Source organism: Mesorhizobium sp. M0808 (genome assembly GCF_040320025.1).
In the GTDB taxonomy this organism is placed as follows: domain Bacteria; phylum Pseudomonadota; class Alphaproteobacteria; order Rhizobiales; family Rhizobiaceae; genus Mesorhizobium.
Map to the genome: position 1 here is coordinate 1 of NZ_JAMYOX010000037.1, position 57,671 is coordinate 57,671.

Below are 57,671 nucleotides of genomic sequence, written 5' to 3' on the forward strand. Positions count from 1 at the left end.
CAGCGTGATGCGGCCTGTGGTCCAGACAGAACGCGGGCCGGCTATTTCAGGAAAGCGCTCGACAACGGCCATGGCCAGCGTAGCTGCAGCGACGCCCGCATCCTTTCGGATAGCCATGCGTGTCGTACCGGCGTGGTTCTGGATGCCGTGGAAGACGATTGAGTACTGCCAGATTCCTACGATACTGGTAACAACACCGATCCGCTTGCTTGAGGCTTCCAGCGCGTCGCCCTGTTCTATGTGTGCTTCCAGATAGCCAACGTAGCGTTCCGGTTCCACCAGAGATCGGGGCACGCCGGCTAGGCCAGCCCCACGGAGCGCCTCCCTGAGTGGCAGCCCGTGATCGACATTCACCGCGCGGTCGATGTCCGCTTCTTCGATGTCACCGACGAACGAACGACTTCCGAGCAAGGGGAGCCGGTCATGCCTGGCATGGGTGTGGTAGGCTTGATCGGCCATAGGCCGCCTTCTCATCGCCGCAGATCAGCCGGTCGGCCGGCTCGGTATCGGTGACAAGGCGTCGCTTACCTCTTCCAGTTGACGGTTGATCTCCTCAAACACCTTGTCGATCAGCCGCTCGCGCGTCAGCTCCTCACGGAAGCGCCACAATGTCGAATGGCGGGCGTGCGGTCCGAAAGTCCGAAAGACTGAAGCCGGCGAAGCAGCGAAACGACAGCCGGTCACGGATCTGCGCCTCGAGTGCCGGATCGCTCAGCCCATGCCACACCCCCAGCAAAAGACAGCGCACCAGCGGTTCCGCCGGATAGCTGGCGTTGCCCGAGCCCGGGCCGCTGCGGCTGACCAAGCAGTGTTCGGATCGGCGCCCAGTCCAGTTCCTTCGAGATCAGGTCGAAGATCGTCTCATCCGACGCCGCAAGACCGTCCGCCAGACTCAACTGACCCAGAACACGATCCGCCATCCCGAATCTGCTTGCTCCAATCACCATAACAGAATCATCGATCGGCTTCTGTGCAAAGGTCTCAGATCAGGTGATACTTGCAGTCCCAAACCGTGTGGCCGCCACGCTTGTACGCTTCCATCCGGCCAATCTACACTGGATACCGCGCCATCCCAGCCGCCTAAAGGCGTGGGGTTTCCTGATCCCCTATCGGGGGACTCTAAACCTCCTGCGCGACCGGTGGGGTCATTCACCAAATCCAGTCCTCATCCGCAAAAGCAGATCTTAGGCGTAGTGGGAGAAGTGTCTGTCGCGGGTGAAGAAGCCGCGAACACATCAACAATTTGCTCTTGCTCCGTGCGCTCAAGTGCCGGCCAGTATAACCTTCGATCTCGTAATATAGAAAGCAAGGGCCGGAGCACTGCCCGGCTCCGCCCTTAATGCTCCAATGATAGAACGATGCTCAAAAAAACCGCTCAATGGCGCTTCGCTTGAATCCTGGGGATTATGCCGGTTGCTGACGTGACAATGCATCTGGTCGCGGACAGGCTAACCGAGCGCTGCGCTAATTGCCGTACTCGCGGCGTAGCGACCAACCTCACCTTCCTCGAAGCGTTCATTGGCAATCCGGAGTATTACGGCAATTCCATTAGGCCAGCTTCGACTCGACGCCGCAGTTCTTCACGCAAAGATACGTTTCGGCGAAGCTCAGGTTGGAAATTTAGTCGATGGCGACGGGTAGTAAGACCCCGCTTCGCCCAACGTTCATCACAGGATCGAAGCTTGCACGCGACTGAAAACCTGCTAGGCGGCCACCGAATACATAACAGTCAATTCCATACGCCATTTTTTTGATCGACCGGCTTGGCGGGTGCAGAGCCGTCACCTCTCCGGGTCTGACGTACTCTTGAACAACGTATGGGTTGCGGGCGGCCCGGTGAATGTGTTCCTCCCACACCTCTGAGGATGTGAAACCTCCAACCAAGACATGCTCGCCACGCGTCGCGTTAGAGGGCTTCAGAACAAGATTGGCCTTGTTATCCCGGATGTAGCCGATTAGTTCGATCCGACGCCGTTCGGGATCAGTTGTTACTCCCGGTCTCACAAAACGGGTCCAAGGAACGTGGCGTGCAATGAGATCGATTTGCTCGGCGTTGAAGTTCGAGCTGAATAGATCATCGCTTAGTACTGCAAGGATTGCCTTGTCAGACAATACGCACTGGGATACCCACGGGTTTATCGAAACCACTTCGTGGGCCGCACAGGCGTCCAAGTAGTCATCTAAACGGTCGCTACATTCCCTAACTTCAACGATGTCCCGCGGATCGAGTTTATTGTACACAAGCTCGATGAGCTCGCCGTCTGGCCCGACTAGTCCGCGAGGTGTTCGCTTCATCGCGCTAGCATCTAGCAACGCTGCCTTGAGGCCAGAGTCTCTTAGACCGTTCAAAATCCAATCTACCTCGTTTGTATAACGGCCGCGAAAGTTGACTACGGCGGCAGTTCTGGGTTCGCGGCCGGTAGCAGCATAATAGGTAGACACCAGCTCCCGGACGAAGCAGTTCGGATCTTCCGCGAAAGGCTGCTTGCTCACGTCGAGTGACAGACCGTGTGTCAACGGGTTGGGAAAACGGCTCCAGATTTTTGCGGCGAGGCCGTTCTGAACAACGCCGCCTGGCGATTCGGCGTTCGTTTCAATTATCTTATAATAGCCGTCGCTGCCGAAAAGGCCGTCCAATCGGCATATTCTTACAATCGGCCGATGTTTTGGGAGACTGGTGATCCAATGCCGCAAAGGTTTATAGGCTGGGAATAGCTCTTGTACGTCTTCATTGCAGCAATACAGCTCAGCGGCGACATCAAGGAGCTTGATCACGGCCTCAGCAGTGGCGCCGACGTGATTTGCCAGACCACCGTTTATCGCAAGGGGCCGGAGACATACGGGATACGCCCGTCCCTCAAAGTGCAGGCCCGCCTTCGCAATCTCGCTGGACAGTTCGTCTTGAGCCTCCCAGATCGAGGCAGAACCGGAAGTTGCGAGCTTGCGAAGTCGGCGCTCTATTCGTGCATCCGCCTCGCTGGTCGCAGGTACCGTCGCAATTGTCATGGGCAGTTCCTTATCTAGGGGTTTATGGAGCTGGAGTTTGCTCGACCGGACAGATTCTTGGGCACAGCGCGAATTTAGCTCTGGGAGTGACCCCGTCAGCCAGTCAGCACGCCGCCGGAGCGCGACAAATCTAGTCTTCGTTTACATCGTGTGGCCGGGCCATTTTGTGGACCATCGGTCACCTTTCAAATGGCTTGGTGCCTACCAATGAGTTCTTTCACCCTCTGTTTGCGGTGCATCTCGGCGAGCGCCCAACGTTCCGATATCTCGGCGCATTTCAGCTGCATGTCCCGAAACAGCGCTTTTGCTACGGAAACCTGGTCGTCGGTTGAGCTTTCTCCGGGTCCTCCTCCGAACTGCAGAGCATTCCTGCACTCTTCAAGACTCGCCGGCAACACGCCAGCGAGTTGGCTGGCCAACTCGCTTCGGCGCTCCGCGACGCTGCTATCCTGAGACAGGCGCTTGGCGATCTCGCCAAGTAGTGTGTGGGCCTTCCTGAAAGGAACGCCTCGCGACGCCAGCCGTTCTGCGGCGACGGCCGTCATAGATGAGCCGTCTTCCAGACTTTCACGCATCGACCGCACGTTGAAAGACATGAACCTCACGATGAGCGATGTGAGGGTGATGGCCCGTTTCAGGGCATCTTCTGCAGGGCCTAGCGGAGAGCAGCCATAGTTGCTCGCTTCGATCGAGTTGCTGAAAGGCGCTTTGCAGGCTGCTGTTGCCGCAGAAACGTAGGCCCCAATCACCGTGCTGGCCGACCCCTTGATATGCTCAAGCAGAAATGGGTTCTTCTTTTGGGGCAGCATGGAAGAGCCGCCGGCAAGATTGTGAGGAATGTCGATGAGCGCGAACTCACGCGTCGTCCAAACCTGCAGGTCCTGGGCCACACGACTGAGCAAAATCGAAACGCCAGCGAAGAGCGAAAGCCCTTGCAGGTGATGATCGCGGCTCGCGACCGCATCAAGTGAGTTGAACGATGCCAGTTCGAACCCCAGAAGACTTGCGGTTTTCAAGGGATCTATCTGCATACTGGTGCCTCCGCCCGCACCCGCCCCCATAGGGCAATTCCTGATGTCTTCCAGCAGGGAATGGAGGCGCTGGCGCTCGCGCCCCAGGGCGAAGAAGACGCCAAGCAGGTAGTGCCCTGGCGACCCAGGGAGTGCGATCTGGTACTGACTGTACAGCGGAGCCACAAGTTTCGATGCCTCTTCCGCTCGCTGAAGCAGGGCATCCTGTAGATTTCCAATTTCTTGCGAGGCGGAACACGCGGCTTCCCGAAGGGCCAGCAGAGAAATGGTCGCGTTCAAGTCGTTGCGGGACCTCGCAAGGTGCAGCCAGCCGGCGCTTTCGGGGCCAGCTCTTGCGGCAAGTTCGGCCTCATAGGCCAGATAGACACCACGCGGAGCATCGCGGCCCTCCAAAGACTGAAAGCCCTCGTCCTGGAGGTCCAAGATGTGCTTGAGGAGATCGGCAGCGGCTGCTTGGCTGACCAAGCCCCGATCTGCGAGCATTACTAGATGTGCTTCGTCTATGGACGCTTGGTGCCGCAGAAGGCGACCGTCACGCGCAATTTCGATTGGCGGAGCGAGCAACTTCATCGCTTCGGGATGTAGGTTCCACTTGCCCTGGCTTGCCCCACCGACGTGCTTGTTTTCCGATTCCCTAGTAGCCGCCTCGATATCGATTACGATGGAATCGATCATCCGTTCAGCTGCCGCGGCGGCGGCATTGAGTTCATCAGCGACGCCTATGGCGTAGGCTATCCGGTCTCTAAAGTCGCCATTTATTTGGATTTCCTCCCCCTCAGACCTCAGAAGGCCCGCCTCGGGCACTGTCGGGTCTGGATTTCGAGAAAAGCCCAGGCGTTTGAGTTTGCCGGATTTATGAACGACGTCGAAACGGATGGCTCCTGCCCTTGCGCTCGCGCCTGGAGGCGTGAACCCTTCTCCCGCGTAAAGTCTAATCACCATGTCAAGGATTGACGTGCCCAAGGTGTGCGAGAGCATGACTGGAATCATTCCTCCAGCCAGCCTGGGATTGACCTCAATGATGACAGGCCCCGACTCCGCTGTCACGAACTCTACATGAGCCGGTCCGAACTCCAGGCCCAGCGCCGACACCGCTCGCGCAGCAAAAGAAGCCAGTTCCTTGAGGGACGGCTCCGGAAGCGGGGCCGGGAAGTCGTGCCCTACCTCAACGAAGCAGGGAGCCGGCCCTTTGTGCTTGGCAAGAATTCCAAGGCAATGCAGCGCCCCATCGTACGCAATTATCTCTGCAGAGTATTCTTTACCCTCTATATATTGCTGGATGAGGATGTCAGGATTGGCCAGATCCACTTGATCGACCAATACGTCCTTTGCACTCTCAAACGCCTTGATGGCGGCTGCGGCACTATCGCACAACCGCACGCCGCTACTACCGCTTCCGGAGACCGGCTTCACGACGACTGGCAGAGTAGCTTGGGCGAGAATGTTCTCGACCTCTCTGACGGATGTGGCCAACCGAGTTTCAGGGATCGCAATTGATTGTCGCTGTAACGCGGCCGCTTGCTTCCATTTGTTCCGGCATGTGGCTATAGCCTCCGGATTCGGTGCTGGTAACCCCATTGCCGTCGCGACACGTGACGCTGCTTCCACAAAATAATCCGACGATGAATATATTCCTTCCAGCCTTCTTAATTTGGCGGCGACTCCGATGAGTTCATCCGAACTACGCGTTTCAGCTTCGATCACTTGAGCGACGAAGTCCTTGAGAAACGGATAGCGCGCAGGATTGCGCGTGACGAGATAGGGCTCAAAGCCCAGGACTAGAGCCCGCTTCATCAATAGTTCGCCAGTGCCCGTCGTGTTGCTTTCCACGAAAAGGAAGCTACCTCGGTTCATCATGAAGCATTCTCCAGCGCGTCTAGGACAGCTTCCCGGTTTCTCCGATTCCAATGATATCGGTTCCATGGTGGGAGAGCCGTCGAGGGATGCTCTTCGCTAGACGGAGCGTCCAGAAGAACACCTTCATCTAGGCATCCGTTCTGCTTGAGCCACTCGTGGTCGTATGCAGCTTCGACGTAGCGGTGGCCTTCATCAGGGCATATGACGACAACGGTCTCTCTTGGATACTGTCGAGCGCGCCAACGCCCAACGATATAGCTCGCGCCGGAGGTCGGTCCGGCGAAAACAGCGTGCCGCTCGTGGAGGGTTCGCGTTGCAGCAAATGCGAGCGGAGCCGAGATGAGATGCACCTCGTCATACAGTTCATGCTTCACGTTCTGGGGGACAAGACTGTTCCCTAGCCCCCGCAGTTTCCGTTCGCCATCCTGTTGGCCAAATATGACGCTGTTGAAGGTGTCCACTCCAATCAGGCGCGCGCCAGAGGCTTTTTGACGGAGGCGCTCTATCGTGCCGCAAGTGGAGCCGCCGGACCCCACAGAACCGACTAAGGTTACGTCGGCGTCCAGCATCCCCGATATTTGATCGGCGAAGAGCTTATAGGCTGCGGGGTTGTCCGGTGTTTCGTATTGCCGGGGCCAAAAACAGGAGTGGCCCAAATGTCTCATCCTAGCGTGTAATGCGTCGAGGCGGCTTCTTTGATAGCCACCCTGCTTCGCCTTTTCAGTTATTATGAAGACGTCGGCTCCTAAGGAGCGCAACCTGTTTTCCAGGCCTTTGTCCATCACTGGGTCTGTGAAGATTTCGAGCTGGAATCCACGTTCCCGGCAAACTACAGCCAAACCCAGCGCGAAAGTTCCGCTCGAGGTCTCGATAATTTTCATGCCGTGCGTCAACGTCCCTCTAGCCAGCGCTTGCTCAATGATGTACTTCGCAGGGAGAAGCTTCATGAACGCAAACTGCGCAAGATGAAGATTTGTCTCACACCTAATAATGCTGGGGAGAGCATAGGCGTCAGAATAGCCGGAGAAAGGCAGGCGTTTGCGAACCGTGTCCATATTGCTTCCTCATCGGCAGCCAGTCATGGTCAGATATATTTTTGGCGAGTTGTCGAAGGGCGATACAAGGGCGAGCACGGACCGAAGCTTCCGTGGGAAGTCATCCGCCATTCGGTCAAGCAGGATTCCAATCATTGTGCCGCTGTGCGCGACTATGACCCCGAGAGCGCCAGTGGCCTCGGATGCTTCCAGCATTGAGTTCAGGTGCTCCTTTGGAGCCCGCTCCTGATGCAGGCGCGCGCTGGCTGTAGCTATTTTGCCTATCGTGGCCGTGTCACGCCGCGGAATTGCGATCCGTGCGCGGCCGAGTAATTCCTGATATTCTGCTCTGTGGCTGGCGGAGATTTCACCTCGCCGTTGATCAAAGTCGACGGTTTCGACCGTCCCTCCTTCATCAATTCCAACGATTGCAAGCGGCGGCATTTGCCCAACGAAGGTGAGAAGGCTACATGCTCGCTGCTGATATGCGACCACTCCTGGGTACATCACCCCGTCGGATGGCTCGATCTCCGCCATCAGCTTCTCGATCAATGATGTCCGGACTCTACGCTTGAAGCAGCAGGCGATTGACCGTGCAGCCGCAACAAGATCCGCAGACGAACTCGCCAACCCTTTGCCTTCGGGGAGCTCAGATTGCAAAAGGAGGATTCCTCCTGAGGCGCCGAGCGCAATCACGAGATTCTCAGCCAGTCGTTTTGCTTTGACCTTATGTGACGGATAAACGGTGACGGATCGTGTGCCTGCAATCGGCATGAAGTGAGCTCGCGCAAAGAGCGCGATGGGCATCGTGACCAAGAAGTGAGAGTCCCGAGGAACGGAGCCGACCGGCAACTGGCCTTGCAGCAATTCGCCGAATGTGCCGCAACAAAGAGCCTCGCCTTCGCCAGAATGAATTCCTGGCTGTTGTCCATCCTCGGCGATAGGCTCAGCCGTGCCTCCGAACGTCTGGTAGCACACGTATGGCCTCCAAACTGCATCGGCGGCCGCTTCAAGAAGTTCTGTAGTCGTGATGCTCCCCCTGCTTGCTGCAGGGTCGATGGAATATGTGGAATGCTGGTTCGGCATATCGCTTCCCCTCAGGTACGCTGACATTCGATTTGCTGCTAGGAAATGAGATTTCGATCATTGGAGTGCGGCTCGTGTTTCGTTTTGGACTTCAAGTACCCAGGTGCCTAGCTGTCTGACCTCAGACTTTGGGGTGAACGTACCATTGGAAGCGATTTGCAGATGCAAAGATTCTATGAAATTACTTGTAGTATCTGTTGCACGCCTGATTTCCGGCGGCGCCGCATAGAGCGTCTCAGCGAATTCCGGCGGGTCCGACGTTCAAGGGACGCCATTTTGAGCATTCAGTGATCCTGCTTTGCGTACGCTGGTATCTGGCCGTCCGGCGCGATCGTTGGGCCCCACGTACATCGCGGATCACCCGCGACAGATGCCGGGCAGTCGACGTCATACCCGCCCAGATCACGGCGTCGCCCACGACGGTCTCGATGCAAGCCTCCGCCGCCTTGTTTCGCGCCGGCTCGTCCATCACAAGCGCCGCAAAGCCAAGCGGTATGCTGCTGTGATTGTGTTTGTGATCAGCATGGCGATCGTCATCCGGCCCGACCCCGCCCGGAACCGGCGTAACGGCGCCAGCAACATCGGCGGCTTGCGCGCAGGCGACATCGCCCACCAGGCGGCTCTTGCCGTCGCCCCGCGCCAGGCGTCGACGCGGTTGATGCCGACATCGGTCACCGTGTCGCACCTGGCTTAACCCAGTCAGCCTTCACCATTCCGGCCGGGGGATCCCAGCCACCAGAATATCGGCGCCGCGCTCCAAAAAACGCCAAATTCTTCGCGCGCGCATGCGCAATTGTCAATCGTCACCGTGGCATTGGCATTGAGCAGCAATTGCATCATCGGCTTACCAAAGGTTGGAGCGGCCGATGACGATGGCCGTCAGACCCGATAGGTCATCGCCAGCGATGGAGCGTACCAAAAGCATGGCCCCGGCCGGCGTGCACAAAATCAGGCCGGTTTCCAGGTCACCGGTTGCAAGCTTGCCAGCATTGACCACAAGGCCATCCACATCCTTCTCCGGCCTGATCGACTGGATGGCCGCGTCCGCATCCAGTTGTTTCGGCAGCGGCTGCTGCACCAAGATGCCATGGATGGACGCATCCTCGTTCGGGGACGCCAGCAGGCCTGCAAGCTCGCCTTGCGCCGTTTCGGCCGGGAGTGTGTGCTGGATAGAGTTGAAGCCGCGTTCCTTGGCCATGCGGCTCTTGGCGGCGACATAAGCGTGGCTCGCCGGATCATCACCGACAATTACCCCCCGCCAGCCCAGCTTTCACACCCTTCTCCCTCGAGATCAGAAGCCGCTTGCCTAACCGCCCCGATAACGGCTGCCGCCACCTGTTTGCCATCGATGATATGCGTCAAATCGCTCAGCCCATGCGCTCAGAAGCGTAGCTTCCGGGGCTTGCTGAAAACACCACGGTGCGGTTGCCGTTTATGAAGGTGCGATGATGGATATGCGCAGGTATGGCCCGTGCCAAAACCTGGCTTTCTACATCGCGGCCGAGCGAGACCTAGTCCTCGGCCGACTGCGAATGTGTAATCCGCACCGTGTCCTGCTCGATAATCAGCCCCTCATCGAGATCTTCGGTGACGTAATGTGCTGTGGCACGCTTCACGCCGCGCTCATAGGCCTGCTTGTAGGGGTTGGCGCCCTTGAAGCTCGGCAGGAACGGGTGGTGGATGTTGATAATGCGGCCCGACATTTTCCGGCACATGGCATCCGAAAGCACCTGCATGTAGCGGGCGAGCACGATCAGCTCGGTGCCGGTCTGTTCGACGAGATCGAGCAGCTGTGCTTCCGCCTGTCGCTTCGTTCTCCTTCGTCACCTTGATGTGGTTGAAAGGGATGTCGTGGTTCACCAACTTTCTGGTAGTCGAAGTGGTTGGAAACGACGCCGGCGATGTCGATCGGCAGCGCGCCGATCTTCCAGCGGTAGAGCAGGTCGTTCAGACAATGGCCGAAGCGCGAGACCATCAGCAGTACCTTCATGCGCTTCTGGGCATCGTAAGGGAAGTCGCAATTGCAGCTACGATACCGCGAGCCGATTTGCACGAGACTGTAAGCACGTAGTGCGTCATTTTATACTCAGTTTTCTGGAATACGGAGTCGTTTTTGTCACAAATGGCATGTAATGAGAACAAGCGACGGCTATTGCTTTTACAAATGGGATCTCTCCGTTATGCCACGCCGTTCCTTTTGCGCGGAGGTTAGCCGCGATTTATGCATACTACCTTTGGCTGGGTCATCTCTTCGTAGGCAAACCGAACGCCTTCCCCGCCCATGCTTCCGTACTTGAAACCACCGAATGGCATGGCATCGAAGCGATAGTCTGACGAGTCGTTGATCATCACCCCACCCGCCTCGATTTTGTTTGCTGCCTCAAACGCGTCGGCCAGATTGTTGGTGAAGATGGCTGCATGCAGGCTGTATTCCGCTTCGTTGGCCATCTGGATGGCTTCATCAAGCGCATCGAAGGGGGCAAGCATCACGACCGGCGCAAACACTTCCTCGTGCCACAGACGGCAGGTCGTCGGCGTGGCTTCCAGCACCGTCGGACGATAAAGGGAGCCGTCACGCCCATGGCCGCAAAGCAGTTTTGCGCCGGCAGCTATGGCTTCATTGACCGCAGCTTCAGTTCGTTCCGCTGCCTGCATCGATATCATCGGACCGACGTCTGTGTCCTCATTCAAGGGGTCGCCTGCCTTCAGCTTTTTTGTAGCTGAGATAAAAGCATCGCGAAACTGTTCGTAGAGCTCGGCCTGCACCAAAATGCGCTGGGCGCCGATGCAATTCTGGCCGGCGGCCCAAAACGCACCGGATACGCAGCTTTCGACCGCTTTGTCAAAGTCACAATCATTCATAACAACCACCGGAGCGTTGCCGCCGAGTTCCATAGCCAGCTTTTTCAGTCCTGCCGTGCGGCTGATAGCCTCTCCAGTCTCAAATCCGCCCGTAAACGACACCATGCGGACATCGCGGGCAGCGACCAAGGCTTTGCCAAGATCTGTACCACCAACCGCAACTGTTATGATCTCCTGTGGCAAGCCTGCTTCGCGAAGCGCTTCAACGAGGTTAGTCGCCGAAAGCGGGGTCAACTCTGACGGCTTCAGCAAGACCGCGTTGCCGCCGGCGATCGCGGGACCGAGCTTATGAGCCACAAGGTTTAGGGGATCCTTGTAGGGGGTAATGGCGGTGATGATGCCGAGCGGCTCCCGCGTGAACCAGCCTTGGCGCTGTTCTGATCCCGCATAGGCATCAAAGGGCATGATCTCGCCTGCGTTGCGCTTTGCCTCTTCAGCCGAGAGCTTCAGCGTATTGACGCAGCGCAGAACTTCCTTTCGCGCCTGAACAATCGTTTTGCCGGCTTCGCAGACGATGGTTTCGGCGAAGATGTCGCGGCGGCTTTGGACAATCTGGGCAGCACCTTCAAGAATGCTCGCACGCTGGTGCCTTGGCAGGTTACGCGAGAGCTTGGCTCCGCGCCGGGTACCCGCGAGAAGTTCGTCGATCTCGCTTGCGTACGTGACGTTGACCGTTCCCACAAGAGACCCGTCATACGGGCTATGGATCGAGATAGGTGACAGGTTAGTCGTGACATGAAGTTTAGCAGCGGTCATAGGCCAGCTTCCCCTTCCCTGATGATGCACCATCCTGCGCGATGGCTGCCCTTGTTAGTCAGGGCAAAGGTTAGGACCCATGCCCTGCTCTAAATCCTGTTGCAGTGATTGATGACGACCTGACCGGTCGAGACGCGGCGGCACCAATCCGGCCGCCATCGCTCAGACACCGCTCAAATCTTTTGGCCGCCGCGGACGAGCTCGTCCAAGACGGAGCGGACCTCGCTTTCGGCGATTGCAACGATCTCTTCCGTCTCAGCCTGGTGGTGACGAGCGGAGGTGCAAAGCCAAGGATGTCGCCATGTGGCATGGCGCGGACGATCAAGCCGCGGTCACGAGCCGCCTTGGAGATGCGTGCGCCTACCTTGAGCGCAGGATCGAAACGCTTCTGGTTCTCGCAATCGGCGACAAATTCGATGGCGTCCATCAGCCCGACGCCACGCACCTCACCGACGATCGGCAACTGCGCGAACTTCTCCCTCAGCTGTGCCTGGAAAAAAGCCCCGACGTCACGGGCGTTGCCAGGGAGGTCTTCCTTTTCGACAATGTCGAGAACCGCATTCGCCGCAGCTGCTCCGATCGGATGACCTGAGTAGGTGTAGCCGTGCGAGAATGCGCGGACCTTGTCAGCGCCATCCTCCAAAATCTTGTAGACCTTCTCGCCAACGATCGCGCCGGAGAGCGGGAAGTAGGCGGACGTCAGGCCCTTTGCGACCGTGATCAGGTCGGGCTCGATGCCATAGTGCTGCGAGCCAAACATCGAGCCCGTGCGGCCGAAGCCGGTAATGACTTCGTCGGCGATCAGCAGCACATCGTGCTTCTCGAGAACGGCCTGAATCGCTTGCCAGTAACCTTCCGGCGGAGGTGTAACGCCACCGGTGCCGAGCACCGGCTCACCGATGAAGGCGCCGACATTGTCAGGTCCCAGACGTTCTAGCAGCTGATCGAGCTCGGCAGCCCGGCGGGCTGAGAATTCCCATTCGGTCTCACCGGGATGCGCGCCCCAGTAATGATGGGCAGCGCCGGTTTGGACGATCTGCGACAGCGGCAGGTCCATGTGGTCATGATAGAAGCTCATGCCCTTCATCGAGCCGGAGACGACGCTGCAGCCGTGATAGCCGCGTTCACGGGAGATGATCTTCTTCTTGGTCGGCTTGCCGCGAAGATTAGTATAATACCAGACGAGCTTGGCCTGGGTCTCGTTGGCGTCCGAGCCGGACATGCCGTAGAACACCTTGTTCATCTTGCCGGGCGCCATCTTCACGAGGCGATCGGACAGGATCGCGAGTTCATCCGTCGTGTGCGCCGCATAGGAGTGATAATAAGCCAGGCGATAGGCGGCCTGACGCGAGATCGCCTCTGCCACTTCGGTGAGGCCATAGCCGACATTGACGCAGTAGAGGCCGGCAAAACCATCAATAAATTTGTTGCCATGCGCGTCCTGAATGCGGATCCCCTTCCCCGTCTCGACGATCGTCAGCTCGCCAAGCTTGCCGGTGGCAAAGTCCTTAAGCTGCGTAAAAGGATGCAGGACGCTGTTGGAGGCAGCACGCACCAGCTGCTGCAAAAACTCGACCTGCTCATCGAAGCGGTCCTCAATGGCCTTGATGATGCGCTCAATATCCGCGGGCACCAATGGACGTCTGTCGAGTGCAACCTCAACAGCGGGATGCCGTAAAGCTGGGGGTTCGTTCACGTTTGCTCTCCTGAATTCTTCAATAGGATGTATCGCTGCTCCGTGCGCAGCGTAAAGCTCACGTTCGCTACCCAAATGTTCCCACGGTGGTTGAACGGACGGTCTTGATCGACAGCTGATTGCGCTTCTTCGAATGGACGGCGCATGCTAATCGCAGTCCTGGTTCGGTAAGGGAGTTGCCGGGTTGTCTCGATGCTTACAAGGATCGGGTGCCCAATCGCAGATAGGTCAGTTGCCAGGAGATCATAGTCATGCTTGGTCGGATAGCTGATGGTCAGCGCGCGATACGCCTCACTTGCGCTAGAGCCAAATGGGTCGGTGTTGTGAAGAACGTGGAATGAATGGACGCTGTAAATCATGGAGTTCAATTCTTCGCGAGAGCAACGCCGCGCAAGAGCTCGGTTCTCAGAACTGAGTCCACATCTTCATAGCAAAGTCGGCGGACCCGGTTCCTGCCAGTCGTGTACTGCATGGCTTCAACAGAGTGCACCTCCTCTAGGTCTAGCAGGCTGTTGAAGAAGTCTGACGTATTGCCTTGAGGATGGCCTCGTCGCCGTTGTGGTAGGCGAATGTGATCTCGATCGAGCCGTCGTCGAGCAATTCGGCATAGCCGTCGCCTGTGACTTCATCCATCTCGTCACACCCGGCCCATGTGAAGTGAACTATCGAGGGGCTGTAGCTCAGTTCGAGACCGGCTTGCAGGGCGCCAAAGGCGATCTCGCCGTTGTTGTCGGGTCCGATGGCGATGGTTGCGGGTCCACCCACCGCGATCCCACAGATCGGCTTCGATGATCCGCCAGCGGCCGATCAGTTGGCAGCCTGCGGGCACGGTCATTTCGACGCCGCCAAGAGCTTGGGCAGCCGCACCAGATTGTAGGCGGCGGCCGCGAAGGTGAAGGCCCACCCAACGCGGTCGCGGCCGCGCAATTTGGTCTTCTCCTGCCCAGCGACGGTTTTGATCCAGCCGAACGCCTCTTCGATGCGCTTTCTGATGCGCTGGCTGACGGCATAGCCACCGTGGCGCGTGGTGCGGCGATCGATCGCCGAACGACGGCCGTTCGTGTTCTGCGCTACGTGGGGTGTCACCTTCATCGAGCGCAACTCGTTGACGAAGTCCTCTGCGTCATAGGCCTTGTCGGCACCGAGCGTGATCGCCCGCGGCCGGTCGGCACGAGGTTCGATCATGTGCAGGGCCGCCACCCGCTCGGCATGTCCGTCGGCCAGCGTCAGACAGGCTTCCACCAGCAGGCCGTGGCGGTTCTCCATCAACCCATGTCCCATGAAGCACAACCTGGCCTCCTTGCCCCGCCCTTTGCGGTAGAGCCTGGCGTCGGGGTCGGTAGTCGAGGTGTGCGTCTCGTTCGATCGCCTCTCGCCGTGGAAGTCCGCTTCCGCATTGCGTCCGCCGCCGTCTGCCGACGGTTCGCCATGACCGCCGCTTGGGCCGCCCTTTGGCTTGACGCTCTTCATCGAAGCCCAGGCCTCGATCAGCGTGCCGTCGACCGAGAAGTGATCCGTGGACAGGAGCTTCTTGACTTTGGGTTGCGCCAGCACGGCCGCCAGGAACTTCGCCGCGATATCGCCCTCCAGCAGCCGGTCACGGTTTTTGGAGAACACCGAATGGTCCCAGGCTGCGTCGTCGACGCCGATGCCGACGAACCAGCGGAACAGGAGGTCGTATTCCAACCGTTCCATCAAAAGCCGCTCCGAGCGGATCGAATAGAACGCCTGCAAAAGCATCGCCCGCAGCAGCTTCTCCGGCGGGATAGATGGCCGTCCGATCGGCGAATATAGCGCCGCGAACTCACGCTCCAGCCTCGACAGGGCTTCAGTCACGATCGTCCTGATCGCCCGCAATGGATGATTGCGCCGAACCCGGACCTCAAGGTCCACTAGCTGAAAAGTTCGCCAGTTCGATCGTCGCCGCCGCGCACTCGCCACCTCCGAATCCCTTCGGAGCCAGTGAATCATTGCTGCGGTCCGGTGGCGAGGGCCTTTTTCAACAGCCTGCTAAGGCTTTCAGCCGTTTGGCATCGGAGACGTCCATCCCGCCATACTTCGCCTTCCAGTTATACAGCGTCGCCTCGGAGATCCCATGCTTACGCGCCAGGTCGCCCGCCTTTGCCCCCGCCTCATGCTCACGCAGAACCGCGATGATCTGCTCTTCCGTAAACCCCTTTCTCTTCATCAGTCCGTCCTTCAATCGACGCCGGACTCTAATCTCAGATGGAGGAAATTACCCGTGGCAGGTCACAGGCACAAAGAGAAAACGGAGCTTGTCGATATAAGCGTCCTCAAACTCTACGGTTTACGCCAAAACGCGTCGGCTGCTGAAAAGCGGATCACACAAAGCGGCGGTTCGAAATGTCGTCAGCTTATCAGACGCTGCGTTGAATCCGGAAGGTGCGCGTATTTGATCAACTGCCGGATTATGAATGCTTGTTTGTTTCACTTTTGTGGGTGAATTGAAATAAACGTTGCGGAAATTTATGCGATTGTTAAATTGCAGTAAATATTAAATCTTTATGCAGGGCCGGGCATCAGACGGTGGACGACCTAGACAAAAGGATCCTGACGGCCCTACAGAGGAACAATCGGCACTCCTTTGCTGACCTCGCGAAACTAGTCGGTTCTTCAGCCGCCTCTTGCATGCGTCGAGTGAACAAGTTGCGTGCGGAGGGCGTGATCGTTGCGGATATCTCACTCGTGGATCCGAAGGCTCTTGGCAAATCGCTTTCCGTTGTTGTGACAGTAGAACTTGACCGTGAACGTCTGGATCTTGTCGACGATTTCAAGCGCGCGATGCGCGCGGCTAAGGAGGTAACTCAGTGCTACATGGTGACGGGCGACGCCGATTTCGTCCTGGTCGTAGCGGTCGAGGACGTCGAGGCCTTTGACGTCTTCGTCAAGACAAAGCTCTATACCAACCCCAACGTGCGAAAATTTAGGAGTATGATCAGCCTTGATCGTGTCAAGTTCGAGCCCCGGATCACGGTATAGCTTTCGGCGGATTGCGCTGAAGCCATCGATCCGAGCCGCCTTTGAAGCGCCCTTTGGACGTTCAGCTTCCGATTGAATTTCTTCGCGTGGGAACTATGCAGTCCCGGGCCCGTGCCCACCGGCGGTATAGATGAAGCATATTCAGATGAATGTCGTGCCGGCGTGCAACCCGCTCACCGGCACCGGGCGCTACGCTCTCCTGCTGGTCCGAAGTTCACAACGGTGCCCTTAGCCTCTCCGACGTTTGGGCCGCAAAGTATGGTGAATGTCACCATGTGTGCCAATGCTGGCGGCTGTTCGTCAGCGCTTCCTGCTCGAATATAGATACCGAGTCGCGTCAGTCCGAGAGTATCGGCATTCGCGCCGGCCCCCTTCAGGCGGTTCGCCGGCATCCAATCAGCACGCGGATGCCTTTGGATCAGCAAATTCGCACATGCGTCGAGCCGGTGACCGCGCAAACGACGATGTAGTCGAAGGCAAAGCCAAGCTGTTTCTCCTGGGCGCGCACCTGTTCGGCGAACCCCACATAGCCGAGGCCGCCCTTTTCGTGAACAGACGCACCGGCTGGTATCGCATAGGGTGTGCCGCCCTTTGCCATAGAGCGCTTTTTCCCAACTGCGGCGGATACCGATGTCAAAGCCCTCGTCGACCAGGCGCACCTCTGCTCCCATGATGCGGCTTAAAAGAATGTTACCCACCCGGTCGTAGACGGCGTCCTCATGTGGTACCCAGCTCTCCTGAACCAGGAGACATTTCATGCCGATCTTGGCGGCGACCGCAGCGACCATCCGCGTGTGGTTGGATTGCACGCCGCCGATGGAGACAAGCGTTTCGGCATTTGACGCGATCGCATCGGGAATGATATATTCGAGCTTGCGGAGCTTGTTTCCGCCAAATGCGAGACCGGAGTTGCAGTCCTCGCCCTTGGCGTAGATTTCCACCTTTCCCCCGAGATGCTTGCCGAGGCGGTCGAGCTTCTCGATGGGCGTTGGTCCAAAGGTGAGTGGATAGCGTTCGAACTTTTCCAGCATGTTCTCTCCGGCAACACGTGACTGAGCTGAAATTAGCTTGCACGAGTCATTCTAAAGGGCATATTTGATTTGAGGTCAGCTGCGTTCTCCGATGGCCCAGAAAGGTCCATCATTATTTCCAGCGTCTTGTTCGACATCGAGACCCCGGCGTGCTTTGATAGGCTACCGATGCCTATGGAAGCAAAAACTGCATCTCCCGGGATTGAACGACCGGAATGCGGTCGCCTGCGACCCTACCAAGCATAGATTTCCATGAACGATCCGCTCAACGTTCATGGTTGATCCAAAGTGGCGCGAAGCTGAGCTCTGATGTTGTCACCGCGCTTCAACGGAGCAGCGATATGCCGCCCATTGGAACGAGCTGAGGCACATCTGAAGATTCATTCCTCACCTCATCATAGTCTGGCGGCGGGTATCCAACTTCCTTGCAACGATCGAAATGCTCAGCCATTTGGCCAGCTCTGCTAGCGCAGCTAGACCGCCAGATCAGAAAGAGCACGCTTGCGAAATACGCCAGCTGAAGGAGCAGCGAACAAGCCAGCGTCGTGACGACTACTGTGCCGATGGAACGAGAAGCGAAGTAGACAGTCAGTGCGGTGCTGCACAGTACCAGTCCCAGGACGCGACAAAAGATTTTAAAGGGCAACGCCGTTCTCCTGGTTTTGTCTCCTCAGCTCATGCTGCGGCCTGGTCGGCCGCAACATGGGTCTGGCAGTTCTTCGGGCAGACGCGGCCGCAGGCTCCGCAGCCAATGCAGCGGCCGGCATGGTCGACGACCATGATCATGCGATTGAGCTCGCCGTCGAAATCGTCGTCTTCGCCGTCACAGGCGCCGAGGATTTCACCCGCGTCATCGACGCCGTAAAGATGCATAACCTCGCGCGAGCAGACTTTAAAACAGCGGCCGCAGCCGATGCAGGTCGTGCCGTCTATAGCGGTGAGATATTCCGGCACCCATCCGGAGCCGTCGCGGGTGGTGAATGTGCTCGTCATAGTAACTTCTTCATTGCAGCGAGCTCTCTCCTGGCACCATCCAACTCGGCAAAAACGGCCTCCGTTTCCTCGGCAACTTCCTCTATCTTCGTCCATTTTCCCGGGAGATTCTCTGCAAGGTCGCGCAATTTCATCTTGGCAATTGCCGCGCGCAGCTGAAGCTTTCGGACTTTCTTCCCCATCTCATCTAGCTTTGACATAGATCCTTCCTCGAAATCGGTTTCTTCATGCCCGTGCCACGTCGGGATAGGCTTCGATGGCTGCAGTCGCATCGTCGACCAGTTTCGTACCGGCCTCCGCGAGCTTCCTGAACGTCGCGAAGCCGAACCGGTGGATATCTCGACAGAACGACCAACCGCCCGGCCGTGAACACCAGGCGTCCGAAGCCCCCATGGGTTTCATCCTTGTCATTGGCGATGTCATCAGGCCGGAGCGCTCCTCGATCGCGAGCCCGACGGCGGTGTAGAACATGTCGAGCCTCCACAGCACGTCCGGCTCGGGATCGCCGATGACAGGCATCGCACGGCGCTGTTTTCTGGTGACGATGAAGTTGGCCAGCAGTTCGGCGTCCGATTTGCCGTCCCACGAGCCGTAGGAGTCTTGAGCACGGATCAGCCGCACGAGGCATCTGACGAACGGTGTGGCAAGCGCCTCGTCCTCGTTGACGGCAGGGCTGATTGCGGTGTCAGACATTTCGCCTTCTCCTCATTCAGTCCTCTTCCTCGAAACACCATGTCTGTTTTCGGGGACGCCTGCTACGGGCACACTTGCGCAGCGGACGTCCGGCTTGGCCGGGCCGATTCCACGCAAGTGATGTCCCTGTGGCCGACCTTGAACACGTCCTGGACCGTGACGTCTTCCACGACTGGCCGAATTCGCGTCGAACATCGCGTCCGCAGGGATTCGGCCGGAGGTTATTACAAGATTTGAACTCCAACCTGCGGCAAGCGATGCGCCCTATGCTGCAATGGACATACTTACTGCGAGCTCGCCGCAGACAATGGGCGAATTGGCCAGGGTTCAATTCCAATTGTCATCCCTTTGCGATCTTTGCTCATGAGGCGACTGCGGTTTGATTTTCAGGAGCCTTGTTTTGCGGAACCACGCAAAGATCCGCGTAACAGGCGTTCTCACCCGTGTAATTGGCCAGGGCTTGGAGCAATGGGGTAAGGTAGTACTGTTTGATGTGGTCCGGCATTGGCTTCGGATTATCCAGCGATTTCAGCGCCACCTCGATCAACGCGATCGCGCGATCCTTGTTGCCGCTCTCGTAATAATACTGAGCGAGCGGGACGTACCAAAGGAATTTAAGGGGGCCGTCCCCTTGTGGACGATTGAGTGTCAGGATCTGTTCCGAGAGCTTGTCGCCCATCGCAAAGCGCTCAGCATGGGGGAGATGGGAGTTGTCCATTTTGGGGTCGAAGAGTTCGTTCAGGACGGCGACCATCCAAGACACGGCCTCGAACTTTTTGTCGATCACGTCCTCGACCAACTGGTGCAGGAGTGGCAAGCCGGCCCGCATGTCGCGCAGCTTGTGAAGCAGTAGATTCGCATGAATGCACCGGAACTCCATATTGTCGGGCAAGGCGAGGCCTTCTTCGACAGCCGAGAGCGCCGCCGTCCAATCCTCGGCCTCCATCGCCGGCCGAAGTTTGGCGTATATCGGCTTGGTGAGCGTTCGTTCGCGCGCTTCGCGTTGGCCACTGGCAATCCACTCCTTATCGGCAGCTTTCGCTTCATCGCTGGTGCGCCAGCTGCCGCTGAGCACTTTCGGCAAAATCTCATCGAGTTGCCCCGGATGACCAATAAAGGCGATGTGGCCGTCTCGGTCGACCACGAACGAAGTCGGAATCCCGGTGGAAAAGCTGGGTTTCATCCAAAGCTTGTTCATTTCGCCTGTGTAGTCGAACGCGATCCGATAGTTCAGATTCGAGCACTTTTCGGTCAACCACGCGTCCAACTTGGTGCGAGCCTCAACGGCCCTTGGAGCGTCTTCATTAGCCGCGACTCCGACGACCTCAAGTCCGCTGTCCCTGTATTTTTCCTGCAGCTGCATCAGATGGGGCATCGCCGACACACATGGTCCGCACCAAGTCGCCCAAAATTCGACGATATAGACTTTGCCGGGCTCGAAGTTCGTAAGGGGCTCACCACGCAGCCAGTTCTCCACTTTGATTGAAGGAGCCGGTGACTCCATCCGCAACACCATTTTGCTCTCCAGAGCTGTTGCCACAGTTGCGCGACTTTATGCGCGGGCTTGTTTCCCTCTTTAGAGAGGGGGCACACGGGCAGGAAAGGAGAGCATCGCTCGTCTCGCGCGTCTGCGTGCAGTCAGCTTTCACGCAGTGTTGCCGCATCACAATCCGCAAAGGCCGTGCCAGCGCGCTCAGCGGGCAGTAAGCGCATGAATCGCTAGAAAAACCTTCAACTGCCAAGATGGCTGGTTGTATTGAAGCCGACATGTTTTCTGCCGCTGTCAGGTTTTCGACAAGCATCACGCGCTTCGCGTCGGCAGAAAAGCGTGGCCCGGACGACTCAATATGCATTCGGGCCGAGGGACGAGGCCGATGGCCATCATGACTGCGTTGGCTATCGTCAGGCTCGTCATCATCGTCCGCTTCACGCCACCGGCTTGAGCGTCTTGCCGTTCCGGTCCGGAGGCGGTAGCGATCTCGCCATTTGCGATTGCAAGGGGCCGCTCCATCCGAGCGCAGCCTGTGCCCCCTCGCCCGCCCTGCGATCGAATTCCTGGGCTGGCGTCATGGGAGTTCTTCACGACCGAAGCCGGTCCAGCTGTAGCTCGCCAATACCGCTCCTCAGAACGACGATGATGATCATGGCGGAAGAGGCCCGGATGAGTGCCGGCCTGTGCCGGCGGTGAACTCTGCGGATTCCTGCTTTGTGTTTATCTTCTGTGTTCCCGGTGCTCAGGTGCAACGGGACCTCGCGGCGCGACGTGAGCGTTGGCGGAATTGCAAACCCAAAGACCGCTCGGTCGCCACGCAGGTTGGGCCGGACCAACGGGAAACGCTGGAGATGCGGCTGTCCGCCACTAACCCGGGCTACCATCCCAGAGATGACAAGGCGATTGATGCCATCGTTCGCGCCGACGCCGGCAAGAGCCCGGCCGTCCCGACTCGAAGGTCGGTGCCTTGGCCACTCGTTGCGGTGGTCAGCTCCCGGCCAGTGTGAGGGAAATCGTGATAACGCCAATACGATGCGGCTACGGTCCGAACGCGGCCTGCCGCGCTGAAGCGACTCTCTTTCTCGACCTGACGCCGACCTGAAGCGGTGGTTTTGAGTGCATTGAGGAGCGCCTGTACCTCTGCGCGGCCTTTGAGCTCCGCGTTACGGATCATCTCGGGCGAGGAGAACCCCCGAGCGCGGGTTAGAGACGTCCGGGATGTCTCGGCGACGGCGCTTGCAGATTCGAGCTTCGCGAAAGTTGCGCTTTGCGCGATCTTCCTCCGACTTGGCATCAGGATAGGTGACCCAGGGGGGATAGAGCTTCGAACAGCGTCGGTGCTTGCTTGGAACCCGTCAGCGAGCCAAAAACAACGGCAATGACGGCTTCCCAACTATCCATCTCGTCACGCCGCCGAAGAGTCGCTCACGTAGCCTGCGGTTGCCATAAGCGCCCATGACTATCATGTCGGCAGACGTGTCGATTGCGTGCTGCGCGAGCACCGTGGCTGCCGATCTTCCGGCGCTCGCCAGCAGGTCAACCGAGACCCGAGCACCGTGCCGAGTGAGATAGGCAGCGATATCGGCTCCCGGCTCGGTACCGTTTCCGGTGCAGCTCGCCTCCGGATCGACTAGTGCGACACGAACTTCCTCAGCACCGGCTAGCAGATCCAGCGCTTCCCGAACCGAACGAGACGCCTCGACTCGCGAATCCCAGCCGACCAGCACGCGCCGTGGAGACAGAGTCGCCTCAGCCTCCTCTGGCACGACAAGCACCGGCTTTCCGGTGTCGAACAGGCTGCCGTTGATAACAAGGGGACCGACGTTAATGTCGTTGAGAAGTGCGGGGCCGACGATTGTCAGATCGTTGCAGAGCGCCCGCTGTCGCACCGCGTCACCGATGCTGGCCTGATCGCAGTTGGCAATATCGACATCATAGCACCGCCACGTGGCTCTCAGCAGTTTGTGAATTTCCCTGGATGTTTTTTCCAGACTGGCCGTGGCCTGTGAAAACCTCTCGATTTCCCTGTACCGTTTTTCCAATCTGGCAATGGCCTGTGCGTGTTGTTGAGGCCACTCGGGGATGCCATCGCCTAGCGGCGGAGGCGACATAACGAGCGGCGGAGGCGACATAATCAGTACGGACAGATATGCGCCGACCTCGGCGCACAAGCCGGCAGCTGTTCTGACGTCCTGATCGGAGTGGTCAGCTCCCGCTACACTGAGTAGGCTTTTGAAGGCCATCTGACTGCTTCTCCATCAGTATGTCGCGCACGTAGCGCGTTTCGAAGCCGCAAGACCTGCCCTGACCACGACGCAGATAGGGAGTGGCACCACCCCTGACCAATTTAGTCGTCCGGCTTCTCGAGCGAGTAGCCGGCCGACCTGACGGTGCGAATGACGCTGCCTGGCGAAGCCGCCTTCAGCGCCTTTCTAATCCGGCTGATATGGACGTCGACAGTGCGTGCACCGATATGGATATTGTCCGGCCAGGCCGCGCCTATCAGCTCGTCTCGGCTGAAGACCTTGCCGGGAGCCTCAAGCAACTGCCGCAGCAGGTTGAACTCGAGAGGTCCGAGATGGATGTCGTGGCCATTACCGCGAACCCGGTGGGCATCGAGCTTCATCTCAAGGCTGCCGCAGCAGAGCCAGCTGCTGTTTTCGATGCCGTTTGAACCCGGTTTCGGCAGCGCCAGCTTCGTGCGTAGACAGTCAAGCAGCTTGGCTGGCGCGAAGGGCCGCACGAAGCTTTCATCAATGCCTGCCTTCAACAGATCGAGGTGCTGGTTCTCGGCGCCGGGCGCGATCAGGGCAATTACGGGCAGGCCGCCGGTCCGGGGCTCCCCCTTCAGCCGGGCGCAGATTGTGGGGCCTGTCGCGCTTGCCGCCCCGCAGTCCAGCACGACCGCCTGGAGCTCACGTTCGTCGGCCAATGCAAGTGCTTCCTTCACGCCGCCTGCCGGCTCACTCGTGAAGCCGTCCACCCCCAGAATGTGGCTGAGGAACAGATACAACTCCGCATCTTGCGAACAGATCAGGACCAGTGGCTTCATCAGCGCTACCCCAAGAACCAAATCGGCCTCGACCGCCTCGGTTGGGGGGCTGGCCATCGCATGTCCTCAAAGCCTGACATGATCCCCTTGATCGAAAATCGGTTCCATTACGCCCGCGCCACCTCGGGATGAGCCTCAATGGCTGCAGTGGCATCGCCGGCCAGTTTGGTACCGGCCGCGGCGAGTTTCCAGAACGTCTCGAAGCCGAACCGGTGGACGTCGCGCAGGGTCTTCGACAGAACGACCAACCGCCCGGCCGTGAGAAGCACGCGCCCGAAGCCCTCATGGCTCATCTCCATCATCGGCGATGCCATCAGGCCGGAGCGCTCCTCGATCGCAAGCCCGACGGCGGTGTAAAATATCTCAAGCCTCCACAGCACGTCCGGATCGGGATCGCCGATGATCGGGATCGCACGGCGCTGTTCCCTGGTCATGATGAAGTCGCCCAGCAGCTCGGCGTCCGATTTGCCTTCCCAAGACCCGTGGGAATCATGAGCCCGGACCAGCCGCACGAGGCATCTGACGAACGGGGTGGCAAGGGCCGCCTCATCCTCGGTGACAGCAGGGCTAACCACGGCGTCGGACATTTCGCCCACTCCTCATTTCAGTCCTCGTCCTCGAAGGACGGTTTCTGTTCGGCGACACCTGCCTGCGCCAGCACCTTGCGCAGCCAAGGGGGAGGACACGTCCTGAGCATCATTTGCGTGCGCAACAGCACCTCTTGGATGGTTTGGGGGTGCGGCACTTTGATCGGATGAATTTTTGCCGAAACAACCTTGGCTGCCGAAGGCCCGCCGATCGCCAGACAAAACAGGAGATGACAGCCCTTCAGCGCCTCCACCTTCGGGGTGATGCGGTCATCGCCCTCAGTTCGGTGCTTCCCGCTCCCATCCGAAACGTCATCGAAGGCCACGGCCTCGACGAGATTCCACTCCTCGCGCGTCACGTCGTAGACAGCAAAGCGCCTGGCCGAACCGAAATGGGCGTTGAGGTTCTTCATGTCCTGCGTGGCGATCGCCACCCGCAATGCGCCGGCTTGGCGTTCCGGCGTCGGTGCGTGAACCTCGTCAGTGACGAGCGAGAGGCGACGAACGGAGCTCATCTGGCATTTCTCGCTTACGGAGTGGACTAAGCGCCTCAGACGTCGGCGCGTGCCGGTTGGCTTCAAAAATGTTGGCAATCTCGAAGATCAGGTCGCGGGTCCCCTGGTAGAGGATCGTGAGCTTGTGCTGGCTGCCGAGCCGGTCGAAGATCGGGAAGCCGACCCGCATGAGCGGAATGCCGAGGCGCTGCGCCGCCTGGCGGCCGTGGGAATGAGTGACGAGAAGATCAGCGCCGGCGCCAAGAGCTTCCAAATCGCCGAGATCGCCGATCTGAACCGACTGCGCCGGTACTTCCTCCAAAATTTTCGACATGTCGGTCGTGGTGACCGCCGCTGCGATTTCGGAGCCCATTCCGATGAAGAAGCTCGCGAGTTGGTAGAGTTGGTCTGGTTCAGCAGCGATCGCAATTTTCTTGCCTCCAAAGTGGAAATGTCCGTCGAGCAACGCGTCCTGCAACTGCGCGCGGCGACGGCGCACCCCAGCCGGCGCGCGCCCGCCCGAAACCGCGGACAGCAGCGAGACGAACCGGTCGGCGTCCTTCAATCCAGTCAGCGACCGGAACAGCACGTAAGGCACGCCGGTCAACCTCTGCAGCAGCTCGGCCGGGCGGCGCATATGCTCACCGATGACGATGCATTGCTCGGCCGTGCCAAGCTCACGGATATCCTCGACACTGGTGCCTCCATAGGTGGTCGTGACCCAGCGGTCGGGCACCGTACCGTCGAGCGAGCCGGAGACGTCCGGCAGAATCACCGGCTGCAGTCCAAAGCTTTCAATCATCTCACGCAAATGCTCGATATCAGCCACAGTGAGGTTCCAGCCAGGCAGGATCACGATCTTCTTCGACTGCCGCGCCTGCTCGCCGGGCCGCGTAATCCTTTCGATCATCGCGGTGACCGCCTTGGCCCAGCCCTCTTCGATCGCGCCGTCGAAATCCGGTGTGTTGGCTAGCACCACCTCCGTACCCGCGAGTTCTTGCCTGCGCTTCAGCCTGATATCGGCGATATCTCCTGCGCAGTCTTCGCCCCGGGTTTCCACCAGCGCCGTGGTGCAGACCCCGATCAGCCTTGGCCTTGTGCGGGCCTTGAGGTTGAGGATCGCCTCTTCCAGATGGTCTGCCCCGCCGAGGATCGTCGCCACCTCGTCCATCGCTGTTGTCTGCAAGGGGATGGCTTCCTTGAAATGCCGCACGAAGAGCACGAGGGCGAAGCTGGTGCACCCTTGGCTGCCGTGGAACAACGGCATCGCGCCGTCGACGCCAAGAAAGGCCAAGGCGGCACCCAGCGGCTGCGATGACTTCAGCGGATTGACCGCCGCCGCTTTCGTCTGGGGAAGGATGCGGACCATCGGCTTTCCTCAACACTGGCCGAAATCGTCGGCCGTCGTGCCGGCGAATTCCTGGACAGCATGTAAGGTCGCGGTCTCGCTTTTCGTGCTCGGCAGTTCCTCCCTCACCGCAGGCTGGCAATCCCATGGCGCCGGTTCCCGCACCTGGCGCCAGATCGGGTTATGAATGGCGAGGTCGATCTGGCGTACGAGTTCCACCATGCCGTCATAGCCGGCGTAAGGATGTTGGCGCTCCTGGTTGATATCGAGCCAGGGTGTCTTGGCCTTCAGCGCGATGAACTGCGTGCGCCCGCCCGACAGCATGATATCGGCCTTGTGTTCTGAGAGCATGGCGTAAAGCTCGCGCGGCGTCATCTGCTCGAACATGTGGTTGTCGTCCTTGAGGATCTGCTTGATGCGCTCCTTGTCTCCGACGGTCGACTTCTTGACAGAGGTGCCAACGATCTCGATGCCGATCTCCATCAGCGCATGAACGACCGACCAGGACTTCACACCGCCGGTGTTGAGCAGCACGCGCTTGCCTTCGAGCCTCGGCCGGTAGGCCGCGAGCTTCTTCCAAGCGATCGCCTCCTCATCTGCAATCAATGCCTCGGTGCGGCCGAGGATCTCCGGATCGGCACCCTTCTTCACGAGCAGCTGAGAGATCTGTCGGAGCGCTTCCGAGGTGTCGGTGATGCCGTAGAAGGAGCCCTCGAAGAACGGAATATCCCAGCGCTGCTCCATCTTGTGGGCGAGATTGATGAGCGCGGTCGAGCACACCATCATAGCCGCCCGGGCGCGGTGCGCGGAGGCAATGTCGAGGTAGCGCGCGTCGCCCGGAATGCAGGCGCGCACCCGGATGCCCAGCCGATCAAGGAGCGGCTTCACCAGCCAGAATTCGCCCGAGAGGTTGAATTCGCCAACGATATTGATGTCGTAAGGGCCGGCATCGTCGGGCTCCGCCGTGCCGATGACATGATCGAGCAACGCCTCGCCGGCAAGCTTGTTGCCGAGATTCTTGGAGCCGACAAAGCCCGGCGCATTGACCGGCACCACCGGTAGGCCGAACTTTTCCGCCGCGCGCTTGCAGACGGCCTCGATGTCGTCGCCGATCAGCGCCGTCACGCAGGTCGGATAGACGAAGATAGCCGGCGGCCCATACGCTTCCTGGATCTCGCGGATCGCTTTGAAGAGCTTCCGCTCGCCCCGCCCCATCACCACGTCGAGTTCGGTGAGGTCGGTCGTGAAGCTCGTGCGCCACAGCGTTGGCCCGGACGAAGCCGCACCGCGGTTGTCCCAGGAATTGCCCTCGCAGGCGAGCGGCGCATGGATCAAATGCGCGACGTCGGTGATCGGCTGCAGCACGATCTTGGCGCCGTCGAAGGCGCAGCCGCCGGCAGCCGCCCCGGGGGTCAGCGGCTTCGAACAGCCCTCTTTGCGCGCCTTGGCATCCTTGCCGCGGTTCTGCTCGCAGGCAGGCTCGTTGAAGACATCCTGGATTTTGGCTCTGAGCGAGGACATTGCGTCGGTCTCCAAAGTCCCTCGGGAAGACGACCGGCCTCACCGATGAGCCGGCCGGCACGCTTAGCGAGTGAGGTCATACGAATAGTCCGTCACGCCCGTCTCGCTTGTCTCGCGATCGAGCTTGTCGAAGATCTTGTCGAGGATCGTCGTCAGGACGCGCAACCCGCCTTGGTAGCCCATAAGCGCAAAGCGATGGTGATGGTGGCGGTCGAAGACCGGAAACGTCAGCCGGATCAGGGGCGTGCCGGTGTCGCGCTCCAGATACTTGCCGTAGGAGTTGCCGATCAGCAGGTCCACCGGCTCGGTGAAGAGCAGCGAGCGCATCGCCCAGAGGTCCTTGCCCGCCCAGACTTGAGCGTCCTTGCCGAAGGGCGATGATGCAAGCAGTTCCTTCAACTCCGCTTCCCATGCCGAGGTGCCATTGGTGGCGAGGCAATGGGTCGGCTCGCCGCCCGTCTCCATGATGAAGCGGGCCATGGCGTAAACAAAGTCCGGATCGCCGTAGATGGCGTATTTCTTACCGTGCAGCCAGGATTGGCTGTCCGCCATGGCGTCAACAAGTCGGCCGCGCTCCAGGCGGATTGCCTCGGGGATTTGCTTGCCGGAAATCGCGGAGACCGCCATCAGGAAGTCGTCCGTCGCCTGGACGCCGAGCGGGTAATGGAACGAGGCAGTCGCCTGCCCTACCCCCTCGCAATACTCCAGTGCTTTGCGGGTGTTGTAATGCTGTAGCGAAAGTGTCGCCTCGGCGTTGAGCGCCTTCCTCACGTCTTCGATCTTGGTGCCGCCGTCGTACATGCGGTATTCGCCGTCCGACGGCGTGTCGAACTGGTCAGAGGCGTCTTGGATGAAGGTATAGGACACGCCTATCAGATCGAGCAGGCGCTTGAGTTCCCGGTTGTTGCCAACACAAAAACCGTCGAAGCCCGGAATGATATTAATGGTCCCCTCGGCTTCCGTGCGCTCCTCGCCTTTCCAGAAATGCTCCAAAATGCCCTTGACCGTAACGTCATAGCCGTCGACATGGCTACCGACGAAGGCCGGCGTGTGGGCGAAGGGCACGTCGAAGTCGCGCGGAACCGAGCCTTGGTCCTTGGCGTTCTCGATGAAGCTGTGCAGGTCGTCGCCAATGACCTCGGCCATACAAGTGGTCGAGACGGCGATCATCTTCGGGTCGTAAAGTTGGTACGTGTTGGCGAGCCCGTCGACCATGTTCTTCAGGCCACCGAACACTGCCGCGTCCTCGGTCATCGAGGAGGAAACTGCCGAAGCAGGCTCCTTGAAATGGCGCGACAGGTGCGAGCGGTAATAGGCTACGCAGCCCTGGCTGCCGTGGACGAAGGACATGGTTCGCTCGAAGCCCGCGGCCGCGAACACCGCGCCAAGCGGCTGGCAGGCCTTGGCGGGGTTCACGACAAGCGCTTCGCGAGCGAGGTTCTTTTCGCGGTATTCCCACGTCTTGGTGAATTCGCGTTGGTCGGTAACGACCTGGTCCGGGTGCGGACATTCGAAATTCAGCCTCTTCTCGGCGAGCATCTGCCTGTATTCCGACTCGCGGAACAGGGGCGCGTGGTCGAGAACTTTTTCAGCCGACTGCGGCATGGGTGGTTACCTCTTCTCCATCTGGCCGCGCCATACGGCGGCACAGGGACGTCGAAACGTTTCAGGTCTCCCGCGGACAAAGCGCCACAGGCGTTCAACGGCCTCCCGGCTTCCGGGAGGCCAGGTTTTCATTCGGCTGCGATCGCCGCCGACGGCTCGGCTTTTTTCTTCCAGGGGGCGTCGTAGAGGTTCCAGACTGGGTTGTTGATGGCCAGATCCATGTCGCGGGCGAAGATGGCGAAGCCGTCGTAGCCGTGATACGGGCCGGAATAATCCCAGGAATGCATTTGACGGAACGGTATGCCCATCTTCTGGACCGGGTACTTCTCTTTGATGCCGGAGCCAACGAGATCAGGACGGATCCCCTCGATGAACTTCTCCAGCTCGTAACCAGTCACGTCGTCATAGATCAGCGTGCCCTTCTTCACATAGTGGCCGGTGCGCTGATAATCGTCGTTATGGCCAAATTCGTAGCCAGTGCCGACGATAACCATGCCCAGGTCCTCATAAGCCGTGACGACGTGACGGGGGCGCAGCCCGCCGACATAGAGCATCACCGTCCTACCTTCGAGGCGCGGCCGGTACTTGGCGATGACCGCATCGACCAGGGGCCGGTATTTGGCGATGACCGCCTCGGCCTTGGCCTCGATTTCCGGCCCGAAATGCTTGGCTATCTTGCGCAGAGAGGCTTCGGTCTGGGAGGGGCCGAAGAAATTATACTCCATCCAGTCGATGCCGTACTTTTCCTCCATGTGCCGGCAGATGTAGTTCATCGACCTGTAGCAATGGATGAGATTGAGCTTGGCCTTCGGCGCGCGCTCTATTTCGGCCAGCGTAGCGTCGCCCGACCAGTTGCCGACCACGCGCAGGCCCATCTCCTCGAGCAGGATGCGCGAAGCCCAGGCGTCGCCGCCGATATTATAGTCGCCGATCACATTGACATCGTACGGGCCGGCCTCGAACTCGACCTCCTTCTTCTCGAAAACCCAGTCGCGGATCGCATCGTTGGCGATGTGGTGGCCGAGTGATTGCGAGACGCCGCGAAAGCCCTCGCAGCGCACCGGCACGATCGTCTTTTCGTGCTCCTTGGCCTTGTTGCGGGACACCGCTTCGGTGTCGTCGCCAATCAGGCCGATCGGACATTCGGATTGCACGCTCATGCCCTTGTTCAGCGGAAACAGTTCCTCGATCTCGTCGATGATCCGTTCCAGCTTCTTGTCGCCGCCGAAAACAATGTCCTTCTCCTGGAAATCGGAGGTGAACTGCATCGTCACGAACGTGTCGATGCCGGTCGTGCCGACGTAGTAGTTGCGGCGTTGCGACCAGGAATATTGCCCGCAGCCGACCGGGCCGTGCGAGATATGGACCATATCCTTGACCGGACCCCACACCACGCCTTTCGAGCCGGCATAGGCGCAGCCGCGAATCGTCATCACCCCGGGGATGGACTTGATGTTCGATTTGACCTCGCATTCGGAAAGGACTTCGTTTTCCTCGCCAGTCTCGTCGCCGCTCTTTGCGACGCTGAGGTGCTTCTTGCGGCGCTTCGCCGCCTTGTCAGGATATTGCGACAGCACCTCCTCGATAAGCTTCGCATGGAGGGCGCCGTCATTCTCGTATTCCAGGCTCATGGGACCCCTTTCAAGGTTCAGGGTGACGCCTCACCGACGAGGCGCCGTTCTTCGAAAGGCGCGCCAGGTCAGGCCGCGCCCCCAGTCAGTAGCGGTCGTTACTGTACGGCCGCCTTGGCCGCTTCCTTGACCTGAAGCTCGGCAAGCATCTGCTCGTCGGTCTTCATGATGCCGAAGTCGAGCAGCATGTCCTCGAGCTCCTCCATGGTGATAGGGGTGGGGATGGTGCCCTGGCCCGAATTGGCATGGATCTTCTCGGCTAGCGCCCTGTATTCCCCGGCCTGCTTGGACTCCGGCGCATACTGAATGACAGACATCTTCCTGAGCTCGGCGTGCTGGACGATGTTGTCGCGCGGCACGAAGTGGATAAGCTTGGAATTGAGCCTGGAAGCCAGCGCTTCGGCGAGGTCGAGCTCGCGATCGGTTTGACGCTCGTTGCAGATCAGGCCGCCGAGCCGCACGCCGCCCGAATGGGCGTATTTCAGGATGCCCTTGGCGATGTTGTTGGCGGCATAGAGCGCCATCATCTCGCCGGACATGACGATATAGATTTCCTGGGCCTTGTTCTCGCGGATCGGCATCGCGAAACCGCCGCACACCACATCCCCGAGCACGTCGTAGGAGACATAGTCGACATCGTCGTAGGCACCGTTCTCCTCGAGGAAGTTGATCGAGGTGATCACGCCGCGGCCGGCGCAGCCGACACCCGGCTCAGGGCCGCCCGACTCCACGCATTTGATGCCTTTGTAGCCGACCTTGAGCACGTCCGCGAGTTCCAGGTCTTCCACCGAACCTTCCTCTGCCGCGAGGTGCAGGACCGTATCCTGCGCCTTCGCGTTCAGGATCAGGCGGGTGGAGTCGGCTTTGGGATCGCAGCCGACGATGAGGATTCTCTGCCCGAGGTCGACAAGGGCGGCGAGCGTATTTTGGGAGGTGGTGGACTTGCCGATGCCGCCCTTGCCGTAAAAGGCGATCTGACGCAAACCTGACATGTAGCTTTCCTTCCTTCGTTCCATTCATCGCGGCTGCCGCGACATGAATGCCGGTCGGGCAGCTGTCGCCGCCTCGCACCCAAGGATCTCAAGACTTGTGCCAATTTGGCTGATCGAACCTAAGAATAATTTCATGGTTGCTTTTCAGGGATTTAGCTTGACGCCAAAGAAAGGATCGTCGGAACAAGCCGTGTAGCGGACCCGACAATGGCGACACAAAGCGTCGGATCGCGATTCCTCAGTCACCGCATTCGTTCGAACCGCATCGTTGTGTTGAGGTGGGCGAACAGCATCTCGACCCTCTAGCGTTAATTGCGGGATGCTGCGAACTCTCTGTTTCGGCGAGCTGACGTGCTTGGTCTCGCGTGTCCTCATCGACACTGCGCGGAATCTTGCGCGCCACGCTGGCATACCATCGGATCCACGGCCATCCATCCGGGCCACGGGCGGATAATTCGGCCATATCACCAACCCAAGTGGACTCGGCTCACTTGTCGGCGCAGGAGTTCAGTATCGGCGTCATCGCCTTCACATGTTCGTCGATCCGCTCGAGCACTTTCGCCGCGACAACGTCGCGCTCAGGCAGATGCCACCAGTGCTCGTTGACGAGTTCGACGGTCTCGACCACGGCCTTCAGGACTGCCGGCTCCGGAAGCCTTGCACGGTTCGCAAATGCTTTCCATCGCGGTGCTGCTAGCGCCTTGAACGAGCGCTCCCCTCCAAGCGAAAGCGCCATGGCGTCGGCGGGAATATATGGCACGGTGGACAGGACGTCGTAGATTGGTGCAAGCGCCGGCTTGTCGCCGTTTCCGGGATAGATCAACGACCAGTTCTTCAGGTGCATGTCGCCATTACCGGTGATGACGGTCAGTGCCAGGCGGCGGACGAGTTCGAGAGCCGCCGTAGGCGAGACGGCCGCGCCAAGGGCCGAGGCTATGTCGTGATAAGCGGCCCCCTCATATTTGCGCGAGGGATAGACGCCGAAGACCTGAGCGAAATCCTCGATGTGAATTCTCTCGCCCTCAGCGCCGCGATCGAAGCGTTTGACGAGAAGGACCTTGCCCTCTGACAGCGTGTTGAATTCTTCGGGAATATCCTCGAAATCGGACTTCTCGACAAGTTCGCGTTCAGGAACCTCCATGCCGATTGCTGCTGCCAGCGCCAGGTTGGCGAATTCGTTCTCGGAAACTCCCAGAAAGGCCGTCGAAGGGAACTTGGCAATGTACCGGCCCTGCTCGTCGCCGATCGGCAAGGTAAGGCCGCCGCCTTTTCCAGTGTTCTTCATGACCGACAGCTTCATCTGCACGCCGGCAAGTGAGAAGCGTGCCTTGGGCTTATCCTTTGAAGCATCCTGCGAAACCGCTATCGCGCCGTCACTGGGCAACGCCCGTACGGCTCCCGGCAAATCGGCGCCCAGCGCCGCTAAAAGATCGAAATCATTGCCTGGCCGCACATTGCCTTCGTGGTGCTTTTCCATCGCCTCGCGCAATTTCTCCTCCGGTAGGAGGTTCGCGAAGAAAGCGGGCAAGGCGCCCGCCAGAGGCTTCGGATCTTTCCGCAATCCTCCCGTCGCTGCCCGGAACGACAGGCTGAAAACCGGAAAGCCGCCCGTCGCGCGGTAGGCCTCATCGAAGTTGAATGCATTGAAATCGCCCGGCGTCCTAACGATTGTGCCGATCTTCAATGCGTTCAAGAGCACGTCCAGCGACGGGATCGTCTTAGGTGCGCTAAAGACTTGAGCCATGATCGTCATCGTCAGGTTGAGAAACAAAGGCGGGTCGATCATCCTCATCATGCGGACGCAATAGAGCCTGGACGGCCGGCACCATGACTTGCGGAACCAGCATCATTTCCAGACCGAGCGCGCGAGCGATATTCATGAGCGTCGTCGCACGCGCCGCTGCGACTCCCTTTTCGATGTCGCGATAGCGGGGACGGGATATACCCGCCAAATGAGCGACCTGCCCCTGCGTCATAGCAGCGGCCAGCCTCCCCCGCCTGAAAAGCCCACCGATTTCGCGCAGAATCTCCGATTCAGAGTCCATCATGATACCTATACGATCATTCCAATGCGCGATGAGACGCAAAGGTATCTCATCCAGCGAGCGAGTCAAAACCTTTATGATCTGTTCGCGTATCATATATGATGAAAATGATATGCAAAGAGATCAATCCTTCATTCGAGGATCTCCCTGCCGTTAGCGCCGCGCCGAACGGCGTTCCTCCGAGAAAAGCTGCTATGGCCACCGCCCACCGGCGTTTCTACCGAATGGGCCCGGTGCGTGCGTCGCTGCCAAAACGGCCAACTGAAAGAACATTCAGCGAACGGTTATTTTAACCTCAGCGCCGATGCGCCCGACGGTGGCCCTATGAACGCGAAAGAGACGAGCGATTTCAGCTGCCGGACGGCCTTCATTTAACATGCCGATGATTTCAGAGCGCTGATCGGGCGTTAGTTTCGGACGGCGTGCACCCTTTCGCCCGCGTTCGCGGGCTGCCTGTAACCGGGGCTCCTGGGGCATTTCTAAAATAATACCCGCTAAGGGATTCGAAATTGTTTGGATTGAAGCGGTTAGCGCGGGTCGGCCTGAAGCGTTCGAGGGGCCGGGCAATTTCGTTCCAGAGATAGTCTCCGGTGAGTTCGATATGAGCCCAGGAGCGGTGCGACCTGGGAGAGCAACTCGGCGAGAACATCGATGCCCTGGCCGCGGACATAATTGACAGCGCGGCTGAGATAGACGGTAAGCGCGTAGGCTATTGGACCCGTTCAGTTCTGGCTGTCGGAAAGGCGCCCGCAGCCGGTTGCGAAGTTCGCAATTGATCTCCGCCGCCCGGACCTGCACGAGCATATGCGCACCGTCAAGCGACCAGCGCATCTGCTGCTTCTTGACCATACGTTTCCCGACGACTGAGTTCACCGCCGACTCGGCGAGAGTGGTGGCGACGCGAAGCCCAGCCTGGTAGCGCTTTCCATAGTTGACGATCCCGCCGCGGTTCGAACGGACATAGGTCAGGAACTGCGCTCCGAGCCTGTGAAGCCGTGCGATCGAGAACCTGCCTTCCTTCAGTCTTACTAGAAGTTGCTCCAGGTCGCGGATCGCACCACCGCCCGCCCATACCACAGTCGACACTTCACGGCTCTGATGTCCCTGTCGACGGTTGGAAGCGCTTCAAAGGGGCCAGATCGGGATCGCACGATGTGACGGGCGATCTGCTGCATGGGCTGGATCTTCATGGCAATATGCAACCAGTCGAGGATGTGGGTCGTCGGTTTGGGCATGGCGCGGGGCAGCCGCTTTAGGATTTCGGCCCCGTCGGAGATCGACCGTCACATCCCAAAGCCGCGATATCCGACTTCCGGGAGAGAGTGAAGAGCACGATCGCGGATTGCCTGCTGGTCGGTGCTGCCGGTGACGAAATAGCGACCGCCCCTTTCGCCCCGTCCCCGCGGCCGCATCTGGCCACGACGAATTCGAAATTTCGCGCCGAATGTTGATCAGCGCTACGAACGTGCGCCGTATCAATGCTGATGACGAACTCTTTGCGCCGATCTCCGGGAAGCTGCATCTCAAGCTGGCATCGGTCATCCGTTTGGGACCTCGCGCGCCAAGTTTCCGCATATTATACTTGACGTACCCGCATTAGCGGAATAGGTTGATTCCATAAAACCCAATGTCTGTCCTGTCCGACCGCCACTTTCACGACGAAGCCGCAGCCTACAAGTTTGTGGAAGCCAGGATTTGGCCGAACGGCCCTGTTTGCCCGCATTGCGGCGGTGTCGAGCGCATTTCGAAGATGGAAGGCAAGAGCACCCGGATTGGCACCTACAAGTGCTACCAGTGCCGCAAGCCCTTTACCGTGAAGATCGGCACCACCTTTGAAGCGAGCCACGTCAAGCTGAGCCATTGGCTGCAAGCGATCTTTCTTATCGCGTCGTCAAAGAAGGGCATTTCGAGCAACCAGCTTCATCGCACCCTTGGCGTGACACTGAAAACCGCGTGGTTCATCTCGCATCGCATCCGTGAAGCAATGCGGGACGGCAAGCTTGGTCCGCTCGGCGGCAACAGTCCAAATCGTCGAAGTCGATGAGACCTATTTCGGTTCGCGGGCTGAGAAGCGCACCACCCGCACCAGTGGCGCAGCCTTCATCAAGAAAGGCCGCAGCGGCCCGTCGAATAAGCGCGCCGTGCTCGGCCTTATCGAGCGCAACGGTTCGGTGCGCACCTTCCATGTTGCCTCCGCCACCAAGGAAAACGTTGCGGTTCTAGTCACCGAAAACATCGCCGTTGCAAGCATGTTGTTCACCGACGAAAGCCGCCTCTACCCGACCGTTGGCGCTACCTTCCTTGATCACATGACCGTCAAGCATTCGGCTGGCGAATACGTACGTGGCGGCGTCCACACCAACACCATCGAGAGCTATTTCAGCGTGTTTAAGCGTGGCATGAAAGGCACCTACCCACCTACCGGCATTGTGCGGAGAAGCACCTTCACGGCTACCTTGCCGAATTTGACTTCCGCCACAATCAGCGCGTAGCCCTTGGCGTGAACGACGAAGCGCGCGCCGCTCGCATCTTTGATGGTGTGGTCGGCAAGCGCCTGACCTATGAAACGACTAGTGCAAGGTGAGGCACCCTATGGCGTCTGGCGACCGTCCAAATACCGCCCGAAAGCCGCCCGGAAAAAAGACCGGAAAGCTTAGTCAGAAAGTGCAATCCGAACGGTTTAAGCAGACCGCTCGGGAGATTGAAGCGGACGAAAGCGGTCGAGCTTTCGACGCCGCTATCCAACAAACGCTGAAGCCTAAAACCTGATGGTGCCTTAGAAGCGCCTAAGCCAGTGGCCGGCTACTGCGTCGGAAGACGATTTTAGTTCAACGCCCTTGCTCTGATCCCCAAGGAACCGTCGTACCTTGTTGGGGTCGGGGTTGGCTTGAACCGAGCGCTCGCCCGACGATGCCGATACGAGCACCCCTGTTTCTTGATCCTTCGGGCGAAACTCCGACAGCCTTTGCTTGTTCATATTCGGTCCTCCTAGATCGCCGCATCTAGCTCTTTGTGCTTTACCCAGCGGAATCTCCTATCCGCCGAGATAACTGCCAACTCCACCGCGCCACCACAAATCTGCGACAGGCTTGAGAATTTAAAGGCTTTTATCGTGCTATAAATACACCAGTAAGTGAAGTCGATTGCGTCTCGCAAGGGCAAGATAGGGTGATCGAGCCGAAAATCCGCAAATACATCGTTCAAATCTTTCGGCGTGGCGCCCCAGTGACCCGTCTTCAAGATTGCGGCTGAAAGGCCAGGGTCAGCGCCAAAAAGCAGCCTGCAAAACATATTTGGGGCACCCCAAAACTTCTGGTTATTGGGCGGAATCGCTACAGGCACCGGCTGAGCCTGAAGAAGGGGACCAAAAATTATCTCATACGCCGCGGGTGTACGATCAGGTAGCGTATGGCCGCCGATGCAAAAGCCTACGACCAATGCTTGGGAAAGAGCGACAAACTCATTCTCTTCGGTTTCCGTTCTGGATCCAGGTGCGTTAGGCGAGTTCGGATCATAGGCGGCTAGCTGACTAAGCGCTTGACAACGCGCTATGTCGTTCGCGAACGGACCTTGTGCATAATGCGGCCAAAACAATGTCGCCCACTGTGAGGCAGCATCAAGAACCGAGGCGGGTACATGCGCGATCAACTGATCCGAAAGGTCCGCGATTAGGCGCCGATAGCTAATGTAGCCAAGCCCGCCTAGACCCCACGTCACCATGCCAAGCGTAGAATTTTCACCGACTTCAAAAATTTTCTGTCCGTGATTGAGATAGTGATTGCCTTCACTAGATGCGTAAGTGGACGTACTGTCAGCGCCGAAGACCACGCCTTCAGGCGACACGTAGCAAGCTGCTATTGTCAAGCCAATCTCCCCAAGATTGATTCGATATTAATGTCTACTTTTCTGGATTTGCCAAGTAGCTAACGCTGCGGCCTGTACGACTTCAGCCAAGACAAATCGAGAAAGTTCGACGACTTTTTCTTGGTCGCCCTTACGCTCTCTGCTGCCGACTTTGCCACCTTATGCGCCCTGTCGGGGAAAACGATGGTTTTCAGATGGTCGGTGAACATCTGCACGTCCATGAAGTAGTTGGGAAACGCCTTCATGAGGTCTTCGATCTTGTTAACCTCAGCCAAAACCGAGATCACACCGTTACCGGTTTCTGATGCACTGAACCCTTCAGTGGCATTGATTGGCTGGTTGTAGCCGGTGACGTGGACTTCCTTCTTATCCCGGTCGATCTGGACCAGATAAAATTTCGCGCTTCCTCGATACACGGGCGCATAGTCAAACGCCTGATTGATGTTTTCCAGAAAGACGACCGCATTGAGCTTGTCGTTCAAATGGCGAAGCTCTTGGTGACGCTCCCGCTTGCCTTCGGGAGTACCAGGCACATGTGCGCCGTCTTCCTCGATGGCAAAGTCGGTGGACATCAGGGCGAAAAGCCGAAGCCAATCAGGATCGCCGATCCCGCGCTTCATGTTTTCCCGCCGCATGATGCCCACGGCTTCAACGGCAGTCGCCCATGCGTGCTGTAGGCCGGTTCTCAGTTGGACCTCAATACGCCGGTCCTTGTGCTGATACTCGTTCGCCTCGGGCTGAAACTCCAAAACGAAATGGTGCCCGCGATAGCCGGAGGCTCTCGGTTTCTCAAAATAGTCAGTGTCATTGCGGATTCGATGCCCGGTCCCGCCTTCGCGGTACTTGGCAATCAGTTGCCGGTATTCATCGACCGAATCCATGATGGCGCGGCAACCGCCCAAGTCCTGCATCTGATCGAACTTGGTTGAGCTTTCTCCGAGCTTCTCCCGGATCGACTGCATGCGTTTCAGCCGAGCCGATGTGAATCCTTGTAGCTTCACGCCGCGCTGGCGAACGTTTGCCATCAACTCATGATGGATGCGCCGCATCGGATAGATGTGCGAATTTCGCCAATTGTAGGCAATTCGGAAGACTTCCCGGTAATGGTCAAGATTCGAATTGTCACCGGCAACGACCATCTTCCCGGACAATTCTTCGCCAACGCGAACGATCTGTTTCCGGAGATAGTCGAACTTGGGGTAGTCGCTCATTAAGCCGAAGTAATCCGCGTCGAACAGCTCGGGATAGAGCGGCGAGCCCGCCGCAATGGAATCATTCAGCATGATTCATACCCCTTGGGTACGCGAAGTACAATATGCTGACATGCTTCCTAGCCGCGCCGTCAGTTCCATCAGCTCCGGTGTCGCTCGATCGGGACAAATTTCCTTCAGCGGCGCGAAGGCACCGACCATCCCTGGATGGCATTTCCGGCACAGCATCCATCGGGGAGTGCCAACCTCAACGGTGCCGAAGACGGTTCGGATCCGGCGTGTCGTGTAGTCCTTGACGATCAGAACGTATGGCAATCCGCAAACCCGGTGAAGAAGGGCATACGTCTTCGCCTCATGTCACGACCGCGTTCTGCAGCGCTGCCATGATCTTCTTGCTATCGCTGATCGACAAGCCGATGTCGCCGTGGAACAGGCTCTCCCAGCTCTTGTCTATTCGGACCTCCTTCCGGCATGTGTCGCCAAATTCGTTCCGGCCCTCGATCGTAACCGTCCATTCCGCCGCCATCGCTTTGTCTCAAAACGATGCTGATGGACTGCTCGAGCCTAACAACCCGTGTTTGACCCCAGAGAAGTTACCGGTCTCCTCACGGCCGACCGCGCATGACTTGGGGGCCAATGTGGATCGCTACTCCTTCATTGCAATGGATTTGCACCATCTACTCCTTGCCGGCCTCCCGGCGCACCTTGTTCCGACCCCTTCAGGGGCTCAGCTGGGTCGGCGTGACCGATCACCCCAATCAAAGCATCGACATAGGCGTCGAAATGCGGCTTCACTCTCGGGAGTCCAGTCGGGCATGGCGGGGCGCTTCCCTGATCACGAAGCAGCTCCCTAACAAATCCGCGACCAGCGCAAATCCCCCCGCATCCGCGACTTTCTGACTCAGTAAGACTAGGCGCCCGCCGTCACGTACGGGCGACGCCGGCATCAACCAGCGGGCAGATGCGCCGAGGGCAACAAGCGCGCCTGACGCAACGCCGCCAGATCAGCCGAGCCGGTGCAGAAGCAGGCGACGGCCAACTGGCGGATGACGATTTCGAAATGCGCGACAACCGCCTCGGTGGACACCGTCGCCGCGCGCAGCACGCCGGCCGCCTGCCCGGCGATGTCCGCGCCCAGGCGGATGGCCTTGGCCACGTCGACGCCGTCGCGGATCCCGCCCGACGCGATCAGCTTCACCGTTGGCAGCGCCCGACGTACCGCCTGCACGCAGGCCGGGGTCGGAGTCCCCCAATCGGCGAACGCCATCGCCACTGCACGGTCGGCGGCATCGCGGGCGCGCTCGCCCTCCACCGCGGCCCAACTGGTGCCGCCGGCGCCGGCGACATCGATCACCGCCACGCCCGCCTCGACGAGCGCACAGGTCACCGAGGCAGACAGGCCCGACCCCACTTCCTTGGCCACGATCGGCACGCCCACACTGCGCGCGGCGCGAGCGATCTGCGCCAGGACGCTGCGCCAGTCGCGGTCGCCCTCCGGCTGTACCGCTTCCTGCAGCGGATTGAGATGGACGATGAGTCCATCGGCCTCCAGCGCATCCACCGCCCGGCGCGCCAGGTCCAGGCCGACGGCCTCGCGCAGTTGCGCGGCGCCGATATTGGCCAGCAAGGGAATGTCTGGGGCCAGGCGGCGCAGCGCGCGCGTCAGCCCCTGGGAGTTGCGGGATTGCAGGCTCACGCGCTGCGAACCGACGCACATGGCGATCCCCAAGGCTTGCGCTGCCTCGCTCAGATGCCGGTTGATGGCCTCGGCGCGTGGCATGCCGCCGGTCATGGAGCTGATCAGCAGCGGCGCGCGCATGGTCTTGCCCAGCAGCGAGGCGCGCAGGTCGATCTGCGTAAGGTCCAACTCGGGCAATGCGCAGTGTTCGAAACGGATGTACTCCCAGCCGGCGGCGACCGTGGCCGACGCCGTTCGCCGATCCAGCACGATTTCCAGATGGTCGTCCTTGCGCCGGCTCAGGGCGGTGTCGCTCATGCTCGATCCATCCGTCGCATCGGGCGACGGCGTTGCGTCGGATCGGACCAAGGGCAGCGCGCGCACGCCGCCGCCTCCCGCGCGCTCAGGCCGGCGCACGCTGGCCCTCCCCCGCAGCGTCGCTGCGGTAGCGGCTGGTTGAGGTCTGGTAGTACTGCGCGCGGATGGCCGCCATGGCTTCGATCAACGGTTCCCACGGCGCGGGAAAGCGTTCTTTCGCCATCACCTGGTGCAGCATGCGCGTATGGCCGGCCAGCTCGTCGTTGAGGAACTCCACCACAGGCATAGCCGGATAGCGCTGCAGCAGCAGGATCGCCGCGTTGTCGGCCTCGCCGGCCGACCTGTCCTTTTCGCGTCCATGCAGATCGTTCTGCAGGCGCCCTATCGCGGAGATGAGCCCCAGAACCTGGCGGAACGCCGGACGCGCGCGCAAGGTCGCCATGTCCAGCCCCCACAGCAACGACAGGCAACAGAACACGTTCGTGTAGGCGATCGAATCGATGCCGTTGTGCAAGTACTCGGCGTAGGACCAGCGTTCCGCTCCTGCCGCCTGCGCGTGTCCGGCGCGCAGCGCCGCGCAGTAGCACCGGGTGTCGTCGAGAAGCTGAGCATAGTCGCGACGATCGTAGGCGAGCGCGGCCAGCGAAGCGCGCAGGACAGCGCAGCCCTCGAATCCGGGGAGCGCGCACCGCACGCCCTGCCCCAGCGCCTGCTCCACCGCGGCGAGCTGCTCCGGCGCGATCAGGCCAAGGTCGTTGCAATCGTCGAGCCAGAACAGCAGCGCCAGTTCGCGATAGAACGCCACGATCAGCGTTTCGTCCTGCGGATCGCGGCCGGTGCGGGCGCTGGTGTCGCGCAGGCTCGGGTGGATGCGCTGCAGGATGTACTGGCCGCCCCTGACCGCTTCCACGGCATGCTCGTTGGCGAACCCGGTCAGGGAACGCCCCCACTCCAGCACCTGCTGTAGCGCGCGTTCGGTCTGGATCATGGCGCCGCTCCTGCTCCCTCGGCCAGAACGCGCCCCGCGCAACGAAGCGCCAGCCACAACCCGGCGAGCTCGGCCACGCGCACCACCCGGGTGGGGCAATACAGTTCCTTGCCGATCCACAGCGGCGTCTGCGGCAATGCGTGCGCCGCGTGGCGGGCGAGCATCCACTCCAGGGCAAGCGCCACCGCCTGCGCGATGCGTTGGCGCCCTGTCGGCTCTTCGCTCCCGTCCATTACGTGCAACGCGAACAGCGCATAGGCGGTTTCCTCGAATGTGGACTCGCGACCGGCGCCCCAGCCGCCGTCGTCGCGCTGCGCCTGCAGCAGCGCCGCCAGCGCGCGCTCGTCGCGCCACTGGGGCTTGCCTTGCGCCAGCGCAGCGACCGCATGCGCGGTGGGATACAGCCACGAAACGTGCCATTTTTCGTTGTCCCATAGACCGTGCGGGTTGCGATTGGCCTCGACGTAGGCGCTGGTGCCGGCCGCGGGCTTTCCCAACATTCGCAACGCATGCAGGGCATGGATGTTGGTCGACACCGAGGCATTGCGCTCGCCGGGGAAGGTGACGAACAGCTCGCCGATTTCGAAATGGCGCAACGCATCGACCGCCGGGTCGCGGCCTGCAAGGCGCAGGACGCACATCGCAACGGCGGTATCGTCCGCATCGGCCGCGAAGTGCAAGGCCGGGCCCAGACCGCGCGCGCCCAGGCGGGCGTCGAGCTGCGCGACGATCACTTGCACCGCCTCGGCGAGCGCGGGATGCGCGAACAGACCGGCCAGATGCAGGGTGTACAGCGACCAGCATGGCTCGAATACATTGATCGGCCAGACGTTGGGAAAGACACCTTCGATGCCGCTGCGCGTCGCCCGCGATGCCGCCTGCAGATACGCGTCGGCGCGCCCGACCTGCGGCGTGCTTCCCTGTGTCACGGCGTGCGCACGCCACGCGGCGGTGGCCGCCGGACTGATGCCGATGCTGCCGTCGTCATCCGGGCATACGGTGGTCGGCGACGTCCCCCAGGCTTCCCAGGAGTGCAGCAACGGATGGCCGCTCGGCAACGTCGCCACCGCCCCCAGCTTGACCAGGCACGCTTGCCGCAACGGCAAGAGCGCCGGGTGGCGCGGAAACGCCACGCCGCCCAGCAAGGATGCGGCCTCGCCGCACAACTGCGGCAGGATCAGCTCCGCGCCGATCGGCGCATCTTCCGGCACCGCATGCGCGTAGGGATCGGACTGGCGCTCGAGGAACCGGGTTGCAGCCTGGACTGCGTCGGCAGCGCCGGGAAGAGGGTCGGCAAGCTGCAATGCCAGCAACGCCGCCCACGTGGGCGCATGGCGGAACAGCGGGAAGTCCGCGCTTCCCCATCCGCCATCGGCCTGTTGCTGCGCGATGAGCCACGCGTATGCGTCCTGCCGACCGGTGACGCTGCCGTGGAACTGCAGAGCTCGCGCCGTGTCGTAGACGGACGGACCGACGCTGCCGCCGTCGCTCATCTCGCTCAGCAGGTGGCGCAATTCGGAAAGGATCTGTTCGGACAGCGCGTTCACGCAGGATGTTCCTTCTGCAGACGGTTGACGAGAACCAGGATCGGCAGACGCCGCGCACATCGCCGCGGACTCGGACACAGTGCAGCATGCACCGCTGCCGCCGGCCGATCGCAGCGGCACAGGGGCGACTCCATGTGGACGGGCGTGCTCATGCGCATGGCGCGTGCTTGAACAGATACCCGTTGGCCCGCTGCAGTATCTGCGCCAACCGTTCCGCACGCGGCCCCAACGGGGCGATGGCTTCCCCGGCGTCGCGCAACAAATCCAGCGCGAACTGGCGCGCTGCCTGCAGCCCCATGATCGACGCGCAGGTCGGCTTCTGCGCCGCCGCGTCCTTGCCGGGGGTCTTGCCCAGCGTGGCGGTATCCGCTGTCGCGTCGAGAATGTCGTCGACCACCTGCAACGCCAGGCCGAAACAGGCGGTGTACCGATCGAGCGCACAGTACAGCGCAGCGTGCGCGGCATCCTCCGCGATGGAGCATAGCGCGCCCATGCGAACGGACGCGCGCACTAGCGCTCCGCTCTTCATCCGGTGCATCGCCACGATCCTGTCCAGCTCGGCGTGCTTTCCGACCAGCGACAGATCCATGGCCTGCCCGCCTGCGGCACCCTCGGCGGACACGGCCTGCGCCAGTTCGCGCACGAGCGCGATACGGTTGTCGCCCGGCGCATCCAGGCTCGCCAGGGTCAGGAAGGCGTGCGCCTGCAGCGCATCGCCGACCAGGATCGCAGTGGCTTCGCCGAACTTGACGTGCACGGTCGGAAGGCCGCGGCGAAGCACGTCGTCGTCCATCGCGGGCAGGTCGTCGTGGACTAGGGTACAGGCGTGCATCATCTCGATGGCGGCGCCGACGTCGTCGAGCATGTGCGCCGGCGTGTCGGCCAGTGCGCCGGCAGCCAGACAGAGCAAGGCGCGGGTGCGCTTCCCGCCATGCAAGGTGGCGTAGCGCATCGCCGTCATCAGCTCGGTCTCACCGTCGTCTTCGGCGCAGAGAAGACGCGCCAGCGCCTGTTCGACCCGCTTTGCGCCGTCCTGCATCCAGATCTCCGGCAGCAGCCTGCCGGATGCGCCGCGCGCCTGCGCGCCCAATCCGCCGAGCGCGGAAACACCAGTTCGGTCGTCGTGTAGCGTGGAACCGGTCTGCATGTTGTTCATGTCCTTGTACCTGACACGGCCACGGCGAGCGCCGAGCCGCCGCGGTGTTGCCGGCGTCGCACCGAGCGCGCGCGCCGAGTGCAACATTGTCGCGCGTCGCCGGCGCCGCTGCCCGCCACACGGGGCATGCGATGCCAGATCATGAGAATCCGATGCGGATTGTCATGGACGGATGTGCGGTCGGGTAATAGCGCCGGCCTTTGTCGACGCCGCTCAGCAACCGCGGCCGCACCCCGGCCTGGTGCATGGTCAGCGCCAAGGCGATGCAGAACTGCACCATTTCCAGCCATACCAAGTGGTAGCCGATGCAGACGTGTGGGCCGGTACCGAACTGCAGCATGTCCACCGGCCGGATCGGCTCCGTGCGTTGCAGCCACCGCGCCAGGCGGAACTGATCAGGCGCTTCGTGCAGCAGCGCCGAGGTCGAGAAATGCAGCAGCGGGATGCACAGATGGGTGCCCGCGGGAATGCGCCGTTGGCCGAGTTGCAATTCCTGCAGCGCGCGACGAGGCAGGAGCGTGGTCGCCGGATGCAGGCGCAGCGTCTCGCGGAACAGCGCCTCGGCGACCGGACACTGCGCCAGGTCCGCGTGCCGGGTCGGCACCGCGCCCACGCGTTGCGCCTCCTCGACCAAGGCGTCCCACAGCACAGGCTGCCGCGCCAGCTCGATCACCATCCAGGCCATCGTCGAGGCAGTGGTGTCGTGACCGGCAAGCAGCAGCAAGCGGATATTGGCGACCAGGACGTCATCGGAGAGCGCATCGTCGCTGCGGTCGAAGGCGCTCACCATGTCGTTGATCAACCCGGTGCGCGCGGCATGCGCGCGCGCGTCGCGAACGAACTGGCGCAACTGCGCGTCGATCCAGTCGCGGGCGGCGCGGCCGCGCCGCAAGGGCAGTCCGGGCAGGTCGACCGGGGGCGCGACGATCAACTGCAGCAGTTGCCGGTACTTGCCATGCCATCCCGGCAGGTCCTGCGCGGGGATTCCCATGAGGCTGAAGATGAGCTTGAGCATCAGGTCGCCGGTTTCGCGCAGGATGGTTATGTCGCCGCGCTCGCGCCACGCCTGCACCCGCGCCCAGATGACGGGCGCGAACAGGTCGCCGATGCCGGCCTGGGTCAGCCCCTTGGGCAGGAACGCCGCCTTAATCGCATCGCGCGCCTGCCGGTGCGCGCCGCCGTCCTGGGCAACCAACGTTCCGCCAAGCAATTCGGGCGCGATCTCTTCGATCAGCGCCGAGGACACGTCCTTGTGCCGGAGCAGTGCGAACGCATCCGGATGCACGCAGGTCATCAGGTGTCCGGCAGGGCCGAAATCCAGCCAGAAGTGGCTGCCCAGCGTCCGTTCTGCGCGCTGCAGCAGGCGCGGCAGGTCGCAGACAATGGCGGGAAGATGCCCGACCAGGGGGAAAGCGCCAGGCATGACCGGGATGTCGCATCGCAGCCGGTGCCGACGGTTGAGCGGGTTGAGCAGCATGTCCATCAGCAGCGCGCCGCCGCCGCCGATTCGGTGTCGCCGGCAGGGCGCGCGGCGCAGCTGTTGCCACCGTCGGCGTATGTCGGCACATGCGCCAGCATGCCGCCATCGATGCACACGACCTGGCCGGTGATGAACGCAGCATCGTCGGAGAGCAGGAACGCCACGAGCGCGGCCACGTCCTCGGGGCGGCCGACGCGCTGCAGGAGCTGGTGACGGCGCAGATGCCGTTGCATGCACTCGTCCAGCTTGGCGAGGAGACGCTCGGTCATGACGAGACCCGGCGCAACGGCGTTGCAGCGGATCTGCGCATGACCGTATTGGGTGGCGAGCGAAGCCGAGAGCATGTTCATCGCCGCCTTCGACGCGGCGTAGGACGTCTGCGCGGTGTCCCCGCTGAGTCCCTGGCACGACGACATGTTGACGATCGCGCCACCGCCGCGGGCGATCATCCGTGGGATGGCCTGCCGGCAGCAGAGCAGGGTGCCGCGCAGATTGGTCGCCATGGTCTGATCCCAGACCGCCAGGTCCAGGTCGAGGATCGCGCGGTCGCGCGGGGTCAGATGCATGGCGCTCGCATTGTTCACCAGCAGGTCGACCCCCCCGAAGTGCCGCTCCGCCGTCTCGAACAGCGCTGCCACCGCCTCCTCATCGGCGATATCCATGGCTATGGGCAGCGCGTGGCCTGCTTCGGCCGCGATCTGCGCGGTGCAGGCGATGGCCGCCGAGCCATCAATGTCGGCCACCACCACTCTGCCGCCCCCGCGCGCGATGGCGAGAGCGCATGCCTTGCCGATGCCGGCGCCGGCGCCGGTCACCACGGCCACCTTGCCTTCAAACCGTCCCATCGTGTCTCCTGAATTGCATTGGTCTTTCGCGGCATGCCGCTCGGCCTCCGCCGGAGAAGGCGCAGGGTCGGCGCTGGCGCGCTCGTCATGGCCAGCGTCGCTTTCGATGACCCGAATGGCGGCGACCGGGCACTGGTTGGCCGCAAGCCGCACGGCGGCGTGCAGCGCCTGCGGGACCGCCGCCACGCACACTTCGGCCACGCCGTCCGGTTCGCGCTGGCGAAAGGTGCCCGGCAGCGTCAGCACGCACTGCCCGGTAGTTCCGCACAGATCCTGATCGACCAGGACGCGCATCTCAGCCCTCCTGCCCATGCAGCCGCACCGTCAGCGCGCGGAACGTCCTAAGGAACGCGGAGGGCTCCCGGGTCGGCTGCTCGGCCAATGCCAGCGTGGGGAAGCGCGCCTGGATCCGCGGCAGGCTTTCGGCCAACTGCACCCGGGCCAGTTGCGCACCAAGGCAGAAGTGGATGCCGTGGCCGAAGGTCAGCATGATCTTCCCGTCGATCGACATGCCAGGACTGGTGCCGTAGAACCGCACGGGATCGAAGCGGTCGGGATCGGCGAAGGCGTCCGGGTCGCGATTGCCGGCCGCGATCAGCACGCGCACGTCCGCGTTCTTCGGGATCACCACGCCGCCCAGTTCGATGTCGCGCTGGGCGATACGCGGAATGGAGCTGAACATGGCGGGCGCGTCGTAGCGCAGGGCTTCTTCGACGAATGCCTTCACCCCCACGGCATCTCCCTTCAGCCAGTGCCGCTGTTCGGGATGCGCCAGCATCGCCAGGACCGCATGGCCGATGGCCGCGGCAGTGGTGGCGAAGCCGCCCAGCAGCATGCCCCAGAGCATGCTGATCAATTCCGCATCCGACAGCATCTCGGCATCGTCGTCGTGTGCGCCGACCAGCATTGACACGATGTCGTGGCGGGAATCGGTGCGCTTGCGCTGTATGAGGTCGCCGAAGTAGGCCTGCACCCTGGCGCTGGCCTCGTCCCCCGCAGCGAGTTGGGGATCGCTGGCGTGCGGGCTCAGGCCTTCCAGAATGGCGCTGATGCCGGTGACGAGCCCGAGAATGTCGTCCCGGGGCATGCCGAACAGTTCGCCGAAAACCAGCATGGGCAAGGCCAGCGCGAATTCCCGATGCAGGTCCACCGCCTCCCCGCGCTCCAGCGCGGGCGCCATGCCGTCCAGGCGCGCTGCGACGATGCGAGCGATGGTCGGCCTCAGGTTGTCGATCTGGCCCATGGTGAAATCGCGCGAGATCAGCCGGCGCAGACGCGTATGCGTCGGTGGTTCCTTCATCGCTAGCGTGGACGCCAGCAGATTGAGTGACAGGCTGGTCGCCGCACGCGGGAAATAGCGCGCCAGTTCGCCCGGCGCCGGTCCCCGAAAAGCATCGCCCGTGGCCTTGAGCGCCCAGTAGATGTCGGCGTGGCGGCTCAACAGAAAGAGGCCCGACGCCGCGCGATGCACCGGATCGTGCTCGCGCAACCACCGCATGAACGGATACGGGTCGTGGATGCACGCTGGCGACGCCAGTTCTGCGAAGGCGTCCCGGCATGCTGCCGTGGTTTCTTGCACGTCCATCTTGGTCACCTGTTGGCTAGCTGATCTGATCGGCGCGCGGCAGGCGCGCCGGCAATTTGGAGAACATCGCGTTCCTGGTGGCGTCCGCGCATCACCAGAGCACCGGGAACTCCTCAAACCCGCCAGTGATGATCTCCTTGCGCAACTTCAGTTCTTCGGGCGCCACGGCCAGGCGCAGCGCGGGAAAGCGCTGGAAGATCGAACCGAACACCGCCTTGAGTTCCAGCCTGGCCAGCGCCAAGCCGATGCAGTTGTGCGGCCCGTAGGAGAACGCCAGGTGCGGGTTTTCGTCACGTCCGATGTCGAAGATTTCCGGGTCGTCGAAATGGCGCGGATCGAACGACGTCGCCGGCAGGCCGACCAGCACCTTGCTCTCCGCGGGAACATGCACGCCCGCGATGGTCACGTCGGTCCTCGGATAGCGCATGACGCCGTCCCAGCCCGCGCCCGGCGGGTACATGCGCAGGATTTCCTCCACCGCCTTGTCCACCAGGGATGGATCGCCGACCAGGCGTTCGCGCTGTTGCGGATGGCGGAACATGGCCAGAAGGCCGAATTCGATCTGCGCGACGGTGCTCTCGTGCCCCGCCACCAGCATGCCCGTCGCCAGGCCGATCGCCTCTTCCTCGGTCGCCTTGCCCTGGTCGACCGCCGCGAGCAGATCCGTCAGCAGGTTGTCGCCAGGATCCTGGCGCTTGTCCCGCATCTTGCCGCGAATGTAGGCGCGCAGTTCTTCCCAGGCCAAGCGCGACGCGCTGCGCGGGCCGCTTTCATGCTGGTGCGTCATCACCTCGTCGGACAGCCCGGCGAAAAAGGCGTGATCCTCGTAGAGCACGCCCATCAGCGCGCTGATGACCATGGCCGGAAGTGGAAAGGAGAGGTGGCGCCGCAGGTCGGCGGGCTGGGGCTGGGCCGCCAGTGTCTCGAACAACTGCGCGGCGATCACCTCGACTTGCTGCGCGAGCAGCTTCACCCTGCGGTTGCTGAAGGCCGGCGCCACGATCGCACGTAACCGGGCATGCTCGCCCCCCTCGTGCGAGACCAACCACCCCGGCGATCCGAGAATCACCGAATCCGGGGTGAATGTCGCCGGCGGCATTCCCGAGGGCCGGAACGCCGCGTCGGACAGCACCGCCTTGGCTTCATCGTAGCCTGTCACCCACCAGCCTTCGTGCCCGGACGGGAAGCGCACGCGGTGGATCGGACCGTTGGCGCGTTGCGCCAACATCTCGGGCGAGGGCTCGAGGTGATCGACGCGCCACATCGGCAGCGTCGGCAAGGGTTGTTCGGACATGGTGGCACTTGATCTCTAAGCGATGGAAGGGCGGGAGGTGACCGGCAGGCGCTGCGGGCAGCGAATGGCTTAGGAAGGCATGTAGACGACGTCCTCCGCAGCGTAGCCCGATTCGATTATCAAGGTCGGCCAACGTGTAACTGCCTAGGCATACCGCGCGGCGAGATGCAGAACGTTATCCTGCGCCTTCGAGTTCAGGATAAGGCGAGTGTGGCGGGCCTTTGAGTCGCAGCCGGCCATCAAGATTTCCTGCGCAAGGGTCGACAAGGGCGGCGAGCCTGTTTGGTAGGGGGCGGTTTCGCCGAGGCCCCCTTCCCATAGAATGCTATCTGATGCGGATTTGACATTTTGCTTTTCTTTCTTCGTTCCATCGATCGCGGTGCCATCCACGAAATGAGGTCGGTCGGCGGCTCCCGGCCCGCAACGAAGGAGCTTCAAAACTCGTGCCAATTTGGCCGGCCCAGCAGAAGAAAAAAATTGTGATTGCTTTTCATCGGGTTAGCCTGAGGCCAGACAAGAGCTCGGCGAAATAGGCCGGTGTCGCGGGCCAACAAAGGCGACAGAACAGTGTCGGATAGTACGCCTCGGCGACCTTTCGGTCGGGCTTGCGACATTCTGGTCCAGTTTCGAACATAAGAGGGTGGCAAATAGACACGATTGGGGAATTCGATCCTCACGGAGTCAGGCGCTTGCCGAAGCGCGCGCTCATGGTTGCTGCGACAGGCGCATGTTCGCGAAAGCCGAGCCTGCGCACGCAAGAACACGTTTGCGGCAGACGCTACGAAATCGCTGCAGTGCCCGCCGGTGTGAGGTAGGGCATCGGCTCGGCTTTCGGTTCGTCTTTGTCCAGCCGGTGCGGAAGCGCCGCATATCCGCACCATACAGCACCCTTGTCGAGCGTGCTGACGAGGCGGTTATAGGGCGCGCCTGGTCTTGAAGACACGGTCCTCCCAAGAAAAAGGATCGCTCCAAAAGCATCTCTATTTGAAATGGCACGCCGCTTGCTGCTCCTGGTCAGAGCCCATCAAAACACGATGAAAGCGACTTGCGCCATGCCCGACACGCGAAGCTCTAGACCGTGGCCTGAGGAGACGGTGCCTGTTCCCGCTGAACATCGGTACATCATCTCCTCCGGAGGTCCCTCCTCGGCAGCCGCTTTGCGCACGGCTGGTCCGATGGCGGCACGCCAACACATGGCGCTCGCGCAATTGTCGTCTACCGGTTCTGATCAGCATGTGAGTGCCCAACAGCCCCATCAAAGAGCCACCGAAGCCAAGGTCGGCGGGTCACTGGCAAACTTCGACAATACGCCGAACCAGCTCAGTAACGCGGGTCTCTTGCGGAAAGTCACATTTGAGGCCTCCACACGCGTCCGATATTGGCTTCGGGCCCGCTATCACTTTGTCCCGGGCACGAGCGCGAGCGATGGATGCCGCTTCCGGCGCCATAGCCGTGGAAAGATTGCCCCAGCGGCTCGACAGCCTCCACTTGCTCAGATCGATGGCGTTCGGGTGACGAAGACCAGCAGCCAAGACGTTCCCCTTCATCGGGATGGAAAAAGGAGGGTGCGAGCCGCGAGTGCCTCATTTCATGCCCGGCATACGAGCCTTTGCTCGGTATTGCGCCAGCCTCTGCCAGAATCCGGCGCGCCAGTTTTTTTCTGAGGAGCAAGTTGATGACCGTTCAAAAGAAGGTTCCCTTCGTCACCTTTCTCACGCGTGTTCGCGATGAGTCAGTCCAGGGCCCAAATCCATATCGCTGGGAAGAAAAGACATCTGACGACTACTTTGCCGGCAAACGCGTCATCCTGTTCTCGCTGCCTGGCGCCTTCACTCCGACCTGCTCGACCTACCAACTGCCCAATTTCGAAGAGCTCTATGATGAGTTTGAGAAGGAGGGAATTGACGCGATTTACTGCGTCTCCGTCAACGATGCCTTCGTCATGAATGCGTGGGGGAAGTCCTTGGGCCTGCATAAGGTCGAGCTCATCCCCGATGGCTCAGGCGAGTTCACACGCAAGATGGGCATGCTGGTCGCCAAGGACAATCTCGGCTTCGGGATGCGCTCCTGGCGCTACGCCGCCCTGATCAACAATGGCGTGGTGGAGCAGTGGTTTGAGGAGGAAGGTTTCTCCGACAACTGCGAGGCCGACCCCTATGGCGTCTCATCACCGCAAAACGTTCTCGAAACGCTGAAAGCCGCCGCATGACCTAGAAAACGTCTCACTGGTGCCATTGCCCGCCCCAAGAGGCTCCTCGACAGGATTATCACGCTCACCATGCAATCCTCAGCAAGCCTGCTTCAGCGCCAGAAGCAATCGATGGTCGCATCGCCTCAACTCATTGAGTCGATTCGCTTGCTGCAACTGGCGCAAACTGAACTGCATCAGTTCGTGGAGCGGGAAATCGAGAAGAACCCGCTCTTGGAATCTGCGTCAAACGATGGCGGGCCTTTTGGCGATATTTCGATTTCGGGAGCGGATCAGCCTGTCGGCCCACGCGCAAACGCCGTTGACGGACCGACCGGGGCCGGGTCGCCTGAACGGCTCGGGCAATGGAAATCACTTCGCAACACGACCAACAACCCGCCGGGGAATGGCCCTTCCCTCGACGAGTTTGCCAGCCTCGCCGAGACATTGCACGACCATGTCGCTCGTCAGATCGCCCTCACTGCGTTCACACCACAGGAGCGGCTGATCGCTGGCCAGCTTGCCGCCGATCTGGAAGACACTGGCTATCTTCGGGCAAACCTTTTGGAGCTGGCCGAGAGCCTGAATGTCCGGGAGGCTGATGTGGAACGGGTTCTCGGAACCTTGCAGCACTTTGATCCACCGGGAATTTTTGCGCGAACTCTCGGAGAATGCCTCGAAATCCAGTTGCGCCAGCGAGACCGGTTCGACCCGGCAATGGCAGCTTTGGTTGCCAATCTTGAAATGCTTGCGCGACGCGATTTTCAGGGACTGAAGCAGCATTGCGGCGTCGATGAAGACGACCTTCTCGACATGATGCATGAGATTCGGGCGCTCGATCCCAAGCCTGGAAACCGATTCCAATCCGGTGCGTCTGAATCAATCATACCCGACGTCTGGGTCACGCCCTCGCCGGAAGGCGGGTGGCAGATCGAACTTGATCCGGCCACACTGCCCAAGCTGCTGATCAACCAAACCTACTATGCCGAAGTGTCGCGTCAAACTGTCCGAAATTCGAAAGATCAAGCATTTCTCAACGAATGCTTGCAAAACGCGAACTGGCTAATCCGCAGCCTCGATCAGCGCGCCAACACGATTATTAAGGTTGCGGCTGAAATCGTGCGCCAGCAGGATGCCTTTTTGGAACATGGCGTCACCCACCTGCGGCCTCTCAATCTCAGAACCGTCGCTGACGCGATCGGCGTGCACGAGTCGACGGTAAGCCGGGTGACCTCGAACAAGTACATGCTTACCCCGCGCGGAGTGTTCGAACTGAAGTATTTTTTCACCGTCGCGATCGCGTCCTGCCAAGGCGGCGATGCGCACTCCGCCGAAGCTGTCCGCCATCGGATCAAAGCGATAATTGCCGCAGAATCTCCCGGCGACGTGCTTTCCGACGATGACATCGCTGTCCGGCTGAAGGAAACCGGCATCGATGTTGCGCGCCGCACCGTCACAAAATATCGCGAAGCAATGAACATCCCCTCCTCCGTGCAACGCCGCCGCGAAATGCGCTTGTGTCTTTAATGTGGGTCAAGGCAGCCAACCTCATGTTGCAGTGCATCCAAAGTGGAGACTTCGTTCATGACCCGATCCGCGGCAGGCGTCATGGACGCTGTTCTGCACGACCCAGAAAAGCCCGACCAACCGTCTGGTCCCGCATGGGGTGCGGTCATTTCGCTTTCCTTGGGCACCTTCGGGCTGGTAACGGCAGAGTTTCTGCCTGTCAGCCTCCTCACGCCCCTCGCGAATGATCTCGGTGTCACCGAGGGTGCGGCTGGACAGGCGATGACGGCGACCGCTATCGTCGGGGCGATCTCGGCGCCGACTGTGGCCATCATCACAAAGCGCCTGGACCGCAGGATCGTCATGTGGACGATGACGCTGCTGCTGATCCTGTCGGACGTTCTGGCGGCCGGCGCGTGGTCGCTGGCGGTACTCCTGACGGCACGCGTCGTGCTCGGCATAGCGCTCGGAGGCTTCTGGTCGATGTCGGCAGCAGTGGCCATGCGGCTCGTTCCAAGCCACCTCCTGCCGCGCGCCATATCGATCATCCTCACCGGCGTTTCCGTCGCTACCGTTTGCGCAGCTCCAATCGGCGCTTATGTCGGCGATATCTGGGGATGGCGAAGCGCCTTCATGCTCGCCGCAGTCGTCGGCGCCGCGACACTGCTGGTGCAACTCATAACCATTCCGAAGCTGCCTCCGGTTGGAGTGGCTAGCTTCCGCAGCCTGCTGGATGTGGCCAAGATTCCGATGATCAAGGTCGCGCTTTTGGTCGTCCTGCTGGTCGCTTCCGGCCACTTCGCCGGCTTCACCTATATCCGCGCCTTCCTCGAGAAGGTTCCCGCGCTGGATGTCGAGACGATCTCGCTTGTGTTGCTTGCTTTTGGCATCGGCGGATTCTTCGGCAATTTGGCCGGCGGGCTGCTGGCCGAGTACAGTCTCAAGGCAGTCGCGGCCCTTGCACCGCTGCTCATAGCGATAGCCGCTGTTTCGCTGCTGACGGCGGGAGCATCGGCCTCCGCCTCGGCGGTTGCGGTTGCCGCGTGGGGCTTTGCCTTCGGCGCAGTGCCGGTGGGATTGCAGACGTGGATGGTGTGGCGCGCCGCTCCCGAGCAGGCCGAAAGCGCGGGTGTGCTGATGGTCGTAGCGTTCCAAGTGGCAATCGCAGGCGGCGCGATTTTCGGCGGACTATTGGTGGACAATGCCGGGATTACCAGTGCCATTGCCTACAGTGCTCTTGCCACGTTCCTCGCTGCCCTGACAGTGTTCCTGCTCGGCCCGAAGCGCGAAACCTAGAGCAGCGCAGCGGGACGAGAGATGCAATCGCATGCACGGCGCGGCGCGATCCTCCGCATGATTACGCATGGTCAACGCAAGCGCCTCGCCGGCTTCACCTCCGGGCCATGGCGACCTTCGCCGCCAGACACGCGAACCTCGCTGGCACCGGTTTCCACTTGGCGACGATGAGCGCTGCCAGCGCGTTGCTGGCGGTCATATCCTTGACGACAAGCCGGCATTCTGGGCGAGCGACAGCTACGCGCCGGCCATGCCCGTCAGAACGCCGGTGAAGATGCCGCACGATAGCGCAGCCAGGTCACGAAATGCCAGTGGTGTCAACGGCGGCCGGATTATCGTCGACCGCGCGAAGCCCTAGGCCGACGCGGGTGCTAAACAGCACCAATCAGGGAGATGGAATCATCAGGACGCGACATAGACCAGCAGTGAATGGCCGGTAGATCAGCTCGGGATAGACCAGCCGGAGCACCGGCACGCCGCGCACCCCTTCGGTAACCATCCGGTCTGGGCCGCGGCAGACGCGTGATCTGTGCTAGACTGGGCGGATGGAGATCGACACGGACAAGATCGATGATGCGGTCTTGGCGCTGCTTTGGCTGACGCTGCACAATGAACGATGCGCCTGGAAGAGCTTTGATTGGGAGTGACGGATCGGCTGCATCGGAAGGGGCTGATTGCAGACCCTGTGAACAAGGCGAAGTCCTTGGTCCTGACGGACGAAGGTCTTCAGCGGTCGGAGGAACTGTTCCGCGCGCTGTTCACGCGGCCGAGGCCATAAGGATCTGGCGGGGCTGCCAATTCCACGGAAGCAGTTCATGAAGCCGGTTCTGCGGCGTATCGGCGACGCGGGTGAGGACGTCGGCCAGCCAGGCCTGCGGATCGACGTCGTTGAGCTTCGCCGTCATGATCAGCGTCGCCATGGCCGCCGCCCGGGCAGCGCCGCGTTCGGAGCCGGCAAACAGCCAGGATTTGCGGCCCAGGGCAAAACCGCGCAGCGCCCGTTCGGCGGCGTTGTTCGTAAGACAAATCCGGCCGTCCTCGATGAAGCGGGCAAAGCGGTCCCACCGCCGGAGCATATAGTCGATCGGCTTGGCGACAGAGGCCGAGCGCGACAGGCGGGAGCGCTCCTCACGCAGCCATTCTTCGAGCTTCAATAACAGTGGGGCACTTCTTTCCTGGCGAACCGCCAACCGTTGCTCCTCAGTGAGGCCGTTGATGTCGCGCTCGATGTCGAACAGCGCGTCGATGCGCTTGACGGCCTCGAATGCAATGGGTGAGATCGCCGGCGCCTTCTTTCCGCGCCGCGCATTGGCGGCAATGTCGGCCAGCTCGAAGAACTGTCCTCGCGTATGGGCCCAGCACAGCGCCGGTGCTGGTCCCTGAGCCCGCGACGGATCGTAAAGCGTGTTGTACCCGCTATAGGCGTCGGCCTGCAGGATACCGGTGAAGTCTTGCAGATGGCGCTCGGGGTGATCCTGTCGTCGATCGCGCGAAGCGTAGTAGAGCGCGGCCGGCGGCGAGGTTCCGCCGAACGGCCGGTCGTCACGGACATAAGTCCAGATGTGGCCGGTGGCCGTCTTGCCCTTGGCCAGGATGGGCACCGTGGTGTCGTCGCCATGCAGCCGCTCGGCGGCAAGCACATGGGTCTCGATCAGCGCATGCAGCGGCTGCAGCACCAACGCGCAGGCGCCGACCTGGTCGGCCAGCGTCGACACGCTCAGATCGATGCCTTCGCGGGCGTATCGTTCGCTCTGCCGGTTCAGCGGCTGATGCTGACCGAACTTCTCGAACAGGATCATCGCCAAAAGGTTCGGGCCGGCGAAGCCCCGCGGGGTTACGTGGAAGGGGGCCGGCGGCTGCGTGATCTTCTCGCATTCCCGGCACGAGAACTTTTCGCGCACCGTCTGGATCACCTTCCACTGGCGCGGGATCACTTCCAGCGTCTCCGTGACGTCCTCGCCCAGCTTCGACAGTTTCGCCGATCCGCAGCAGGGACAGCTTTCGGGCGCGGCGATGACGACGCGCTCGCGCGGCAGGTGCTCTGGGAACGGCTTGCGCGAAGGCCGCTTGCGCTCGAACGATTTGACCGACTGCGTCTGCGCCGCCGCTTTCTCTGCCGCCAACTCGTCCTCTGTCGCGGCCGAGCCGAAAACAGATCGAACTGGTATGTCATGGACTGGCGAGGCATGGACATCTCTCCGACTCGTTTCGTGAGAGACCAATGCTGCGCCCATTACCGCAGATTGCGATGAGGCGTCGGCGTCTTCCAGTAACTTTGCCAAAGCATGCAGGCTCGCGAGATCGACGTGCGGAACCGGCAGGCTGCGCCAATATCCGCGGTCGAACATCCATGCTGGGACTTCAAGAAGCCGATCAGAAGAAGCACCAGAAAGGCTGCAGCGGAAACTATCCGTACCTTTGGCCAGCGCCTGATGGACATGCACGAGCTGACCGCACCAAGGATGCCACGGATATAAAAGCTCGCGAACCTCCGTCCCGTGGGTGTACTGTCGTCGTGTTGTACAACACCGCGCGGCCGCATTCCCAAATCGCCTGGCAGACACCGGCCGAGTTCGCCACCACCTTCAATCTGCGACGGTCGCTCGCGCTGCGCTATGCCAAAGGCTCCGCGCCAGCGCCCGCCGCTTCACCCGCCCAGCAGGGCACAACCCACGCCGGAAACGAACTCAAAACTGGATAGAAACTGGGGGCAAGGTCACTCGCCACCGGGCGGCTTGGCGACCAGCTTTGGCTCCATCGGCGGAATGAACTCGAGCCGGCGGGCGCCGGGCTGCAGCAACAAAAACGTCGATTTTTCATCGCGTACATACGGCCAGACAAAAAGCCCGGCGTGCTCCCTCCGCCATATCAATCGATTTTATCCGAGGTGTCACATCCGGGTA

General features: G+C 60.7%; 40 protein-coding genes and 12 pseudogenes. 6 read left to right on the forward strand and 46 right to left on the reverse strand.

Annotated features, from left to right (window positions below):
* The 13 genes and pseudogenes from NKI25_RS28625 to NKI25_RS28685 all read right to left on the reverse strand — a co-directional run.
* Positions 1 to 459, reverse strand: a pseudogene (locus NKI25_RS28625) (hypothetical protein); the annotation flags it as partial.
* Between the two features lie 133 nt (positions 460 to 592).
* Positions 593 to 805 carry a transposase gene (locus NKI25_RS28630; protein WP_353000041.1) on the reverse strand — a complete coding sequence of 71 codons (213 nt, stop codon included), beginning with the start codon at positions 803 to 805 and terminating at the stop codon, positions 593 to 595.
* Positions 806 to 1,620: 815 nt separating this feature from the next.
* Positions 1,621 to 3,006, reverse strand: a complete 1,386-nt coding sequence (locus NKI25_RS28635) for a hypothetical protein (protein ID WP_353000042.1) — start codon at positions 3,004 to 3,006, stop codon at positions 1,621 to 1,623.
* Between the two features lie 185 nt (positions 3,007 to 3,191).
* Positions 3,192 to 5,894, reverse strand: coding sequence for a lyase family protein (locus NKI25_RS28640; RefSeq protein ID WP_353000044.1), 2,703 nt, complete (start codon positions 5,892 to 5,894; stop codon positions 3,192 to 3,194).
* The gene (locus tag NKI25_RS28645) at positions 5,891 to 6,949 is read right to left on the reverse strand and encodes a cysteine synthase family protein (RefSeq protein ID WP_353000046.1); all 1,059 of its coding nucleotides are present in this window, start codon (positions 6,947 to 6,949) and stop codon (positions 5,891 to 5,893) included. Before NKI25_RS28645 ends, NKI25_RS28640 begins: the two co-directional genes overlap by 4 nt.
* A gap of 9 nt (positions 6,950 to 6,958) precedes the next feature.
* The gene (locus tag NKI25_RS28650) at positions 6,959 to 7,906 is read right to left on the reverse strand and encodes a GHMP family kinase ATP-binding protein (protein ID WP_353000048.1); all 948 of its coding nucleotides are present in this window, start codon (positions 7,904 to 7,906) and stop codon (positions 6,959 to 6,961) included.
* 576 nt (positions 7,907 to 8,482) lie between these two features.
* Positions 8,483 to 9,376: pseudogene (gene folD / locus NKI25_RS28655) on the reverse strand (bifunctional methylenetetrahydrofolate dehydrogenase/methenyltetrahydrofolate cyclohydrolase FolD).
* Positions 9,377 to 9,381: 5 nt separating this feature from the next.
* Positions 9,382 to 10,022, reverse strand: a pseudogene (locus NKI25_RS28660) (formyltetrahydrofolate deformylase); the annotation flags it as partial.
* A gap of 200 nt (positions 10,023 to 10,222) precedes the next feature.
* Positions 10,223 to 11,632 (reverse strand): aldehyde dehydrogenase family protein, encoded by a 1,410-nt coding sequence (locus tag NKI25_RS28665; RefSeq protein WP_353000050.1) that lies wholly within the window; start codon positions 11,630 to 11,632, stop codon positions 10,223 to 10,225.
* A 173-nt stretch (positions 11,633 to 11,805) separates the two neighbouring features.
* A pseudogene (locus NKI25_RS28670) lies at positions 11,806 to 13,199 on the reverse strand (aminotransferase).
* Between the two features lie 630 nt (positions 13,200 to 13,829).
* Entirely contained in the window at positions 13,830 to 14,093 is a 264-nt protein-coding gene (locus tag NKI25_RS28675; protein WP_353000052.1) for a hypothetical protein, read from the reverse strand.
* 66 nt (positions 14,094 to 14,159) lie between these two features.
* Positions 14,160 to 15,262: pseudogene (locus tag NKI25_RS28680) on the reverse strand (IS5 family transposase).
* 77 nt (positions 15,263 to 15,339) lie between these two features.
* Positions 15,340 to 15,516 (reverse strand): annotated as a pseudogene (locus NKI25_RS28685) (transposase); the annotation flags it as partial.
* Positions 15,517 to 15,875: 359 nt separating this feature from the next.
* Between NKI25_RS28685 and NKI25_RS28690 the strand changes: the two are divergent.
* On the forward strand, positions 15,876 to 16,328 hold the full coding sequence (locus tag NKI25_RS28690; protein ID WP_353000054.1) for an Lrp/AsnC family transcriptional regulator: 453 nt from the start codon (positions 15,876 to 15,878) through the stop codon (positions 16,326 to 16,328).
* A 433-nt stretch (positions 16,329 to 16,761) separates the two neighbouring features.
* Here the strand turns inward: NKI25_RS28690 and NKI25_RS28695 are convergent.
* The 17 genes and pseudogenes from NKI25_RS28695 to NKI25_RS28775 form a co-directional block, all read right to left on the reverse strand.
* Positions 16,762 to 17,359, reverse strand: a pseudogene (locus NKI25_RS28695) (pyridoxal-phosphate dependent enzyme); the annotation flags it as partial.
* 325 nt (positions 17,360 to 17,684) lie between these two features.
* Positions 17,685 to 18,005 (reverse strand): exopolysaccharide production repressor protein, encoded by a 321-nt coding sequence (locus tag NKI25_RS28700; RefSeq protein ID WP_353000056.1) that lies wholly within the window; start codon positions 18,003 to 18,005, stop codon positions 17,685 to 17,687.
* 29 nt (positions 18,006 to 18,034) lie between these two features.
* On the reverse strand, positions 18,035 to 18,352 hold the full coding sequence (gene fdxB / locus NKI25_RS28705; protein WP_353000058.1) for a ferredoxin III, nif-specific: 318 nt from the start codon (positions 18,350 to 18,352) through the stop codon (positions 18,035 to 18,037).
* The gene (locus tag NKI25_RS28710) at positions 18,349 to 18,552 is read right to left on the reverse strand and encodes a CCE_0567 family metalloprotein (protein ID WP_353000060.1); all 204 of its coding nucleotides are present in this window, start codon (positions 18,550 to 18,552) and stop codon (positions 18,349 to 18,351) included. Before NKI25_RS28710 ends, fdxB begins: the two co-directional genes overlap by 4 nt.
* Positions 18,553 to 18,577: 25 nt before the next feature.
* Positions 18,578 to 19,045: a DUF269 domain-containing protein gene (locus NKI25_RS28715; protein ID WP_353000062.1), complete on the reverse strand. Its 468-nt coding sequence runs from the start codon at positions 19,043 to 19,045 to the stop codon at positions 18,578 to 18,580.
* 361 nt (positions 19,046 to 19,406) lie between these two features.
* Entirely contained in the window at positions 19,407 to 20,561 is a 1,155-nt protein-coding gene (locus NKI25_RS28720; RefSeq protein ID WP_353000064.1) for a TlpA disulfide reductase family protein, read from the reverse strand.
* A gap of 1,331 nt (positions 20,562 to 21,892) precedes the next feature.
* A complete protein-coding gene (locus tag NKI25_RS28725) occupies positions 21,893 to 22,780 on the reverse strand; it encodes a universal stress protein (protein ID WP_353000066.1) in 888 nt (295 codons plus the stop codon).
* Between the two features lie 104 nt (positions 22,781 to 22,884).
* Positions 22,885 to 23,646: a response regulator transcription factor gene (locus tag NKI25_RS28730; RefSeq protein ID WP_353000068.1), complete on the reverse strand. Its 762-nt coding sequence runs from the start codon at positions 23,644 to 23,646 to the stop codon at positions 22,885 to 22,887.
* Positions 23,647 to 23,696: 50 nt separating this feature from the next.
* Positions 23,697 to 24,176: a NifX-associated nitrogen fixation protein gene (locus NKI25_RS28735; RefSeq protein ID WP_353000070.1), complete on the reverse strand. Its 480-nt coding sequence runs from the start codon at positions 24,174 to 24,176 to the stop codon at positions 23,697 to 23,699.
* A gap of 17 nt (positions 24,177 to 24,193) precedes the next feature.
* Positions 24,194 to 24,691: a nitrogen fixation protein NifX gene (nifX, locus tag NKI25_RS28740; RefSeq protein WP_353000072.1), complete on the reverse strand. Its 498-nt coding sequence runs from the start codon at positions 24,689 to 24,691 to the stop codon at positions 24,194 to 24,196.
* The gene (nifN, locus tag NKI25_RS28745) at positions 24,657 to 26,039 is read right to left on the reverse strand and encodes a nitrogenase iron-molybdenum cofactor biosynthesis protein NifN (protein WP_353000074.1); all 1,383 of its coding nucleotides are present in this window, start codon (positions 26,037 to 26,039) and stop codon (positions 24,657 to 24,659) included. The genes nifX and nifN overlap by 35 nt, the downstream gene beginning before the upstream one ends.
* Before the next feature lie 9 nt (positions 26,040 to 26,048).
* Positions 26,049 to 27,539, reverse strand: a complete 1,491-nt coding sequence (nifE, locus tag NKI25_RS28750) for a nitrogenase iron-molybdenum cofactor biosynthesis protein NifE (protein WP_353000075.1) — start codon at positions 27,537 to 27,539, stop codon at positions 26,049 to 26,051.
* A gap of 63 nt (positions 27,540 to 27,602) precedes the next feature.
* A complete protein-coding gene (nifK, locus tag NKI25_RS28755; protein ID WP_353000076.1) occupies positions 27,603 to 29,144 on the reverse strand; it encodes a nitrogenase molybdenum-iron protein subunit beta in 1,542 nt (513 codons plus the stop codon).
* 128 nt (positions 29,145 to 29,272) lie between these two features.
* On the reverse strand, positions 29,273 to 30,775 hold the full coding sequence (gene nifD, locus NKI25_RS28760; RefSeq protein ID WP_353000078.1) for a nitrogenase molybdenum-iron protein alpha chain: 1,503 nt from the start codon (positions 30,773 to 30,775) through the stop codon (positions 29,273 to 29,275).
* Positions 30,776 to 30,873: 98 nt separating this feature from the next.
* Positions 30,874 to 31,767, reverse strand: coding sequence for a nitrogenase iron protein (gene nifH / locus NKI25_RS28765; RefSeq protein ID WP_352904655.1), 894 nt, complete (start codon positions 31,765 to 31,767; stop codon positions 30,874 to 30,876).
* Between the two features lie 487 nt (positions 31,768 to 32,254).
* The gene (locus tag NKI25_RS28770; protein ID WP_352904654.1) at positions 32,255 to 33,511 is read right to left on the reverse strand and encodes a type II toxin-antitoxin system HipA family toxin; all 1,257 of its coding nucleotides are present in this window, start codon (positions 33,509 to 33,511) and stop codon (positions 32,255 to 32,257) included.
* Positions 33,495 to 33,908, reverse strand: coding sequence for a helix-turn-helix domain-containing protein (locus NKI25_RS28775; protein ID WP_502897456.1), 414 nt, complete (start codon positions 33,906 to 33,908; stop codon positions 33,495 to 33,497). The genes NKI25_RS28770 and NKI25_RS28775 overlap by 17 nt, the downstream gene beginning before the upstream one ends.
* A 1,531-nt stretch (positions 33,909 to 35,439) precedes the next feature.
* On the opposite strand from NKI25_RS28775, the pseudogene NKI25_RS28785 reads away from it, so the two are divergent.
* Positions 35,440 to 36,396, forward strand: a pseudogene (locus NKI25_RS28785) (IS1595 family transposase).
* A 404-nt stretch (positions 36,397 to 36,800) separates the two neighbouring features.
* On the opposite strand, the gene NKI25_RS28790 reads toward NKI25_RS28785, so the two are convergent.
* From NKI25_RS28790 to NKI25_RS28855, 14 genes and pseudogenes are all read right to left on the reverse strand, one after another.
* On the reverse strand, positions 36,801 to 37,676 hold the full coding sequence (locus tag NKI25_RS28790) for a hypothetical protein (protein ID WP_352904653.1): 876 nt from the start codon (positions 37,674 to 37,676) through the stop codon (positions 36,801 to 36,803).
* A 59-nt stretch (positions 37,677 to 37,735) separates the two neighbouring features.
* Entirely contained in the window at positions 37,736 to 38,959 is a 1,224-nt protein-coding gene (locus NKI25_RS28795) for a RelA/SpoT domain-containing protein (RefSeq protein WP_353000080.1), read from the reverse strand.
* Between the two features lie 280 nt (positions 38,960 to 39,239).
* Positions 39,240 to 39,413 carry a hypothetical protein gene (locus tag NKI25_RS28800; protein WP_352904651.1) on the reverse strand — a complete coding sequence of 58 codons (174 nt, stop codon included), beginning with the start codon at positions 39,411 to 39,413 and terminating at the stop codon, positions 39,240 to 39,242.
* Positions 39,414 to 39,833: 420 nt separating this feature from the next.
* The gene (fni, locus tag NKI25_RS28805) at positions 39,834 to 40,883 is read right to left on the reverse strand and encodes a type 2 isopentenyl-diphosphate Delta-isomerase (RefSeq protein WP_353000081.1); all 1,050 of its coding nucleotides are present in this window, start codon (positions 40,881 to 40,883) and stop codon (positions 39,834 to 39,836) included.
* 85 nt (positions 40,884 to 40,968) lie between these two features.
* On the reverse strand, positions 40,969 to 41,871 hold the full coding sequence (locus NKI25_RS28810) for a terpene synthase family protein (RefSeq protein WP_353000083.1): 903 nt from the start codon (positions 41,869 to 41,871) through the stop codon (positions 40,969 to 40,971).
* Positions 41,868 to 43,418 (reverse strand): hypothetical protein, encoded by a 1,551-nt coding sequence (locus NKI25_RS28815; protein ID WP_353000085.1) that lies wholly within the window; start codon positions 43,416 to 43,418, stop codon positions 41,868 to 41,870. Before NKI25_RS28815 ends, NKI25_RS28810 begins: the two co-directional genes overlap by 4 nt.
* 148 nt (positions 43,419 to 43,566) lie before the next feature.
* Positions 43,567 to 44,565 (reverse strand): polyprenyl synthetase family protein, encoded by a 999-nt coding sequence (locus NKI25_RS28820; protein ID WP_353000100.1) that lies wholly within the window; start codon positions 44,563 to 44,565, stop codon positions 43,567 to 43,569.
* A 148-nt stretch (positions 44,566 to 44,713) separates the two neighbouring features.
* Positions 44,714 to 46,057, reverse strand: a complete 1,344-nt coding sequence (locus NKI25_RS28825; RefSeq protein WP_353000087.1) for a cytochrome P450 — start codon at positions 46,055 to 46,057, stop codon at positions 44,714 to 44,716.
* The gene (locus NKI25_RS28830; RefSeq protein WP_352975564.1) at positions 46,057 to 46,899 is read right to left on the reverse strand and encodes an SDR family oxidoreductase; all 843 of its coding nucleotides are present in this window, start codon (positions 46,897 to 46,899) and stop codon (positions 46,057 to 46,059) included. The genes NKI25_RS28825 and NKI25_RS28830 overlap by 1 nt, the downstream gene beginning before the upstream one ends.
* Positions 46,900 to 47,067: 168 nt before the next feature.
* Positions 47,068 to 47,211: pseudogene (locus tag NKI25_RS28835) on the reverse strand (ferredoxin); the annotation flags it as partial.
* A complete protein-coding gene (locus NKI25_RS28840) occupies positions 47,195 to 48,484 on the reverse strand; it encodes a cytochrome P450 (protein ID WP_353000089.1) in 1,290 nt (429 codons plus the stop codon). The gene NKI25_RS28840 and the pseudogene NKI25_RS28835, both read right to left, overlap by 17 nt.
* Positions 48,485 to 48,575: 91 nt before the next feature.
* Complete coding sequence (locus tag NKI25_RS28845; protein WP_353000091.1) at positions 48,576 to 49,778, reverse strand: cytochrome P450; 1,203 nt, start codon at positions 49,776 to 49,778, stop codon at positions 48,576 to 48,578.
* A gap of 153 nt (positions 49,779 to 49,931) precedes the next feature.
* Positions 49,932 to 50,125, reverse strand: a pseudogene (nifH, locus tag NKI25_RS28850) (nitrogenase reductase); the annotation flags it as partial.
* A gap of 431 nt (positions 50,126 to 50,556) precedes the next feature.
* Entirely contained in the window at positions 50,557 to 50,721 is a 165-nt protein-coding gene (locus NKI25_RS28855; protein ID WP_156937376.1) for a hypothetical protein, read from the reverse strand.
* Positions 50,722 to 51,453: 732 nt separating this feature from the next.
* On the opposite strand from NKI25_RS28855, the gene NKI25_RS28860 reads away from it, so the two are divergent.
* The 3 genes from NKI25_RS28860 (at position 51,454) to NKI25_RS28870 (ending at position 54,768) form a co-directional block, all read left to right on the forward strand.
* The gene (locus NKI25_RS28860) at positions 51,454 to 51,987 is read left to right on the forward strand and encodes a peroxiredoxin (protein ID WP_023678214.1); all 534 of its coding nucleotides are present in this window, start codon (positions 51,454 to 51,456) and stop codon (positions 51,985 to 51,987) included.
* Between the two features lie 69 nt (positions 51,988 to 52,056).
* Positions 52,057 to 53,493: an RNA polymerase factor sigma-54 gene (gene rpoN / locus NKI25_RS28865; RefSeq protein ID WP_023678215.1), complete on the forward strand. Its 1,437-nt coding sequence runs from the start codon at positions 52,057 to 52,059 to the stop codon at positions 53,491 to 53,493.
* 57 nt (positions 53,494 to 53,550) lie between these two features.
* Positions 53,551 to 54,768, forward strand: coding sequence for an MFS transporter (locus NKI25_RS28870; RefSeq protein WP_023678216.1), 1,218 nt, complete (start codon positions 53,551 to 53,553; stop codon positions 54,766 to 54,768).
* 124 nt (positions 54,769 to 54,892) lie between these two features.
* Here NKI25_RS28870 and NKI25_RS28875 read toward each other — a convergent pair.
* A pseudogene (locus NKI25_RS28875) lies at positions 54,893 to 55,258 on the reverse strand (ABC transporter permease subunit); the annotation flags it as partial.
* A gap of 55 nt (positions 55,259 to 55,313) precedes the next feature.
* On the opposite strand from NKI25_RS28875, the pseudogene NKI25_RS28880 reads away from it, so the two are divergent.
* A pseudogene (locus NKI25_RS28880) lies at positions 55,314 to 55,546 on the forward strand (DUF6429 family protein).
* On the opposite strand, the gene tnpC reads toward NKI25_RS28880, so the two are convergent.
* The gene (tnpC, locus tag NKI25_RS28885) at positions 55,527 to 57,116 is read right to left on the reverse strand and encodes an IS66 family transposase (RefSeq protein WP_353000094.1); all 1,590 of its coding nucleotides are present in this window, start codon (positions 57,114 to 57,116) and stop codon (positions 55,527 to 55,529) included. The pseudogene NKI25_RS28880 and the gene tnpC overlap by 20 nt on opposite strands.
* Positions 57,117 to 57,671: the final 555 nt, after the last annotated feature.

Excerpts from the sequence above, each read along its gene's own strand:
- NKI25_RS28635 (WP_353000042.1), bottom strand. The coding sequence starts at position 3,006 with ATGACAATTGCGACGGTACCTGCGACCAGCGAGGCGGATGCACGAATA.
- NKI25_RS28640 (WP_353000044.1), bottom strand. The coding sequence starts at position 5,894 with ATGATGAACCGAGGTAGCTTCCTTTTCGTGGAAAGCAACACGACGGGC.
- NKI25_RS28645 (WP_353000046.1), bottom strand. The coding sequence starts at position 6,949 with ATGGACACGGTTCGCAAACGCCTGCCTTTCTCCGGCTATTCTGACGCC.
- NKI25_RS28665 (WP_353000050.1), bottom strand. The coding sequence starts at position 11,632 with ATGACCGCTGCTAAACTTCATGTCACGACTAACCTGTCACCTATCTCG.
- fdxB (WP_353000058.1), bottom strand. The coding sequence starts at position 18,352 with ATGACGAGCACATTCACCACCCGCGACGGCTCCGGATGGGTGCCGGAA.
- NKI25_RS28710 (WP_353000060.1), bottom strand. The coding sequence starts at position 18,552 with ATGTCAAAGCTAGATGAGATGGGGAAGAAAGTCCGAAAGCTTCAGCTG.
- NKI25_RS28715 (WP_353000062.1), bottom strand. The coding sequence starts at position 19,045 with ATGTCTGACACCGCAATCAGCCCTGCCGTCAACGAGGACGAGGCGCTT.
- NKI25_RS28720 (WP_353000064.1), bottom strand. The coding sequence starts at position 20,561 with ATGGTGTTGCGGATGGAGTCACCGGCTCCTTCAATCAAAGTGGAGAAC.
- NKI25_RS28725 (WP_353000066.1), bottom strand. The coding sequence starts at position 22,780 with ATGGCCTTCAAAAGCCTACTCAGTGTAGCGGGAGCTGACCACTCCGAT.
- NKI25_RS28730 (WP_353000068.1), bottom strand. The coding sequence starts at position 23,646 with ATGGCCAGCCCCCCAACCGAGGCGGTCGAGGCCGATTTGGTTCTTGGG.
- NKI25_RS28735 (WP_353000070.1), bottom strand. The coding sequence starts at position 24,176 with ATGTCCGACGCCGTGGTTAGCCCTGCTGTCACCGAGGATGAGGCGGCC.
- nifX (WP_353000072.1), bottom strand. The coding sequence starts at position 24,691 with ATGAGCTCCGTTCGTCGCCTCTCGCTCGTCACTGACGAGGTTCACGCA.
- nifN (WP_353000074.1), bottom strand. The coding sequence starts at position 26,039 with ATGGTCCGCATCCTTCCCCAGACGAAAGCGGCGGCGGTCAATCCGCTG.
- nifE (WP_353000075.1), bottom strand. The coding sequence starts at position 27,539 with ATGTCCTCGCTCAGAGCCAAAATCCAGGATGTCTTCAACGAGCCTGCC.
- nifK (WP_353000076.1), bottom strand. The coding sequence starts at position 29,144 with ATGCCGCAGTCGGCTGAAAAAGTTCTCGACCACGCGCCCCTGTTCCGC.
- nifD (WP_353000078.1), bottom strand. The coding sequence starts at position 30,775 with ATGAGCCTGGAATACGAGAATGACGGCGCCCTCCATGCGAAGCTTATC.
- nifH (WP_352904655.1), bottom strand. The coding sequence starts at position 31,767 with ATGTCAGGTTTGCGTCAGATCGCCTTTTACGGCAAGGGCGGCATCGGC.
- NKI25_RS28770 (WP_352904654.1), bottom strand. The coding sequence starts at position 33,511 with ATGGCTCAAGTCTTTAGCGCACCTAAGACGATCCCGTCGCTGGACGTG.
- NKI25_RS28775 (WP_502897456.1), bottom strand. The coding sequence starts at position 33,908 with ATGATACGCGAACAGATCATAAAGGTTTTGACTCGCTCGCTGGATGAG.
- NKI25_RS28795 (WP_353000080.1), bottom strand. The coding sequence starts at position 38,959 with ATGCTGAATGATTCCATTGCGGCGGGCTCGCCGCTCTATCCCGAGCTG.
- NKI25_RS28800 (WP_352904651.1), bottom strand. The coding sequence starts at position 39,413 with ATGGCGGCGGAATGGACGGTTACGATCGAGGGCCGGAACGAATTTGGC.
- fni (WP_353000081.1), bottom strand. The coding sequence starts at position 40,883 with ATGAGCGACACCGCCCTGAGCCGGCGCAAGGACGACCATCTGGAAATC.
- NKI25_RS28810 (WP_353000083.1), bottom strand. The coding sequence starts at position 41,871 with ATGATCCAGACCGAACGCGCGCTACAGCAGGTGCTGGAGTGGGGGCGT.
- NKI25_RS28820 (WP_353000100.1), bottom strand. The coding sequence starts at position 44,565 with ATGCAGACCGGTTCCACGCTACACGACGACCGAACTGGTGTTTCCGCG.
- NKI25_RS28825 (WP_353000087.1), bottom strand. The coding sequence starts at position 46,057 with ATGGACATGCTGCTCAACCCGCTCAACCGTCGGCACCGGCTGCGATGC.
- NKI25_RS28830 (WP_352975564.1), bottom strand. The coding sequence starts at position 46,899 with ATGGGACGGTTTGAAGGCAAGGTGGCCGTGGTGACCGGCGCCGGCGCC.
- NKI25_RS28840 (WP_353000089.1), bottom strand. The coding sequence starts at position 48,484 with ATGGACGTGCAAGAAACCACGGCAGCATGCCGGGACGCCTTCGCAGAA.
- NKI25_RS28845 (WP_353000091.1), bottom strand. The coding sequence starts at position 49,778 with ATGTCCGAACAACCCTTGCCGACGCTGCCGATGTGGCGCGTCGATCAC.
- NKI25_RS28860 (WP_023678214.1), top strand. The coding sequence starts at position 51,454 with ATGACCGTTCAAAAGAAGGTTCCCTTCGTCACCTTTCTCACGCGTGTT.
- rpoN (WP_023678215.1), top strand. The coding sequence starts at position 52,057 with ATGCAATCCTCAGCAAGCCTGCTTCAGCGCCAGAAGCAATCGATGGTC.
- NKI25_RS28870 (WP_023678216.1), top strand. The coding sequence starts at position 53,551 with ATGACCCGATCCGCGGCAGGCGTCATGGACGCTGTTCTGCACGACCCA.
- tnpC (WP_353000094.1), bottom strand. The coding sequence starts at position 57,116 with ATGTTCGACCGCGGATATTGGCGCAGCCTGCCGGTTCCGCACGTCGAT.